Source organism: Maricaulis sp. CAU 1757 (assembly GCF_054482675.1).
In genome coordinates this window covers 230,035-283,861 of record NZ_JBTLRI010000002.1, presented here as the reverse complement: position 1 = coordinate 283,861, position 53,827 = coordinate 230,035, and the positions used below count along the sequence as shown (strand labels likewise).

Annotated in this window: 44 protein-coding genes and 1 pseudogene (1 of these 45 cut by a window edge); 23 read left to right on the top strand and 22 right to left on the bottom strand. The window is 64.8% G+C overall.

The window, feature by feature from the left end; translation table 11 throughout:
• Window positions 1-94: 94 nt before the first annotated feature.
• From sufC to ACXYMR_RS07620, 4 genes are read right to left on the bottom strand one after another with little or no spacing between them, the layout of a single operon-like run.
• Window positions 95-859: a Fe-S cluster assembly ATPase SufC gene (sufC, locus tag ACXYMR_RS07635; protein ID WP_458942238.1), complete on the bottom strand. Its 765-nt coding sequence runs from the start codon at window positions 857-859 to the stop codon at window positions 95-97.
• A 23-nt stretch (window positions 860-882) separates the two neighbouring features.
• Window positions 883-2,358, bottom strand: coding sequence for a Fe-S cluster assembly protein SufB (sufB, locus tag ACXYMR_RS07630; RefSeq protein WP_458942237.1), 1,476 nt, complete (start codon window positions 2,356-2,358; stop codon window positions 883-885).
• Between the two features lie 15 nt (window positions 2,359-2,373).
• On the bottom strand, window positions 2,374-3,525 hold the full coding sequence (locus ACXYMR_RS07625) for a cysteine desulfurase family protein (protein WP_458942235.1): 1,152 nt from the start codon (window positions 3,523-3,525) through the stop codon (window positions 2,374-2,376).
• A 2-nt stretch (window positions 3,526-3,527) separates the two neighbouring features.
• Window positions 3,528-3,998, bottom strand: coding sequence for an Rrf2 family transcriptional regulator (locus tag ACXYMR_RS07620; RefSeq protein WP_458942233.1), 471 nt, complete (start codon window positions 3,996-3,998; stop codon window positions 3,528-3,530).
• Window positions 3,999-4,208: 210 nt separating this feature from the next.
• Between ACXYMR_RS07620 and ACXYMR_RS07615 the strand changes: the two genes are divergently transcribed.
• Window positions 4,209-4,892 (top strand): alpha/beta hydrolase, encoded by a 684-nt coding sequence (locus ACXYMR_RS07615; RefSeq protein ID WP_458942231.1) that lies wholly within the window; start codon window positions 4,209-4,211, stop codon window positions 4,890-4,892.
• 67 nt (window positions 4,893-4,959) lie between these two features.
• Here the strand turns inward: ACXYMR_RS07615 and ACXYMR_RS07610 are convergent, their stop codons facing one another.
• From ACXYMR_RS07610 to ACXYMR_RS07600, 3 genes are all read right to left on the bottom strand, one after another.
• Window positions 4,960-6,273, bottom strand: a complete 1,314-nt coding sequence (locus tag ACXYMR_RS07610) for a type II toxin-antitoxin system HipA family toxin (protein WP_458942229.1) — start codon at window positions 6,271-6,273, stop codon at window positions 4,960-4,962.
• Window positions 6,270-6,623 carry a helix-turn-helix transcriptional regulator gene (locus ACXYMR_RS07605; protein ID WP_458942227.1) on the bottom strand — a complete coding sequence of 118 codons (354 nt, stop codon included), beginning with the start codon at window positions 6,621-6,623 and terminating at the stop codon, window positions 6,270-6,272. Before ACXYMR_RS07605 ends, ACXYMR_RS07610 begins: the two co-directional genes overlap by 4 nt.
• A 436-nt stretch (window positions 6,624-7,059) precedes the next feature.
• Window positions 7,060-8,181: an anhydro-N-acetylmuramic acid kinase gene (locus tag ACXYMR_RS07600; protein WP_458942225.1), complete on the bottom strand. Its 1,122-nt coding sequence runs from the start codon at window positions 8,179-8,181 to the stop codon at window positions 7,060-7,062.
• A gap of 62 nt (window positions 8,182-8,243) precedes the next feature.
• On the opposite strand from ACXYMR_RS07600, the gene tyrS reads away from it, so the two are divergent.
• Window positions 8,244-9,494 carry a tyrosine--tRNA ligase gene (gene tyrS / locus ACXYMR_RS07595; RefSeq protein ID WP_458942224.1) on the top strand — a complete coding sequence of 417 codons (1,251 nt, stop codon included), beginning with the start codon at window positions 8,244-8,246 and terminating at the stop codon, window positions 9,492-9,494.
• Between the two features lie 7 nt (window positions 9,495-9,501).
• Here tyrS and ACXYMR_RS07590 read toward each other — a convergent pair whose 3' ends face one another.
• Window positions 9,502-12,933, bottom strand: a complete 3,432-nt coding sequence (locus ACXYMR_RS07590; protein ID WP_458942222.1) for a YhdP family protein — start codon at window positions 12,931-12,933, stop codon at window positions 9,502-9,504.
• Between the two features lie 105 nt (window positions 12,934-13,038).
• Here ACXYMR_RS07590 and bcp point away from each other — a divergent pair, with 105 nt between their 5' ends.
• From bcp to ACXYMR_RS07570, 4 genes are all read left to right on the top strand, one after another.
• Window positions 13,039-13,512, top strand: a complete 474-nt coding sequence (bcp, locus tag ACXYMR_RS07585) for a thioredoxin-dependent thiol peroxidase (RefSeq protein ID WP_458942220.1) — start codon at window positions 13,039-13,041, stop codon at window positions 13,510-13,512.
• On the top strand, window positions 13,509-14,345 hold the full coding sequence (locus ACXYMR_RS07580; RefSeq protein WP_458942219.1) for a ferritin-like domain-containing protein: 837 nt from the start codon (window positions 13,509-13,511) through the stop codon (window positions 14,343-14,345). The genes bcp and ACXYMR_RS07580 overlap by 4 nt, the downstream gene beginning before the upstream one ends.
• A gap of 80 nt (window positions 14,346-14,425) precedes the next feature.
• Complete coding sequence (locus tag ACXYMR_RS07575) at window positions 14,426-15,661, top strand: peptidoglycan DD-metalloendopeptidase family protein (protein ID WP_458942217.1); 1,236 nt, start codon at window positions 14,426-14,428, stop codon at window positions 15,659-15,661.
• A 61-nt stretch (window positions 15,662-15,722) separates the two neighbouring features.
• Complete coding sequence (locus ACXYMR_RS07570; RefSeq protein WP_458942216.1) at window positions 15,723-16,193, top strand: bactofilin family protein; 471 nt, start codon at window positions 15,723-15,725, stop codon at window positions 16,191-16,193.
• Window positions 16,194-16,280: 87 nt separating this feature from the next.
• Here the strand turns inward: ACXYMR_RS07570 and prfB are convergent.
• From prfB to ACXYMR_RS07555, 3 genes are all read right to left on the bottom strand, one after another.
• A protein-coding gene (prfB, locus tag ACXYMR_RS07565) for a peptide chain release factor 2 (RefSeq protein ID WP_458942214.1) occupies window positions 16,281-17,412 on the bottom strand; the annotation gives its coding sequence in 2 pieces (ribosomal slippage) (window positions 16,281-17,342 and window positions 17,344-17,412; 1,131 coding nt in all).
• Window positions 17,413-17,482: 70 nt separating this feature from the next.
• Window positions 17,483-19,990 (bottom strand): penicillin-binding protein 1A, encoded by a 2,508-nt coding sequence (locus ACXYMR_RS07560; RefSeq protein ID WP_458942213.1) that lies wholly within the window; start codon window positions 19,988-19,990, stop codon window positions 17,483-17,485.
• Between the two features lie 107 nt (window positions 19,991-20,097).
• Window positions 20,098-21,312 (bottom strand): N-acetylmuramoyl-L-alanine amidase, encoded by a 1,215-nt coding sequence (locus ACXYMR_RS07555; RefSeq protein WP_458942212.1) that lies wholly within the window; start codon window positions 21,310-21,312, stop codon window positions 20,098-20,100.
• A gap of 502 nt (window positions 21,313-21,814) precedes the next feature.
• Here ACXYMR_RS07555 and ACXYMR_RS07550 point away from each other — a divergent pair.
• The 4 genes from ACXYMR_RS07550 (at window position 21,815) to ACXYMR_RS07535 (ending at window position 27,727) form a co-directional block, all read left to right on the top strand.
• The gene (locus ACXYMR_RS07550; RefSeq protein WP_458942210.1) at window positions 21,815-24,583 is read left to right on the top strand and encodes an Rne/Rng family ribonuclease; all 2,769 of its coding nucleotides are present in this window, start codon (window positions 21,815-21,817) and stop codon (window positions 24,581-24,583) included.
• A gap of 109 nt (window positions 24,584-24,692) precedes the next feature.
• Entirely contained in the window at window positions 24,693-26,030 is a 1,338-nt protein-coding gene (locus ACXYMR_RS07545; RefSeq protein WP_458942209.1) for a M48 family metalloprotease, read from the top strand.
• A gap of 8 nt (window positions 26,031-26,038) precedes the next feature.
• Window positions 26,039-27,214, top strand: a complete 1,176-nt coding sequence (locus ACXYMR_RS07540; RefSeq protein WP_458942208.1) for a GNAT family N-acetyltransferase — start codon at window positions 26,039-26,041, stop codon at window positions 27,212-27,214.
• A 75-nt stretch (window positions 27,215-27,289) separates the two neighbouring features.
• The gene (locus ACXYMR_RS07535; protein ID WP_458942206.1) at window positions 27,290-27,727 is read left to right on the top strand and encodes an HIT family protein; all 438 of its coding nucleotides are present in this window, start codon (window positions 27,290-27,292) and stop codon (window positions 27,725-27,727) included.
• A 16-nt stretch (window positions 27,728-27,743) separates the two neighbouring features.
• Here the strand turns inward: ACXYMR_RS07535 and ACXYMR_RS07530 are convergent, their stop codons facing one another.
• Together ACXYMR_RS07530 and ACXYMR_RS07525 are read right to left on the bottom strand one after the other, a co-directional pair.
• Window positions 27,744-27,956 (bottom strand): hypothetical protein, encoded by a 213-nt coding sequence (locus ACXYMR_RS07530; protein ID WP_458942205.1) that lies wholly within the window; start codon window positions 27,954-27,956, stop codon window positions 27,744-27,746.
• Between the two features lie 61 nt (window positions 27,957-28,017).
• Window positions 28,018-28,209 (bottom strand): annotated as a pseudogene (locus ACXYMR_RS07525) (HRDC domain-containing protein); the annotation flags it as partial.
• A gap of 94 nt (window positions 28,210-28,303) precedes the next feature.
• On the opposite strand from ACXYMR_RS07525, the gene ACXYMR_RS07520 reads away from it, so the two are divergent.
• A complete protein-coding gene (locus ACXYMR_RS07520) occupies window positions 28,304-28,867 on the top strand; it encodes a hypothetical protein (protein ID WP_458942204.1) in 564 nt (187 codons plus the stop codon).
• 302 nt (window positions 28,868-29,169) lie between these two features.
• Window positions 29,170-29,574: a hypothetical protein gene (locus ACXYMR_RS07515; RefSeq protein WP_458942202.1), complete on the top strand. Its 405-nt coding sequence runs from the start codon at window positions 29,170-29,172 to the stop codon at window positions 29,572-29,574.
• Window positions 29,575-29,609: 35 nt separating this feature from the next.
• On the opposite strand, the gene recQ is transcribed toward ACXYMR_RS07515, so the two are convergent.
• The 7 genes from recQ to ACXYMR_RS07480 all read right to left on the bottom strand — a co-directional run bounded on the left by recQ (window position 29,610) and on the right by ACXYMR_RS07480 (window position 39,257).
• Window positions 29,610-31,403, bottom strand: a complete 1,794-nt coding sequence (gene recQ, locus ACXYMR_RS07510; RefSeq protein WP_458942201.1) for a DNA helicase RecQ — start codon at window positions 31,401-31,403, stop codon at window positions 29,610-29,612.
• A gap of 86 nt (window positions 31,404-31,489) precedes the next feature.
• Window positions 31,490-32,566 carry a DUF2855 family protein gene (locus ACXYMR_RS07505; RefSeq protein WP_458942200.1) on the bottom strand — a complete coding sequence of 359 codons (1,077 nt, stop codon included), beginning with the start codon at window positions 32,564-32,566 and terminating at the stop codon, window positions 31,490-31,492.
• A gap of 122 nt (window positions 32,567-32,688) precedes the next feature.
• Window positions 32,689-33,963: a D-Ala-D-Ala carboxypeptidase family metallohydrolase gene (locus ACXYMR_RS07500; protein ID WP_458942198.1), complete on the bottom strand. Its 1,275-nt coding sequence runs from the start codon at window positions 33,961-33,963 to the stop codon at window positions 32,689-32,691.
• Window positions 33,964-35,496, bottom strand: coding sequence for a L,D-transpeptidase family protein (locus ACXYMR_RS07495; protein ID WP_458942197.1), 1,533 nt, complete (start codon window positions 35,494-35,496; stop codon window positions 33,964-33,966).
• Between the two features lie 126 nt (window positions 35,497-35,622).
• Window positions 35,623-37,959: an ATP-dependent Clp protease ATP-binding subunit ClpA gene (gene clpA, locus ACXYMR_RS07490; RefSeq protein WP_458942196.1), complete on the bottom strand. Its 2,337-nt coding sequence runs from the start codon at window positions 37,957-37,959 to the stop codon at window positions 35,623-35,625.
• Between the two features lie 4 nt (window positions 37,960-37,963).
• Window positions 37,964-38,293: an ATP-dependent Clp protease adapter ClpS gene (gene clpS, locus ACXYMR_RS07485; RefSeq protein WP_458942195.1), complete on the bottom strand. Its 330-nt coding sequence runs from the start codon at window positions 38,291-38,293 to the stop codon at window positions 37,964-37,966.
• Window positions 38,294-38,570: 277 nt separating this feature from the next.
• Complete coding sequence (locus ACXYMR_RS07480) at window positions 38,571-39,257, bottom strand: phasin family protein (protein WP_458942193.1); 687 nt, start codon at window positions 39,255-39,257, stop codon at window positions 38,571-38,573.
• Window positions 39,258-39,416: 159 nt separating this feature from the next.
• On the opposite strand from ACXYMR_RS07480, the gene ACXYMR_RS07475 reads away from it, so the two are divergent.
• The 6 genes from ACXYMR_RS07475 to rpmG all read left to right on the top strand — a co-directional run bounded on the left by ACXYMR_RS07475 (window position 39,417) and on the right by rpmG (window position 48,005).
• Window positions 39,417-40,778, top strand: a complete 1,362-nt coding sequence (locus tag ACXYMR_RS07475; RefSeq protein WP_458942192.1) for a D-alanyl-D-alanine carboxypeptidase family protein — start codon at window positions 39,417-39,419, stop codon at window positions 40,776-40,778.
• A gap of 138 nt (window positions 40,779-40,916) precedes the next feature.
• Window positions 40,917-43,559 carry a type I DNA topoisomerase gene (topA, locus tag ACXYMR_RS07470; RefSeq protein WP_458942191.1) on the top strand — a complete coding sequence of 881 codons (2,643 nt, stop codon included), beginning with the start codon at window positions 40,917-40,919 and terminating at the stop codon, window positions 43,557-43,559.
• A gap of 4 nt (window positions 43,560-43,563) precedes the next feature.
• Window positions 43,564-45,846, top strand: a complete 2,283-nt coding sequence (rnr, locus tag ACXYMR_RS07465; RefSeq protein WP_458942190.1) for a ribonuclease R — start codon at window positions 43,564-43,566, stop codon at window positions 45,844-45,846.
• Window positions 45,843-46,523 (top strand): NUDIX hydrolase, encoded by a 681-nt coding sequence (locus tag ACXYMR_RS07460; protein ID WP_458942189.1) that lies wholly within the window; start codon window positions 45,843-45,845, stop codon window positions 46,521-46,523. The genes rnr and ACXYMR_RS07460 overlap by 4 nt, the downstream gene beginning before the upstream one ends.
• 52 nt (window positions 46,524-46,575) lie before the next feature.
• A complete protein-coding gene (locus ACXYMR_RS07455) occupies window positions 46,576-47,754 on the top strand; it encodes an MFS transporter (RefSeq protein WP_458942188.1) in 1,179 nt (392 codons plus the stop codon).
• 83 nt (window positions 47,755-47,837) lie between these two features.
• Complete coding sequence (rpmG, locus tag ACXYMR_RS07450) at window positions 47,838-48,005, top strand: 50S ribosomal protein L33 (RefSeq protein ID WP_138510209.1); 168 nt, start codon at window positions 47,838-47,840, stop codon at window positions 48,003-48,005.
• Window positions 48,006-48,068: 63 nt separating this feature from the next.
• Here the strand turns inward: rpmG and ACXYMR_RS07445 are convergent, their stop codons facing one another.
• The gene (locus tag ACXYMR_RS07445) at window positions 48,069-49,433 is read right to left on the bottom strand and encodes a PleD family two-component system response regulator (RefSeq protein ID WP_458942187.1); all 1,365 of its coding nucleotides are present in this window, start codon (window positions 49,431-49,433) and stop codon (window positions 48,069-48,071) included.
• A 10-nt stretch (window positions 49,434-49,443) separates the two neighbouring features.
• The gene (locus tag ACXYMR_RS07440; RefSeq protein WP_458942519.1) at window positions 49,444-49,809 is read right to left on the bottom strand and encodes a response regulator; all 366 of its coding nucleotides are present in this window, start codon (window positions 49,807-49,809) and stop codon (window positions 49,444-49,446) included.
• Between the two features lie 177 nt (window positions 49,810-49,986).
• Between ACXYMR_RS07440 and ACXYMR_RS07435 the strand changes: the two genes are divergently transcribed.
• From ACXYMR_RS07435 to ACXYMR_RS07415, 5 genes are all read left to right on the top strand, one after another.
• Window positions 49,987-50,910, top strand: coding sequence for an ROK family protein (locus ACXYMR_RS07435; RefSeq protein ID WP_458942186.1), 924 nt, complete (start codon window positions 49,987-49,989; stop codon window positions 50,908-50,910).
• A complete protein-coding gene (locus ACXYMR_RS07430; RefSeq protein WP_458942185.1) occupies window positions 50,907-52,196 on the top strand; it encodes a DNA polymerase IV in 1,290 nt (429 codons plus the stop codon). Before ACXYMR_RS07435 ends, ACXYMR_RS07430 begins: the two co-directional genes overlap by 4 nt.
• A gap of 83 nt (window positions 52,197-52,279) precedes the next feature.
• On the top strand, window positions 52,280-52,741 hold the full coding sequence (locus ACXYMR_RS07425) for a RidA family protein (RefSeq protein ID WP_458942184.1): 462 nt from the start codon (window positions 52,280-52,282) through the stop codon (window positions 52,739-52,741).
• 84 nt (window positions 52,742-52,825) lie between these two features.
• The gene (locus tag ACXYMR_RS07420; RefSeq protein WP_458942183.1) at window positions 52,826-53,572 is read left to right on the top strand and encodes a DsbA family protein; all 747 of its coding nucleotides are present in this window, start codon (window positions 52,826-52,828) and stop codon (window positions 53,570-53,572) included.
• A 15-nt stretch (window positions 53,573-53,587) separates the two neighbouring features.
• A protein-coding gene (locus ACXYMR_RS07415; protein WP_458942181.1) for a hypothetical protein crosses the window boundary here: on the top strand, window positions 53,588-53,827 show its beginning. The gene runs 555 nt beyond the window's last position; the window shows 240 of its 795 coding nt (coding positions 1-240); its start codon is at window positions 53,588-53,590; its stop codon lies beyond the right edge, outside the window.

The window sequence follows — 53,827 nt, the reverse complement described above, 5'->3', positions numbered from 1 at the left end:
GCGACGACGGCCCGGCGCCCGCCCCCCCTCCAGTCCTCGCCGCCCTCCAGGGCGTCGATCAGCCGTTTCTCTGCCGCCGTGTGCACCAGGGCCGTCATGCCGCCTCCGTCAGGTATTTGTCATACCCTTCCGCCTCGAGCTCACGTGCCAGCTCCGGCCCGCCCGACTTGACGATGCGGCCATCGGCCATGACGTGCACGACGTCCGGTGTGATGTGGTCCAGCAGACGCTGATAGTGGGTGATCACCAGCATGCCGCGCTCCGGCGAGCGCAAGGCATTGACCCCTTCCGACACGGTTTTCAGGGCATCGATGTCGAGCCCGGAGTCGGTCTCGTCGAGGATCAGGAATTTCGGCTCCAGCACCAGCGCCTGGAGGATTTCCATGCGCTTCTTCTCGCCGCCGGAAAAACCGACATTCACCGGCCGCTTGAGCATGTCCATCGACACATTGAGCTGCTTTGCCTTTTCCCGGATCAGCTTCATGAATTCCGGTGCCGTAACCTCGTCCTCGCCACGCGACTTGCGCTGGGCGTTGAGGGCTTCCTTGAGGAAGGTAATGGTCGGCACGCCCGGGATTTCGATTGGATACTGGAAGGAGAGATAGAGCCCCTTGGCCGCCCGCTCTTCCGGAGCCAGTTCGGAAATGTCCTCGCCCATGAACTCGATCGAACCGCCCGTGCACTCATAGCCGTCGCGCCCCGTTACCACGTAGGAGAAGGTCGACTTGCCCGAGCCGTTCGGCCCCATGATGGCATGCACTTCGCCGGCCGGGACCTCGATCGAGAAGCCCTTGAGGATCGGCTTGTCGTCCGCATCCGCGATTTCGACTTTGCAATGTAGGTCATTGATTTTCAGCATAACTTCGATCCTTCGCGGTCGGCCTAGCCGACACTTCCTTCCAGCGACACCTTGAGCAGCGTCTGGGCCTCGACGGCAAACTCCATCGGCAATTCCTGCAACACCTCGCGCACGAAACCGTTGACCAGCAGCGCCGTCGCCGCCTCTTCAGACAGCCCGCGCTGGCGGGCATAGAAGAGCTGGTCTTCCGACAGCTTGGTCGTGGTCGCCTCGTGCTCGAGCACGGCGTGCGGGGTCTTGCATTCGACATAGGGCACGGTGTGGGCGCCGCACTGGTCGCCGATCAGCAGGCTGTCGCACTGGGTGAAATTGCGCGCGCCCGTGGCCTTGGGATGCACCGAGACCAGGCCGCGATAGGTCTGGTCGGAGCGCCCGGCGGAAATGCCCTTGGAGATGATCCGGCTGGTCGTGCCCTTGCCGAGATGGATCATCTTGGTGCCGGTATCGGCCTGCTGGCGACCATTGGTGACCGCGATCGAGTAGAACTCGCCGCGCGAATTGTCGCCGCGCAGGATGCAGGACGGGTATTTCCACGTGATCGCCGAGCCGGTCTCGACCTGGGTCCAGGAGATCTTGGAATTCTTGCCCCGGCAATCGCCACGCTTGGTCACGAAGTTGTACACCCCGCCCTTGCCGTCGGCGTCGCCCGGCCACCAGTTCTGCACGGTGGAGTACTTGATCTCCGCATCGTCCAGCGCCACCAGTTCGACCACCGCGGCGTGCAGCTGGTTCTCGTCGCGCATCGGCGCCGTGCAGCCTTCCAGGTAGGAGACGTAAGCGCCCTTGTCGGCGATGATCAGGGTGCGTTCGAACTGCCCGGTCCCTTCCGCGTTCATGCGGAAATAGGTCGACAACTCCATCGGACAGCGCACGCCCGGCGGCACGTAGACGAAGGAACCGTCGGAAAACACCGCCGTGTTGAGCGTGGCGAAGAAATTGTCCGACGCCGGTACGACCGAGCCGAGATACTTGCGTACCAGGTCCGGGTGATCCCGCAGCGCCTCGGAGATCGAGCAGAAAATGACGCCGGCCTTGGCCAGCTCCTTCTTGAATGTCGTGACCACCGAGACGCTGTCGAACACGGCATCGACGGCGACCCGGTTCTCCGAGCCCTTCACGCCGAGCAGGACCTCCTGCTCCTTGAGCGGAATGCCGAGGCGCGCGAAGTCGGCGAGGATTTCCTCCGGCACGTCGTCGATCGAGTCGTATTTCGCGCCGGCCTTGGGCTCGGCGTAATAGTGGATGTCCTGATAGTCGATCTTCGGATAGTCGACCTTGGCCCACTCCGGCTCGTGCATTTCCTGCCAGCGTTCAAGCGCTTCCAAGCGCCAGGCCAGCATCCAGTCCGGCTCGCCCTTCTTGGCCGAGATAAAGCGCACGGTGTCGGCGCTCAGCCCCTTGGGAGCGAGATCCTGCTCGATATCCGTCGTGAAGCCGTACTTGTACTTGTCGGATTCCAGCTTCTTGACGTCTTCGATGGTTTCTTTGACTGCCGCCATGATCGATTACCGCTTTCAGGCCGTTGCCTTGAGTGTGGATTGAATACGCGCATAGGCTGTCGTCCAGGCCTCGATAAACGCCTCGACATCGGCGTCGCTGGAGGACCAGCCAAGACTGATACGAACGACACCGCGGGCCAGTTCTTCCGGCAGCGCGAGGGCCGTTCCGACCTTGGACGCCCTGGCCTTGCCCGAGGAACAGGCCGAACCGGCACTGATCGATACACCGGCCAGATCCAGCGCCATGACCTGGGTCTCACCCTTCCAGCCCGGCACTGCCAGGCACAGCGTATTGGGCAGACGCGGGGCGGCTTCGCCGATGATGCGCACATCTGGCGCCGCCTCCCGCACCGCTGCGACCATGCGATCGCGCCCGTCCGCCAGCGCGGCGAACCGGTCGAGCCCAGCCGTGGCCTGCTCGATCGCCAGGCCCAGACCGGCAATGCCCGCGACATTGAGCGTACCGGCGCGGCGGCCACTTTCCTGGCCACCGCCGTGAACGTGTCGCGCCATCGGCGCATCACACGACGCCACCAGTGCACCGACACCTTGCGGACCGCCGAACTTGTGCGACGACAAAGCAAGGTAATCAGCGCCGCTGCCGGCGAAATCCACGGCGATCTTGCCGACCGCCTGGATAGCATCAACGACCAATAGTCCGCCTGCGGCATGGGTCAGACGGGCAATTTCTTCGACTGGCTGGATGGTGCCGGTCTCATTGCTGGCCCACATGACCGCCACCACCGGGCGACCCTCGGACACTTCGTTCCAGCGCTCCAGCCGCTGCTCCAGCCAGGACAGGTCGACCACGGCATCGGCGGTCACGGGAATGACCTCGACCGGGAGACCGCTGGCCTCCGCGGTTACAGCCACCGCCTCGTGTTCCAACGCCGAATGCATGACCCGCGCTGCATTCCCGGCCTTGATGGCCGAATTCAGCGCGAGGTTCAGCGCCTCCGTGCCACATCCTGTGAAGATCACGTCTTCCGGACGCGCGCAGACCGCCTTGCCGACCTGGCGACGCGCCTGGTCCACACGGCGCCGCGCGGCCTGCCCATCAGCGTGCACCGATGACGGGTTGCCGGTCTCGCGCAGCACCTCTGCCACCAGGTCGATGACCTCGGGGCGCACTGTCGTGGTTGCGTTATGATCGAGATAACTGCGCATGATCAGGCCATCGCCCCCGCCCTGCCGGCCTTCGCCCTGACAGTTGACGCGCCGTGCGCCGAGCCCAGCAGGCGTCGCTCCAGCACGTCTTCCAGACTGATCGAGGACAGGTAGAGATAAATGTGCTGGCCCAGCTCGTCCCACAAATCATGGGTCACACAGCGCCGACCATCGGCCAGGCAGCCTTTCACCTTCGCACACCGCGTCGCCCGAAGCGGCTCGTCGACAGCCAGCACGATGTCGGCGATGCAGATATCGCCCGATGCGCGCGCCAGACGATAACCGCCGCCGGGACCGCGAACCGAGGTCACCAGCCCGGCCCGACGCAGCTTGGCGAAGAGCTGTTCCAGGTAAGACAGGGAGATCGACTGGCGCGAGGCAATCTCGGCCAGCGTGACAGGGCCCTCGCCGGCTGCGCCCGCAAGGTCGGCCATGGCCATCACGGCATACCGTCCCTTGGTGCTCAGCTTCATGCGAAAACCTCCTTAAACGCTCGCATTTCGCGACCCGATCATGCTAAGACGCGCGCTCCCGGAAACGGGCGATGCGTGCTTGTGGGTGCGCTCGTCCAATATCCGAGTAGTTTAGTCAAGAATATGGTTGCAGCCCGCCTGCGTTTCAATGGTGGTGCGACAACCGGTTCGCAGCGACGCCACGTAACGACCGAGAAGGCCCGAACCCCTATGCCTGACGTGATCATTCCCGGCCCGGCCGGCCGCCTTGAGGGGCGCTACAGCCCAAGCGAAGACCCGACGGCGCCGATCGCCCTGATCCTGCACGCCCACCCTCTTGGCGGCGGCAATATGGAAAATCCCAGCGTCGACATGATGTATGACGTGTTCCGCAAGCGCGGCTTTGCCACGCTGCGCTTCAACTTCCGCGGCGTCGGCCGTTCCCAGGGCAGCTATGACCAGGGCCTCGGAGAGCTGTCCGACGCAGCCACCGTGCTCGACTGGGTGCAGGGCTACAATTCCGGCGCCCGCTTCTGCTGGGTTGCCGGTCATTCCTTCGGCGCCTGGGTCGGCATGCAGCTCCTGATGCGCCGCCCGGAGATTGCCGGTTTCGTCTCGGTCGCCCCGCCGACCAACATGTACGATTTTACCTTCCTCGCGCCCTGCCCGGCTTCCGGCATCATTGTGCACGGTGGCCAGGACAAGATCGTGCCGCCGGAAGACGTCGAGCGCGTGATGTCGAAAGTCCGCGTTCAGAAAGGCATCGAGATCACCACCGAGATCGTGCCCGAGGCCGGCCATTTGTTCTCCGAACACCTCGATGTGCTGCAGGGGCATATCGAGGACTATCTGGAAAGCCGCCTGCCGACGGTGGAGAAGGAACGCGCCGAACGCCAGATCACCGGCAAGCGCTGAGCACGTTCCGATCCGCTTAGAACAAGGGCCTGCCGAGCTCAGCTCGGCGGGCCTTTTTCTTGTTTTGCTAATCCGGGAAAACGGTCCTGAAACCGGATCGGGCGCGGTTTGAAAGCACCGGGTCGAGACAGGCTTCGTCGGCATAGTGCTGCCAGCGCTGCGCACAGTCCACGATCTGCCGGAGCATGGCCCGGGTCCGCGCCGGCTTGATGTCTGCCGCCCGCCCGAGGGCAAGTATGTCCTCCATGGTGAAGCCGGAGGTCTTGCCGGCAATCGACATCTGGTGGCGCGCCGTCCAGGCGCCGTCCGGATTGTAGGCGTAGACCACGTCGTACGCCGGAGCCAGGGACCAACGTCCCTGCTTGTCCATCAGGAAGGCGATATTCTTGACGTGGTCGTCCTGGTTCCGGATCACCACGTTCAGCAAGGCCCGACGGAATTGCTCCTCGAGCGCTTCACGGCCAAGGCCAAGCATCCGGATCGTCTCAATCGCCTGTTCGTAACTGTAGGCCCCCGGCAGGTTAAAATCGAAATGCCGCATCGCGGCGAGGGTCTGCATGTGCAGCTTCTGCCCGTCCCCGGTGCGGTCGAAGCGCCTGGTCATGAAGTGCGCCCGCCCGTTTTCCTCGAACAAACGGCATTCTGCCATGGTGATCCCGGCATCGAGAGCGAGCCGGTGGCAGGCATATTCCAGTCGCCCATAACCCTTGGGGTCGGCGATCTCCTTGTCGGCATTTCCCGACACGCCGTCGAACTTGAGCAGCCATTGCGAATAGCCCGGCCCGGCCTCCAGCTGTCCGGAATGGAAATCACCCGTGGTTTCGTTCCAGGCCAGCACCGCCTTGGCCCGAGCGCCACCGGCAGAGGTGCCAACACGGAGGATGTCGCGCAGCACACCGGCATCCTCCTCGCCGCGCAACGCGCCGCCCAAGCCCTTGCGCTCGTTGAGCACCCGACCCGCCAGCTCGACCAGGGGCGCAATATCCACAAGCCCCCCGTCCGCCCTGCGCTCGCCGGTGGCTGGTTCGAACTCCAGCGCCCCCATCCCTCGGCGCCCCGTGTAGCAAAGCCGCTCGACCGGATTGAAACTGTCCGGCGCCCGCCCCTGCCCGGCCAGCCAACGATTGATCAGCGCATTGCCGAACTTGTCCGGAAGACTGTCCGCGATCAGCCCCGGTAGTCGCTTAAAACTCTCGGCTCCCAGTTCGGGAAAATCGAACGGACCGGGCCTCAGCGGCATGGTCAGCGGCGCAACCTGGATGCCGCTGCGGACAAAGTCGGGGGCATACTCGAAGACGCCCAAGGCCCGCTGGGGGTCCCAGAGAACCGCGCCGATCATGCGGCCCCACAAGCGGACTTCGGCCCGCGTCCGCTCGCTCATTGATCCCAGCTCCAGCTCCCGCTGTCTTCGATTCCGGACTTCCGGGGACGGGAAACCCGCTTGCGAGGCGCGGCATCTGCTGAGCGTGGATCCAGCGGTGAGAGACTGGCATCGGGAATCAGATCGGCCATTCGGTTATCAAGTCCAAGCGCACGCAGCACACGCAGCAGGTTTTCCAGGGTGCCGCCCTTGCCGGATTCGATGCGATGCAGGGTCGAACGGGAAATCCCGGCCTCGCGCGCCAAGTCCGCTTGCCGGATCGAACGCGCGATGCGGTAGGATTCAAGGCGGGATCCGATCGTCGCGGCCAGCTCTGAAATCGGCTGGATATGCAGGTTTTCGTTTTGCATCAAAAATAGCACCTAAAACGCATTCTGCTGCATAATGCATCAAAAGTGATACGAAAGCAAGCTAACATAATGTCGTAAAAATGATATCTACTAGATAAATTTGGACTTAATTGGTCAGAATCGATACATAGCGGGATACAATAGCGGAGCCCGTCATTGCTCAGTGCTCTGACGGTCAGCACCCGAAATCCCGCTGTGCTGCTGCCAAAGCACATCGGAGAAGGTCGAACATGCGCGTTTATCGTTTCGCCTCGACCCGCTTCGGGAGTGCCTCTGGTTTTCGGTCCGATTTGCCCTGAAGACCACGACAGCATGCTGCAACCGGCATGAACGCGATGGCGCCGGTACGGTCGAGGTCGGGCTCTCGATGTAGCGCTGCCATCACTGCATCTACTCGCTCGGCACCGCCGAACTCGCCCGGGTCGTGCGGCCCTCGTCAGCGGGAGGCGCGCTCCGACGCCCGCGCCCGCTTTCCCCCGGATACCGGATGCCGCGCCCCGGTGGTCGACGGCAAGCTGGTCGGCAGACCCCGCTCCACCCGTACCGCAAGCCAGGCGAAGGCCTCGGCCTCAAGCAGGTCGCCGCGCCAGCCGACCGCCTCAACCGGCTCCGCGGCCAAGCCAAGCCGGTCGCTCATGAGCCGCATCAGGGTGGGATTGTGACGGCCTCCACCGGTCACCAGAAGCCGGTTCGGCTGGCCCAGACGCCTGATTGCGTCGGCAACCGTATAGGCCGTGAACGCTGCAAGAGTGGCCGCCCCGTCTTCCACACCAAGGTGCCGCACAGGGTCCAGCGTGAAATCCCACCGATCCAGTGATTTCGGCGGCTTCAGCTGAAAGAACGGATGGCGCATCAGCGCGTCCAGCGCCTCCGAATCGACACGCCCCTGGGCCGCCAGCACGCCATCGCAGTCATAGGCGGAGCCCGTGTGCTCCAGACACCAGGCATCGATCAATCCATTGGCCGGGCCCGTATCGAAGGCGACCGGCGGCTCGTCATCACACAGCCAGCTGACATTGGCCACACCGCCGAGATTGAGCACGGCCAGCGGTCCGCCCAGGCCGGCCTGCTCTGCCAGTGCAGCGTGAAATAGCGGTGCCAGAGGCGCCCCCTGACCACCGGCACGCACGTCGTCGCGCCGGAAATCATAGATCACATCGATACCCAATGCGTCGGCCAGCGCCTGGCCATTGCCGATCTGCAACGTCTTGCCGCCCCGACCAACAGCCGGAGCACGGTGCAGCACGGTTTGGCCGTGAAACCCGACCAGCTCGATGTCGGCCAGTGCCAGACCGGCCGCTGTCGCGGTCCGCCGCACGGCTTCTGCATGGCGCTCGGTGAGGGCTTTTTCAGCAGCGCCGAAATCGGGTTGAGCCCCTTCGAACTGCCAGACCAGCGCCGCATCCACTGCAGCCTGCAACACAGCCCGGTCTTCGCGCGAATAGGCCACCGTCTCGCCTGGTCCGAAATGCCCGATACGCACCCCGTCGGTCTCGATCAGGGCGGCGTCGATGCCATCGAGCGAGGTGCCGCTCATCAATCCGATCACGCGCTTCATGCACGCCCCCTCTTTTCCCGCGGCCCCGCACCACCTAGAAGCGCTCTATCAGGAGAGCGTTCATGAGCGAATACAAGTCCGAACTGGTGCGCACGCTGGTCGAGCGCGGATATCACCAGGATGCCACCAACCTCGAGGGCCTCGACGAGGCCGCTGCCAAGGGCGTGGTCACCGGCTATATCGGATTCGATGCCACCGCTTCGAGCCTGCATGTCGGTTCGCTGGTTCAGATCATGATGCTGCGCCGCATGCAGCAGGCCGGACACCGGCCAATCATCCTGATGGGCGGCGGCACCACCAAGATCGGCGACCCTTCGGGCAAGGACAAATCCCGGGCCATGCTCGACGACGCGGCCATCGCTGCCAACAAGGAGGGTATCCTCTCCGCCTTTGCGAGCCTCGTGAGCATCGGCGATGGTCCGACGGATGCCATCGTCGTCGACAATGACCAATGGTTGTCCGAGTTCGGCTATCTGGAATTCCTGCGCAAGTTCGGGACCCATTTCACCATCAACCGGATGATGACGTTTGAATCGGTGAAGCTCCGCCTCGAGCGTGAGCAGCCGCTCACCTTCCTCGAATTCAACTACATGCTGCTGCAAGCGGTCGATTTCCTCGAACTCTACCGGCGACATGGTTGCACTCTGCAGCTCGGCGGGGGCGACCAGTGGGGCAATATCCTCAACGGTGTAGAGCTGTGCCGCCGGGTCGACCAGGCCGAGGTCTACGGCTTCACCACGCCGCTCATCACCACCGCGTCGGGTGCCAAGATGGGCAAGACCGCCGAGGGCGCTGTCTGGCTCAATGCCGACCGGTTGAGCGCCTATGAATACTGGCAGTTCTGGCGCAATACCGAAGACGCCGATGTCGGCCGCTTCCTGCGGCTTTTCACCGATCTGCCGCTTGACGAGATTGCCCGGCTGGAAGCCCTCGAAGGCGCCGCCATCAACGATGCCAAAGTGCGTCTGGCCAATGAGGCAACGACCCTCCTGCACGGCGCCGAGGCGGCTCGCGCGGCTGAGCAGACGGCCCGCGAAACCTTTGCCAAGGGTGGTGCTGGCGCGGCTCTGCCAACGGTGGAGTTTTCCGGCCTGGACAGTGGCGAGGTCAATTTGGTCGGCCTTTTCGTCGAGGCCGGTCTGGCCGCGTCCAACGGCGAAATGCGCCGCCACATCAAGGCTGGCGCGGCCAAGGTCAACGACGCCCCCCTCACCGATCCGTTCGCCAAGGCGCATGCGGACCTCGTGCAGGACGGCGTCATAAAGCTGTCCATCGGCAAGAAGCGTCACGCCCTCGCCAAGCCGCTCGGCTAGACCCCGCTTACGGCTGGGGTTCGGCTGCCGGCTCGGCTTCGGCCTCTGGCGTTTCCAACGCCGCATCGTCCTGGCGCTGCTCGGCGGCGCGCGCTGCGGCTGTGCCCTCGAATATCCGGCGCAGCACGCCCGGAGCGAGCACTGACAGCGGGTTTGCGAACACGGTGAGGCCGTCGAACGGACCCTCGACCGAATAGGTGATGCCGATCACGCCTTCGCCCGGCCGCGACACCAGGAGCTCGCCGATGACCGGTAGCTCGCCGAGCATTGAATTGACGCCGTATGATGGTACCAGATTGCCGTCGACGGCCGCCAGCTCGCCATCGAAATCAATCGTTCCCGCAGCCGTCACGCCCAGCGCATCACCTCGCGCCCGTGCTTCACCGATGGTCAGCAAGCCGTCCTCAAACAGGATTTCCGCGTCCACCCGGTCAAAGTGGATTCCTTCCCCATTGAGCAGCGCAGCGAGGCCCTGGAACGAGCCGGCAGCCAGCAAGCGGGCCAGAATCGGCAGTTCGACCAGGGTCAGGTCGGTCACTTCCAGCTGAGCCGTCAGCGGTCCGTCCACGCCCAGCGGCGGAGCCGAGCCGATCATCGCCAGACCGCCACCGCTGGCATACCCTTCGATACCCAACAAGCCACCAAGCCGCTCGACGGACTGGGTCTGGAAGCGAAACTCCCGTCGACCGCCGTCGGGACCGGCCCCGAACGAGCCTTGGACCGGCCCGTCCAGTCCCTCACCGGTCAGCGACACTGCCCTGATGCCCGCGGCTTCGCTGCGCCATAGCAGGCTGAAATCTTCCAGCACGCTGGCGTTGGAAAGCACCAACCGACCGACATCCATGTCCAGGGACAGCGGCAGACCGGGCCCGTCCGAGTTCATGGTCAGGAGATTGGGGAGCAGATCGGAAACGTCAGCATAACGCCCTGACACGGACATCCGCAGCGGATCACCCGGTTCAGCGCCGGCGGCCAGCTCGCCTTCCAGGTCGGCGATGCCGTCAATGCGGACCTGCGGAAGCCGGGCCCGGACCAAGCGCCCGTTCGGCCCCATTTCGATATCTCCGGTGATCGCCATCCCGTCCGTACTCAGGGCAAAGGAATCCAGATTGAGCGCTCCGGCCTCATTGCGGCGGATCGCCAGCACGGCCTCGCCCGGTACATCGGGCGGTTTGACCCAGACACCCCACGGCGCCTCCAGCCGCGCCAGTGCCAGATCGGCGCGGACATCGACGGCATGGACCTCCAACCCGTCGGATTGCGCCGCGGCGTGCACCATGATCGGGCCGCTGAAGTAACGTCGGGCCGGCAGATTGAAAGCGTCGAGCGTGCGAGCACTGACCTCGGCGTCGACCTCGATCCGGGTGGACGCTTCGCCTTCGGGCAAGCCAAAGGTTTCCGACCATCGAATGTCCAGCGGTGTGTCGAGCATCACCGCGCTGCCCGCCGCCTCGATTCCATCCTGACTCGCCACCAGCCGTGCTTCGCCGTTCTCGAGGCGCGCCTCGGTACCTGGCAAGGCCAGTGACAGCGCGGTGAAATTGCCTTCGACCCTGAACGGGATGTCTTCCGGGGGAACGTCGGACAGCATGGGCCGGCGAATCTCAAAGGCCACATCTCCCACACCGTCGACCAAGGCCGGATCGAGCCCGTAATCGGAGGCCAGATTGAGTGGCGGTTCGTCGATCAGGCCCAGGATGTCGCGCGCCGAACCCCGGGCCACGCCGCCATAGCGCGCCATCGCGCCCTTGGGGTTGAGGCGCGGAATGTCGACATAGCCCTCGCTGATCTCGATATTGCCGATGCGCCCGCTTTCAAGCGTGGCCTCGAACGCATTGCCGCGCAGTGTCGCCGTGCCACGGGCCTCGGTCAGTGGCGTCATGGTGGAGATGTAGCGCACCGCCGCGTTCTCGACCGAGAAGGTCAGTGTCATGCGCTCATTGGCCAGGGCGCCGGCGTCGATGGACGCGGCGTCCAGATCGAGGTCGAAATGGGCGCCCTGGAAATCCGCCCCGAGAATCGCCCCGTCGATCCAGTCGCGCGCGCCGTCGGCCAACTCCACCGGCCAGTAGGCCAGCATCAGCTCTGGCGTGATGTCGCCTTCGATCGGACCGCTCAGCCGGATATTCGGCAACCAGCGATCCTCGCTCACCTCGGTTAGCGACACCGCTCCGGCAAGCGCCGCTCGGATGGAACCGATCTGCGCATCTAGCCGGTCAAGTTCCAAGCGATAATCGGCCAGTGCCACCGACCCGGCGACCTGCAGGCCCTGCCATTGCGGGGGGCGTTCGAAAGCCGGGCCTAGATCAATAAATCCCGGACCCAACTCCAGTTCGAAATCGGCCTGGCGCGGCAAGGCACCTTCATAATCGCGAATGCGGCTGATTGTACCGCGCGCAGTGCCCGACATCACCTCCGACAGGATCCAGGCTTCCTCAATCTCGAACAGGCCGGCATCGGGATCGAAGCGCGCCACCAGTTCCGCTCCTTCGAACGCGCGCGCCGCGCCCTCGGCAAGATAGCTCCCCTCGCCGGCAGTCACATCCAGCGCAGCGGCGCGAATGCCTGCCTCGCGCGTGGCATCGACCACCAGAGCGAGGTCCACCGGCGCATCCAGCCCCCGCAACGCTGCCAGCGGCCCGGAGGCGGGAAACACCCCGGCCGGTGACAACTCGCTGAACTGGGCCGTGAGCTGCAGGTTCTCCAGATCCCGACCCGCTTCCACACTGACCGCTACCGGCGCAAAACCCGAGGGTGTAGCCACCCGCCCGGCCACCGATGCCGCTGTGCGCTGCTCATTCCGCGAGAAACGGACGGAACCATCCTGCACCAGCCAGGACATGCCGAGCTGGTCGTCAACAATCCGTACCGATGCCTGCTCGATCTGTACCGAACGCAGGCGTCGCACACTTTGCGGTGCAGTCTCGGGGTTGCGCAGGATTTCGAACAACCAGGCACTGTCGGCACCGCCGACCTGCGGCTGACGGGCATTCGCCGCCACCCGCTCGACACCGCCCAGCCCGGCTCCTACCGCCCCGTCAGCACGCCGCACGATGGACACCGCCCCGCCAACGATATCAATGGTCACCGGCTCAAGGCGCTGGAACAGCAGGGCATCCAGGGCCAGTCCGGCTTCGATCAGTGGCGCCCGGGTGATCACCTCGCCCTCGCCCCCGGTTACCGTGACGTCGCGGGCAATCAGGCGCAGAGCATAGTGCTCGGTGTCATAGCGCGCTTCCAGACTGCCCAGGGCGACGATCTCGCCCTCGAAGGTTTCGGCCAGCATGGCCTGGGCGTCCTGGCGCAGGAAATCCAGCTCGATCGGCCCCGTGGACAAACGCCAGAACAACGCCGCCGCCCCGAAAATCAGCAGGGTGAGCAGGACCGCCACCCCCTCCAGGATGTAGATCAGGCTCCATTCCAGGGACCGGCGAAGCATCAGTGCGGACTCCCTGCAGCCAGCTGACTGGACGCCGGGCCGTTAAATCGCCCATTAAGCGGGGGCGGCTGACACAGCCGACGCAAACAGGAAGGAAGAGACGAGATGAGTGAACTCAAAACGGGTGACCTGGCTCCAACCTTTACCTTGCCGGCCGATGGCAGTGGGGACATCGACCTGACCGCCCTGCGCGGCCGCAACGTGGTGCTCTACTTTTATCCCAAGGACGATACGCCGGGCTGCACCACTCAGGCGATCAACTTTTCCAGCGCGTCAGACCAGTTTGCCGAACTCGACACCCAAGTCATCGGCGTCTCGAAGGACAGCGTCAAGAAGCATGACCGGTTCAAGGCCAAGCACGACCTCACAGTTCGCCTCGCCTCCGATGAAGAAGGGCTCGTTTGTGAAGCCTATGGCGTCTGGGTTCTCAAGAAGCTCTATGGCCGCGAGTACATGGGTATCGAACGCTCGACCTTCCTGATCGACCGTGAAGGCCGCATCGCCCAAATCTGGCGCAAGGTGAAAGTAAAGGGCCATGCGGAAGAAGTGCTCGCTGCTGTCAGGGAAATGGACGCTTGACCACAAGCACACTTCAGCAGACCTGCCGGGACATTCTTGAAACCGCCGACGCCCACGAGAAGGCGAGAAGGACCCGCGCCCTTGCCGCAGCCTGGCAAGGAGGTGATATCAGCCTCGCGCCCGGTTCCGACCCCGGCCTTCCAAATCGTCCGGCCCGGCCCGCCTGTCCCGAACTCGTATCGCCGGGCAATGTGCCGCGTCGGCGCCTGACCAGTGCCGCCGGACGCACCGCGTTGATGCATGCCGTCGGACACATCGAGTTCAATGCCATCAACCTGGCCATCGATCTGCTCGCGCGTTTTTCCGCCAGCCCCCTTATTCAGGACGAGCAGCGCCAAGCCTTCGTGGCAGACTGGCTCAAGGTCGCCGACGACGAGGCGCGTCATTTCGGTATGGTGACAGAACGGCTGGCCGAGCTGGGGTCGTGGTATGGTGCCCTGCCCGCTCATGACGGCATGTGGGATAGCGCCGAGGCGACCCGGTTCAGCCTTGCAGGTCGCCTTGCCGTCGCTCCATTGGTGCTCGAAGCGCGGGGCCTTGACGTCACGCCGCCGATGATCGAGCGCCTCAGCAAGGCCGGGGACCGGGCCTCGGCTGGAGTATTACGGGTCATTTACAATGAGGAGATCGCTCACGTGGCGACCGGAATGCGCTGGTTTACCCATGTTTGCCAGTCCGAAAAGCGCGTTGCTCCTGATTACTTTCAATCACTTGTACGCGAATACTTCAAAGGCCCATTGAAACCGCCCTTCAACCGGCCGGCTCGGCACCGCGCTGGCCTCGCTGAATATTTTTACCAATCGCTAACCGAAACCGGTTCGTCTCTTGCATGAGACTGTATTGATATCCGGTCGGCTTTTGTGTCACATGCTGGCGCAGGGATCGGGGCAAGAGAGATCTGAGCGGCAAATTGATGTTTGAACGAGTGCGAGACGCTGTCTGGGGAACGGCTCAACGCTGGTTTCCTGACCGGCAAATCTATCACCGCAGTGATGGCCAGGTTCGGTATTTCCAGATATCGACCGGTATCCAGCTGAGCGCGCTGGCTTCGGCCACGGTTCTGGCTGGCTGGCTGTGCTTCTCCACGGTGTCCGTTGCTTTCCATGGCCGCGCTCTGGATGCCCAGGTCGCGGCCTTCGAGCGCGAGCGCAATGACCTGCAGCGCCGCGTCGCGGAAGCTCAGGCAACCGAAGCCACTGTTACGTCCTTCATGGAATCCCGGATGGAGGAGTTCGATCGCACCGCGTACGAATTCCAGGCCCGTCACGAGACCTTGCGGCAGCTGGTCGCATTTGCCGAACAGCTGACCGGCCAGGATCTGGCGCCTTCGCCGGAGATCGACGGAGACCGCGTGCTCGTGGCCGCGACCCCGGCCGACCCGACGCCGCGCGAAGCGCGTGACCCGCTGGTCCGTGTCGCCGCGGTTTCGGACGCGCCGGAAGACCAGATTGCCTACCTCATGGGTGAACAGGACGCAGTCCTCGCCCGCGCAGAGGATGCCACCGAAGCCCGCCTGCAGAATCTGCGGGCGGTTTTGCGTTTGACCGGCCTCAATATCGAGGACGTGTTGGCGGATGGCCGCGAGCGTGAAGAGCGTGGCGGGCCGTTCATCCCGATCGGCGACTCCTCCGCTTTCACCGCGGGTCTGCCTGTCGACGAGGACTTTGCCGCCCGCATCGCCCGTATTTCCGCCCGTCTGCTTGAGGTTGAAGAGCTCGATCAGTTCATCGACGCGGGCCCGCTCGGCACCCCCGTAGCGGACACACACCGGCTGACCAGCCCGTTCGGGGTCCGCATTGACCCGTTCAATGGTCGTTCAGCCGCCCACCGAGGCATGGACTTCGCCGCCTACCGGCGCGCCCCGATCGTGGCAACCGGCCCCGGACGTGTTGTCTATGCCGGTTGGCGCAGCGGTTATGGGCGTTGCGTCGAAATTGACCATGGCTATGGCTTCGTCACCCGCTACGGCCATCTGCACGAAATCAGCGTCCGCCGGGGTGACACAGTCGAGCGTGGCGAGCGCATTGGCGGCATGGGTTCCACCGGCCGCAGTACCGCCACACACCTTCATTATGAAATCTGGTACAATGGCTCAGCCATTGATCCCAACCGTCTACTGAGAGCCGGCCAATATGTTCAACAAGGGTAACAAAGACCTATCGCTTCCCGAGACCGGTGCGCAGATGAGCGCGCCACCGAAAAGGACCGCCATGAAATCGAAAGCCCCCTCCATCCTGTCCAGCGACCTGGTTCTGACAGGTTCGATCGTTTCCGACGGCGAAATCCAGCTCGATGGCTCGGTTGACGGCGATGTCCGCGCCGGATCCCTGATCATCGGCGAAGACGCCTCGGTCAACGGTGAAGTCTACGCTGAAACCGTCGTCGTCCGCGGCAAGGTGACCGGCAGCGTCCGCGCCCGCCAGATCCAGCTCTCTGCCACGGCTCGCATCGAGGGCGATATCGTGCATTCGGCCCTGTCGGTTGAAAGCGGCGCTTTCTTCGACGGCAATTGCCGCCATTCGTCCGATCCGCTGAAGGACGCCCCGGGCGCTCCGAAGGCCAAGGCCGAAGCCAAGCCTGTACCTGCCAAGTCCGACGACTCCAAGCCGCCGGCACCGGGCAAGGCCCCGGCCAAGGACGATTCCATGGAATTGCCGATGGCGGCCAAGACCGGCTTCTAGGGCGGATCTAGACCCCAGACGAAACAAGGGCCGGCACCTCACGGTGACCGGCCCTTTTTCTTGTCCGCAAAGCAGCGTGTCAGGCGATCAGCTGGCGTCGTCCTCGTCGCCGCCGACCCTCGCCGCCAGCGCCGCCGACATGAACTCGTCGAGATCCCCGTCCAGCACGCCGGCCGTGTTGGAGGTCTCCACATTGGTCCGCAGATCCTTGACCATCTGGTAGGGCTGCAGGACGTAGGAGCGGATCTGGTGGCCCCAGCCGATCTCGGTCTTCGAATCGGCCTGGGCCTGGGCTGCCGCCTCTCGCCGCTGCAGCTCGATCTCATAGACACGGGCACGCAGCATGTCCCAGGCTTGGGAGCGGTTCTTGTGCTGCGAGCGGTCATTCTGACACTGCACCACCACCGGCTTCTCCTCGCCGGGCATGTCGTAGGTCAGACGTACCGCACTATCGGTCTTGTTGATGTGCTGGCCACCGGCACCGGATGCTCGGTAGGTATCGGTACGCACCTTGGACTCGTCGATCTCGACCTCGATCGCGTCGTCGATCTGGGGATAGACCCCGACCGAGGAAAAGCTGGTGTGCCGGCGGGCGCTGGAATCAAAGGGCGATATCCGCACCAGGCGGTGAACGCCGCTCTCGGTCTTCAGCCAGCCATAGGCATTCTCACCCTTGACCAGGAGGGTGGCGGATTTCAGCCCCGCTTCCTCGCCTGCCTGCTCTTCCATCACTTCGACCTTGAAGCCGCGTGAATTGGCCCAGCGCGAATACATCCGGGTCAGCATGGCCGCCCAGTCCTGGCTTTCCGTACCACCGGCGCCGGAATGGATCTCGATGAAGGCGTCATTGCCGTCAGCCTCGCCCGACAGCAGCGCCTCGAGTTGGGCCCGACGCATGGTGTCGGCCAGACGCTCCAACGCTGTGGTGGCTTCTGCCACCATGTCGTCATCACCTTCCGCCTCGGCCATTTCCACCAGTTCAAGGGTGTCGGCGAGCTCCGTTTCGGTGCGTTCGACTGTACGAATCTGGGATTCGAGTGCGTTGCGCTCGCGCATCAGGACCTGGGCCTTCTGGGGGTCATTCCAGAACTCCGGTGCTTCGGAGCGCGCGTTCAGCTCGTCAAGGCGTTTCTGAGCGGTATCCCAGTCAAAGACGCCTCCTCAGCAGGCCTACGGCCTGCTGGATTTCATCGGACAGGGTCTGGATTTCTGCACGCATATCGGCTCTTGCCTCGAATTGTCGAAGTGTCCCGTAGGGATAAGGTCGGCATTCGCCGGAGACAAGATGGTCAGTACAGACCACCCAGCTCGTCTTCCTCGTCCTCGGCCTCGTCGTCGGCACCATCCTCGTTCTCGCCAAGCATGAAAGCCATGGGGTCATCGCTGACGGAATCGCGGGCAAAGCTCAGACCGCTGTCGTCTTCGCTGCGCGCCCGGGACGGCTCTGTGCCAGGACGGAAGGCTTCCAGGATCACGCCCGGCTGGCCGAGCACTGCGGGTTCGCCGGTCAAATGGTTGATCGGCACCAGACGCACGCCTTCGGGGACCCGGAACGGGGCCACCGGGTAATTCTCCAGAGCCACCCGCAGGAAATCGCGGGCAATCGGTGCTGCAACGCGGCCGCCAGCCTCGCCGGACCCCAGTTCCTGCGGATTGTCGAACCCGACATAGACGCCGACGATCAGATCCGGGCTGAAGCCGACAAACCAGGCATCGCGGAAATCATTTGTCGTTCCTGTCTTGCCGCCCAGAGGCCGTCCGAGCGAGCGCAGGGCCGTGCCGGTGCCGCGCTGTACCGCACCTTCCAGCATGTGGATGACCTGGTACGCCGTGACCTCGTCGACCACCGCCTCGCGCGTCTCCGGGAAGACCGGTTCGGGCAGCTGAGGCGACCAGTCCTCGACATCGCAGATGTCACACGGCGCCACGTCGTGCGCGTAGATCGTTTCGCCGGTCCGGTCCTGGACCCGGTCAAGGATCGTCGGCTCTACCCGTCGACCGCCATTGACCATCGTCGCATAGGCCGAGACCAGCCGGTAAAGCGTCGTCTCGCCCGCGCCCAGCGACATGGCCAGGACCGGATCCAGATCGTCATAAATGCCAAAGCGCTCGCCATACTCGGTGATCGGACGCATGCCGACCTGCTGGGCCAGCCGCACGGTCATGACGTTGCGCGACAGTTCCAGGCCGAGGCGGAGCGTCGACATGCCGTAATAGCGCTCCGAATAGTTCGACGGCATGTAGAATTCCTGGTCGCCGCCACCTTCCGCGACGAACGGAGCGTCGAGGATGAGGCTGGCCGGGGTGTAGCCATTATCCAGTGCCGTGGCATAGACGAACGGCTTGAAGGAGGAGCCGGGCTGGCGATAGGCCTGCGTGGCCCGGTTGAACTGGCTGTGCTGGAAGGAATAACCGCCCACCATGGCCAGAACCCGGCCGGTGTGCGGGTCCATGGCAAGGATACCGCCATTGATCAGGGGCACCTGTCGCAGGCCATAATCCCCGTCTGAAGCCTCTTCATCCTCCAGCGCCTCGACCAGCACGACATCGCCGACGGACAGCACATCGGATGGGGAATTCACCGCACCGCCGACCAGGCCGTTGGGGCGCCATTGCCGCGCCCACTCGAGGGCGCGCATCGGGATCCGTCCCTCAGCCCCGTTGAGCAGACCAATCCGCGCCGCAGTGCTGTTGACTGACAACACCACAGCCTGGACCCAGCCGTCGTCCAGATCGGCCGGCACTTCGACTTCCGCCAGCCGGTCCACCCAGCCTTCACCGGTTTCGATGCTCGCCAGAGCACCCCGGTAACCGTGTCGGCGATCGTAGGATTCAAGCCCGTTGCGCAGCGCTGCGCGGGCGGCCAGCTGCATCGTCGTATCCAGCGTCGTGCGGATCGACAAACCGCCGTCATAAAGCTGATCCTCGCCGTACATGTTGAACACTTCGCGGCGAACGTCTTCCACGAAATATTCTGCCGCCGTATAGGTCGCACCGGACAGGCGATCGACGACTTCCAGCGGCTCGGCTTGCGCTGCGGCGGCCTCCTCGGCGGTGATGAAGCCATTGTCCAGCATTCGCCCGATCACCCAGTTGCGCCGATCGATGGCGGCCTGAGGGTGACGTTCTGGGTGGTAGTTGGCCGGGCCTTTCGGCAAGGCGGCAAGGTAGGCGATCTCGTGCAGGTCGAGCTCGTCGAGCGACTTGCCGAAATAGTTCAGCGATGCCGCCGCGATACCGTAGGACCGGTTCCCGAGGTAAATCTCGTTGAGATAGAGCTCGATGATCTGGTCCTTGGTGAAGGCGCGCTCAATGCGCCGCGACAACACCATTTCGCGGACCTTGCGCTCAATGCGCTGTTCACTCGACAGCAGGAAGTTCTTGGCCACCTGCTGGGTGATCGTCGACGCGCCCTCGAGGCGACGGTCATTGAGGACATTGCCGACATTGGAAATCGCAGCGCGCAGGATGCCGCGCAGGTCGATCCCGGAATGCTGGTAGAAGCTCTTGTCTTCCGCGGAGATGAAGGCGTGCACGACATTCTGCGGAATATTGTCGATCGGCACGAAGACCCGGTGCTCGCGTGCGTACTCCGCGATAAGCAGGCCGTCGCCGGCATGCACCCGGCTCATGATTGGCGGCTCGTACTCGGCCAGCTGCTCGTAGGGCGGCAGATCGTCTGTGACCCGGACCACATAAATGGCCACGGCAATGAAACCGATCACGCCGAGCACGACCGCCATCATGCCGCCCCACAGGACAACACGCCCAAAATTACGCCAAGTCAGAATTTTCATTACGCCCTCAGGCCGCCTGTCGCGCCGGTCCGGATTCTCTGCCGGAAGCCATGAAACACCTTACCGAGGCGGCATTATGGCCGCACGGTGCCGGAGTTTAAAGCGATTCAGCGGGCCGGGAGTTCCATGGCGGCATATTCTTGCAGTCCGCCCAGGTCGCCGCGCTCGTCGAAATAGGTGTCGATGCCGCGGGCCACGGCCGACATCTGGCGGCGGCGGGCCGCTGCCGACAACAGGTTCGCCTCGTCATCACGGTTTGTCATGAAGCCCATTTCCAGCAGCACGGCCGGCACGCGGGGATCAAGCAGGACGAACAGATTGGCCTGACGGTGCGGATTCTGCAGCAGCGGTCCGGCGGTCGCCAGATGCTCCAGCAGGACCTCGGCAAAGGCGGAAGACTGGTTGCGCTTCTCGCGCAGCTCCAGCTCGACCAGAATGTTGTTGACGTCAGCCTGTTGGGAATGCCCGGCGTCCTGGCGGGCGCGCTGACGGGCCCGGCTCTCGGCGCGATCATTGAGGGTGTAGACCGCGGCGCCATGGGTCGCGGGATTGGACGAAGAGTCGGCGTGGATCGACAGGAACAGGTCGGCACGCTGGTTCGCCATCACTCCAACGCGTTCTTCCCAAGACGGATAGGTATCCCGGTCACGGGTCAGAAAAACCTCGTAGCGGCCAGTGGCTTCCAGCTGGCGACGCAGTTCTCGTGCGGCCTCCAGGTTGACGTCGCTCTCGCGCGTCCCGCTCGGGCTCAACGAGCCCGGATCGTGGCCGCCGTGGCCGGCATCGATGACAATCACGCGGCGCTCGCGCTGCGGCGGCACGTAAACGGCCTCCACCCGCTCGGCGATCAGAGAATCGAGATTGGCGGCCGTGGTGTGGCCGTGCTCGATGTGCGTGCCGGAATTTGCGATCGCTCCGCTCGAGCGCTCGACATCGATGACGTAGCGATGATTGCCGCCAGGCTCGGCCGGAGCCAGGGCAAACTGTCGGGTAATCATTGCAGGATGCTCAAGTTCGAACACCAGACGCGACGAAGAGGCGGAATTGTCGAAGAAGCGGAACCCATCGACCAGGCCGATGCCTTCGCCTTCGCCGGTCGCGAGCCCGTCGACCGACCAGCGCGATTCGGGCAGGTCGACGACGAGGCGTCCGGTGGCGTCCGTCACCCCGTCCAGGGTAAAGGCGCGCAGATCGCCCGGCTGCGTCGTTTCGATGACTACACGCGTGCTGCTTCCGTCCACCCCGAAGCGGACTTCGCGAACCTCTTGTTCCGCGACAGCCGGAGCTCCGAGGAACGCCAGGCCGGCCAAGGCTGAAAGCAATTGCTGAACTCGCATAACCACACCATCGCACGCGCCGTGATTCTGTTCACGGCTTTTCGGCAACACTAGCCGTCGGAGTTTGACGTTTGGTTGATAAACCCGGAAAAATTGCAACGCTTACGCCTACCGCGCGAGAGCCTTTTCTTCCTGACTCGAATGTTGCATGTTGCCAATGCCTTGGCGACGCATCTTTGATGAGATTGGTTTTTCACCGCCGCCAAGCGTCTGATCGCTTGTCTATCAAGGCCTTAGTGTCAGGATGGACCGTCAGGAAGTATATCGATGCCCCGCAGGCCTAGGCCGTAACGGGGCCCCGACCGCCGCGTCCGGTGGCCAGATCCGGCCCCGTGACGTTCATGGTAGCTGCCAATGCGAGGAGCGCCGATGACTTGTCGATCGACAACACCGCGCCTCCGGAGCGTGGCACCCCCGCCGCCTTTGCCGCCCCTCCCTGCCCTCGTTGGCAGGTCGAGCGTTCAGGCGCGCGCAGGAGAGACTTTTTATGTCAAAGAAAATGCTGATCGATGCGGGTCATCCGGAAGAGACCCGCGTCGTCGTTGTCGACGGAACCAAAGTTGAGGATTTCGATTTCGAGGCGGCCGCACGTCGCCCCATCCGCGGAAACATCTACCTCGCCAAGGTCACGCGCGTAGAGCCGTCGCTCCAGGCCGCCTTCATCGAGTATGGCGGTAATCGCCACGGTTTCCTCGCCTTCAACGAGATCCATCCCGACTATTACCAGATCCCGTATGAGGATCGCGTCGCCCTGGCCGAGGAAGAGGCCAGCGCCGTCGAGGCCGATGCCGAGGACACCGAAGACGATTCGGATACCGAGGCGGCTCCCGAGCCGGAGGCCTCCGAGGACGGTGATGCCGAATCGCCAGAGACCATCGGCGATGACAGCGACGAGGAAGACGTCGATGACGCCCAGGCTGCCCGCAAGCGGCGCCAGCTCTTCCGCAAGTACAAGATCCAGGAAGTCATCAAGCGCCGTCAGGTCCTGCTGGTCCAGGTCGCCAAGGAAGAGCGCGGCAATAAGGGCGCGGCACTGACCACCTATCTGTCGCTGGCCGGCCGGTATTGCGTGCTGATGCCCAATACACCGCGCGGGGGTGGCATTTCGCGCAAGATCGCCAATGCCTCAGACCGCAAGCGCCTGAAGTCCGTGGTCTCCGAGCTCGACCTGCCCAAGGGCGTCGGCCTGATCATCCGCACCGCCGGTGCCAGCCGCACCAAGACCGAGATCAAGCGCGATGCCGACTATCTGCTGCGCCTGTGGTCCAATATCCGCGAGCTGACCCTGAAATCGGTCGCGCCGACCCTGATCTACGAGGAGGGCAATCTGGTCAAGCGGGCCATACGCGACCTCTATGACAAGGAGATCGACGGGGTCCTGGTGGAAGGCGAGGAAGCGTACAAGGAGGCCAAGGCCTTCATGCGCATGCTGATGCCGAGCCATTCCAAGAAGGTCCAGCATTACAAGGAGCCGACACCGCTCTACCTGCGCCACCAGGTCGAAAGCCAGCTCGAGGCGATCTACTCGCCCGTCGCCCCGCTCAAGTCGGGCGGATATCTGGTAATCAACCCGACCGAAGCCCTGGTCTCCATCGACGTCAACTCCGGTCGCTCGACCAAGGAACGCAATATCGAGGCGACCGCCCTCAAGACCAATCTCGAGGCCGCCGCCGAGGCAGCCCGCCAGATGCGCCTGCGCGATCTGGCCGGCCTCATCGTCATCGACTTCATCGACATGGACGAGTCCAAGAACAACCGGGCTGTCGAGAAGAAGATGAAGGACGTGCTCAAGCGCGACCGGGCCCGTCTGCAGGTTGGCCGCATCTCGCAATTCGGGCTGATGGAAATCTCCCGCCAGCGCCGCCGCACCTCGATTCTGGAAGGTTCGACCACGACCTGCCCGACCTGTCAGGGCACCGGTCATGTGCGGTCCGCCGAGTCGAGCGCCCTGGTCGCCCTGCGCGGTCTGGAAAAGGAAGGCACGCGCGGCAAGGCCAAGCGGGTCAAGATCTCCGTGCCCACCTCCGTGGCGTTGTATCTCCTCAACGAGAAGCGTGACCATTTGCTCGCCGTCGAACAACGCTTCCACATGTCGATCCAGGTCGGCGCCGATGACAGTATCCTGACGCCGGAATACAGCATTGATGCGCTGGAAAGCCGGGCCCCGGGCGAAGAACCGCCGGTGGCTCCGCTGTCGGTCGAATCGATCGAGGAAATCGAGATCGACGAGCCGGACGAGCTGGAGGACGAGCCGGAGGCGGAAGCCGACAGCGACAGCCAGGACAGTGGCGGTGGCCGCCGCAGCAGGCGCCGTTGGCGGCGGCGCGGTGGCGATGACGCCCCGACCCCGATGGAAATCGTCAATGTTGACGGCGAGTCCGATGATGATGAAGAGGGCGAACCGCGCCGACAGGCCCGCCGCGACAGCGAGGACGGCGAAGATCAGCCGCGCCGCCGCCGTCGCCGGGGACGCCGGGGCGGCCGCGGCCGTCGCCGCACCGAGGGCGGCAATGAAACCGGTGAGAGCCTGTCCGAGGACACTGCGCAGGGCAGCGAAGACAAGGCGACCGAGGCCGATGTGTCTGACGCCAAGCCGGCCGAGGCCAAGGCCGATGACAAGACCGACGCCAAGGCGGAAACCGAGGTTAGCCAGCCGGCAACGGACGAGAAGCCCAAGCGCAAGCGCGCGCCGCGTCGCCGCAAGAGCGCCGACAGCGAGGCTCAGACACCTGCGGCCGAGGACAACCGTGCCGACACGGCGAAAGCAGACGACGCCAAGCCCGAGGCGCCGGACGGCGATGCCGAGGGCGACGACAAGCCGAAGCGCCGTACCCGTCGTCCGCGCAAGAAGGCCAGCGATGCGGCCGCGGACACCGCAGCCATCGAAACGGCCGCCACGGCTGAAGAGGTGAAAGCGGAAGCTGAAGACAAGCCCAAGCCCAAGCCGCGAACCCGGCGCAAGAAGGCCGAGCCTGCTGCGGCCAAGCCTGACGACGCGGCAGCGTCGGGGGGGCCGGCCAAGGACGAGGCGGAAGCCGAGCCTGCGGCCAAGGCCAAGAAGCCGGCCGCGCGCAAGCCGCGCAAGAAGGCTGAGCCGGCGGCGGCCTCCGATACCACCGCCGACACCAAGCCGGCCGAGGACAAGCCTGCCGCTGAACAGCCGCAGTCTGCCCCTGCCTCCGACACAAAGGAGAGCGATGATGGCAAGTCCAAACGCCGTGGTTGGTGGAACCGCACCGGCCTGTTTGGCAATTGATCGTGCGGGCGGGTCATCTCCGGGTGGCCCGCCCCCGCGACATGCAGACTGGTTCAATCGGGACGGGCTGTTATCATCAGTGTGCGGGGGCGCAGTAGTGGGAGGCGGGATGTCCGTCCTGAAAGCGATTATGACGGCCGGCGTGATCGCGCTGACCGCGCCGTCCCTGGCCCTGGCCCAATCCCTGATTCGGGATACCGAGATCGAAGCGGTGCTACGCGGCTATACCGACCCGATCCTGGTCTCCGCCGGACTCACCCCGTCCGATGTCGACCTTTACCTGGTCGCCGATCCCGAGCTCAACGCCTTCGTCACCGGCGGGCAGAATATCTTCCTGCACACCGGTATCATCGTCGAGGCGCAAACCCCCAATCAGCTGATGGGTGTAATCGCCCACGAAACGGGGCACATCTCCGGTGCCCACCTGGCCCGCTCCAGCGACGCCATGGCGGAAGCCCGGGCCCCGGTCTTCGTCAGCCTCGGCCTCGGCGTGCTTGCCGCCCTCGCCGGTGAAGGCGGTGCCGCCGGGGCGCTGATGGCTTCAAGCCAGCAGTTCGGTGCCCTGTCCTACCTCACCTACAGCCGCCAGCAGGAAGCGCGCGCCGACCAGGCCGCCCTGCAGTTTCTCGAGCGATCGGGGCATTCGGCCAACGGCCTGGTCCAGTTCTTCGAACGCTTCCGCTACCAGGAAGTGATGTCCAATGCGCGACGCTTCCCGTATTTCCGCTCGCACCCGCTGTCGTCGGACCGTATCGCCTCGCTGCGCAACAGTGCCGCCGCCTCGCCCCATGCCGAGACCACGGACAGCGCCGAGGACCTCGCCTACCTGCAACGCATCCAGGCCAAGATCTACGGCTTCCTGGTCGAGCCGGAATTCGTCTTCTATCGCTACCCCGAGAGCGATACCTCGCTGCCGGCACGCTATGCCCGCGCCGTGGCCTATTATCACGACGCCCGCCTCGAGCGCGCGGTCAGCGAGATTGAAAGCCTGATCGCGGAAGAGCCGGACAATCCCTATTTCCACGAGCTGCACGGCCAGATGCTGTTCGAGAGCGGACACCCGGACGAAGCCATCGAGCCACACCGGCGTTCGGTCGAGATCATGCCGACCGCCCCCTTGCTCCGCGTCAACCTGGCCATCGCCCTGATCGCCGCGGACGAGCCGGAGATGACCGCGGAAGCGGCCGAACACCTGCAGGTGGCCCTCGATATCGAACCGGACAATTCCTTCGCCTGGTACCAGCTCTCCATCGTGCATCAGCGCAATGGCAACACGCCTCTGGCCCAGCTCGCCATCGCCGAAGCGGCCTATGCGGTCGGCGACGAACAGCGCGCCCGCGAGTTTGCCATGCGGGCCCGGCCCAATCTCGAGCCCGGCTCGCCCGGCTGGATCCGCGCCACCGAAATCGAGGCCGTGGTCGAGCCGGAACGCCGGCGCCGCCGCTAGGACGCCGCGTGGCATCGTCGGAACCGCCCGTCCGCGACCGCAAGCTCACCCTGCGCGTAACCGAAAGCCTGCGGGCCGTGTCCCGGGAGGCCTGGGACAGCATCGCCAATCCTCCCGGCGCCGCCTTCGACCCCTTCGTGAGCTGGGACTTTCTCGAGGCCCTCGAGGCCTCAGCATGCGTCAGCGAGGAAACCGGCTGGTATCCCCGCCACCTCCTCGCCGAGGATGAAACGGGCACCCTGCGCGGCGCTCTCCCCCTCTATGCCAAGACGCATTCCATGGGCGAATACGTGTTCGACCACGCCTGGGCCGAGGCCTACCAGCGCGCCGGCGGCCAATATTATCCAAAGCTCCTGACAGCCATCCCCTTCACCCCGGTCACCGGTCGCCGCATCCTGAGCACCGACGCTGCCGTCCGCTCGGCGCTGGTCGACGCCGCGATGCAGACGGCAAGGCAATGGGGCCTCTCCGGCTGGCACGTCAATTTTCCCGACAAGGCTGATCGACAAGACCTCGCCGCTTCAGGCTTGCTGGCCCGTGTCGACCGCCAGTTCGTCTGGCACAATCGCGGCTACGCGACCTACGACGATTTCCTTGCCGACCTGAGTTCGCGCAAGCGCAAGGCCCTGCGCAAGGAGCGGGCCGGGGCGCAGGCCGGCCTCCTGATCGAGCGGATCAGCGGCGCCGCCCTGACACCCATGCACTGGGATGTCTTTTTTGCCTGTTACCAGGACACCGGCGCCCGCAAATGGGGCCGGCCCTATCTCAGTCGCGACTTCTTCGACCTGCTGCACCAGCGCATGGCCGATCGCGTCCTCATGGTCATGGCCCGTCGCGACGGCCACTATGTCGCCGCGGCCCTCAACCTGATCGGTTCCGAAGCGCTCTACGGCCGCTACTGGGGCTGTCTTGAGCCCCATCCCGGACTGCATTTCGAGCTGTGCTACCATCAGGCCGTCGACTACGCGATCGAGCACGGCCTGGCGCGCGTCGAGGCCGGCGCCCAGGGCGAGCACAAGCTGGCCCGCGGCTACCGGCCCGAAGCGGTCCACTCGGCGCACTGGCTTGTCGATCCGGGCTTTCGCGACGCGGTCGGCGATTATCTCGCTCATGAACGCGATGCGGTGGAAGCGGAAATCGTCTTGCTCGACGCGGAAAGCCCGTTTCGAAAGGGAGCCGGCTGACCCGGCCCCACTGGACGCTCCGGCGAGGCCGCGCTAGGCAAGCACGTCCCTGCATTCGTCCTTCTGGAGCCCGCCATGAGCCTCAACGGCAGCTATGACCCCGACAACATCCTGGCCAAGATCCTGCGCGGCGAAATCCCGTGCGTGAAGGTCTATGAGGACGAACAGGTGCTGGCCATCATGGACCTTTACCCGCAGGCGCCCGGCCATGTCCTGGTGATCCCGCGCGAGCCGGCGCGCAATCTTCTCGAGATGACCGACGGCGCCCTGCAGGCCGCCATGGTCCGGGTCAAGCGGCTGGCCCGCGCCGTGCGCAAGGCGCTGCAGCCGGATGGCCTGGTGGTCACCCAGTTCAATGGCTCCCCCGCCGGACAGACCATCTTCCACGTCCATTTCCACATCATCCCGCGCCGCGATGGCGAGGAGCTGGGACGTCATGCAGGCGGGCAAGCGGATCCCGAAGCGCTCGCCGAACTGGCAAAGCGCATTTCGGCGCAGATCGAGACACCGTGAACGCGTTGAGGTCGCCCTAGGACGTTTGTGAGTGGTGGCGGGCGGCGGCGATCTTCTCGATCCGGATGCGTGTCTGCGCCTCGCGCGACTCCTCACGGTCGAGCCACATTTCCAGAGCCTGCTCCATGACATTGCCGAGCCCGCCTTCGCGCTGGACAAAGCGGGCGGTCCTCCGCACCAGATCGGCCGGCAGATCGGCGGTCAGTGTGCGCATTTCACGACGTGTCATGGATATCCCCCTCTGTAGATACAACCATGCCGAGCTCTCGCAGAGCTGCGTGTGAGCCCGATCACGCCGGCTGGGTAAAAATTTCCAGAAAGGCCGGACCATAGGTCTCCAGCATCTTCGGAACGAGGCCGGTCACCACGCCCATCTCCTCGAGTGTCGCGGGCCGTATTAGCACCATCTCGATCAGCGTCGCGTCGGAGAACACGATGTGGGCCGGCACCCGGCGCCCGGCGGCGAGGTCCCGGCGCAGCCCCTTGAGCCGCGCGCCGAGATCCGGTCTGGAAAAACTAGCTAAATTGGTAGGGCCACTTTACTCTCCTTGCTTGAACGAAAACGGGGGGCACGACATGTTACGGGCACTTACTATTGCGCTGGCGATTTCGATCCTGGGACTGGTCGGAGGCAGCGAGGCGCAGGGCACCACCGCCTCCCCCCAGCAGGTGTCACTTGATCGCGGTTTCCGGGAGACACGATTCCACATCCCGACCAGATTCTCGTTGCAGTTCCGCGATCAAGCCATTGCTTCGGAACAGGCTTGCAGAGGCTTTGCTACTCCTGCTCCGGTGCATCTGACCTACAACGGATCGGACGCGATCCTCGGCTTCAGGTTGCTGCGCCTCGGCGCCAGCTGGGACCCCCGCGAATGGGATTCCTTGGTGCTCATGGTTCGTTTCCCTGACGGTCGTTTTGCGTGTGGGGCAGACGTTGTCAGCCTCAGCGAAGCGATGCCCGGAGACCACCAGATCTGGATTGTCGCAGAGCCTCAATTCCAGTCCCTATTGGCCGGCGGCGCAGAGGTGTTGGTCACTGAGCTGATCGTGCCGGAAACCATCGACCCGCGGGCCATGGAGCAGGAAGCCCGGGAGACTGAAGCGCTGCTGCGGGCCCTTCAGGCCCAAACGCCACACTGAACATGTTTCCGCCGAAATGTGTAAAGCAATCGGATATGGCGCTACTAGTTCTTTCTCCTTGGGCTCGGTGTGCACAAATGGAGGGCAAGTCTATGCACAGAATTCTCGCGGTCGTGGTGTCCTCTATGCTGGCATGTCAGGGGTGGGCCGGCGCGCAACAGGCGCCGGGTCCAGATGCCGCTCGGCCCCCATTGCATCACCCACAGGAGCCTGTCCCCCTAGAGCACGGGTTCGGGACCTACAGGACCACCGTCACGGCCGGGTCAGGGGATGGGCGACCGCTACCATGGTGCGGGGGAATTATGTTCCCGACACCCGACTTGCGCCTGAACTATTCCGCAGGCGGCGCTCCCCTTCACTTTCAGCTGGACGACTACCGTCTGATCCTTCGGGTCCAGACGCCTGATGGCGACGCGTCTTGTGGAACGGCCCACCTGACTATCCCGGCCGCCATGTCCGGCAGCTACGATATCTGGGTCGGTGTAACCGAGGTGAACTTGAATGTTCAGACGCGACTGACCATTACCGAAAACCACGAGGTTGCCGCCCCGCCGCCGGCCAGGCTCGGTCCGACGACGCCCTATGTTGAGGAGCGGCTTCGCCAGATCCGGGAAGAAGCCCGACGAGACGGTGTTTCGCTCACCGACGAGCAGTTACGGGACATCGAGGCCGCGCTACAGGCCGAGCAGGCTTCGTCCCCGCATTGACGGTGTCACGCCGTGGCAGGCGTCCCGTACGGCATTCAATCTTGTTGCAGAAGGGCAAGAAAGGCATCCCCGAAATCGGCTAGTTTTTTCGGGCCCACACCGTTGACCAAGGCCATCTGCTCGAGACTTTCCGGGCGCATCTGTGCCATGTCGGCCAGGGTCGCGTCCGAGAAGATCACATAGGCGGGCACATTGCGATGTGACGCCAGCTCACGGCGGAGTGCCTTGAGACGGCCCATCAGTTCCGGATCCAGATCCGCGGACGCCATGGACTCGGCACGCTTCACCTTCCTGGCCCCCGAGCGCTTGGCCTGGATCTCCCGCATGCGCAGCTCGGCCTTGCCCTTCAGCAGGTCCATGCCACGCTCGCTCAGCTTGAGCCCGCCATAGCCCTCGATGTCGATCACCAGGTGGCCTCCGGCGACCAGCTGGCGGACGAGGCCCTGCCAAAACGGCTTGGGACGATCCGCGCCGACGCCGAAGGTCGGCAGGCTGTCATGCCCGCGCGCGCGTATCTTCTCGGTGTCGGCCCCGCGCACCACATCGATGATGTGCGCCGTGCCGAAAGCCTGCCCGGTGCGCGCCACGGCCGACAGCACCATCTGCGCCTCGCGCGTGCCGTCGATCAGCTTGGGCGGATCGAGGCATATGTCGCAATTGCCGCACGGCTCACCGCCGCTCTCGCCGAAATACTCCAGCAGCACGAGGCGCCGGCACGTCGTCGCCTCGCAATAGGCCAGCAGCGTGTCGAGCCGCTTGTGCTCGCGCCGCTTGTGGTCGTCCTCCGCCCCGTCTTGGTCGATGAACTGGCGCCGCATGCGGGCGTCCTGGAGGCCGTACAGCATCATCGCCTCGGCCGCCGCCCCGTCGCGGCCGGCGCGGCCGATCTCCTGGTAATAGGCTTCCATCGAGCCGGGCATGTTGAGGTGCACGACGTAGCGTATGTCAGGCTTGTCGATGCCCATGCCGAAGGCGATCGTGGCCACCATCACCACTTCTGGCTCGGCCATGAAGATTTCCTGGTTCTCGCGCCGGACTTCAGCGTCGAGGCCGGCATGATAGGGCAGCGCCCGATAGCCTTCCGCCGACAGGGCCGCCGCGATCTCCTCGGTCGACTTGCGGGACAGGCAATAGACGATTCCCGAGACGCCGCGGCGGCTATCCAGATAGTCTAGCAATTGCGCCTTGCCGCTGGTCTTCGGCGTCACGGCCAAGGACAGGTTGGGCCGGTCAAAGCCGTGCACCACGATCTCGCCGCCGCCGCCGAACAGCTTGTCGGCGATGTCGCGCCGGGTCGCCGCGTCGGCGGTCGCGGTGAAGGCGGCCAGGCGCGCTTCGGGGAAGCGCGGCCGCAATTGCGCCAGCTGTTCGTATTCCGGCCGGAAACTGGCGCCCCACTTGGATATGCAATGCGCCTCGTCGACCACGAACAGGGCCGGCTCCAGGGCCTCCAGCGCTGACAGCATGCGGGCCGTCATCAGGCGTTCCGGCGACAGGTAGACCAGACCCACCTCGCCGGCCTGCACGCGTCGCCAGTCGGCCACATTGGCCTCCCGGCCGCGTCCGGAATGGATGGCCACGGCGGCCACCCCGTTGGCGTTGAGCGCCGCCACCTGGTCGTCCATCAGCGCGGTCAGCGGCGAGATGATGACGGCGAGGCCGTCCAGCAGGATGGCCGGCACCTGGTAGCAGATCGACTTGCCCGCCCCCGTGGGCATCACGCACAGCGTGTCGCGGCCCTCCAGGATGTGGTCGACGATGTCTTCCTGGCCGGGCCGGAAATCAGGGAAGCCGAACGTGTCGGCGAGGAGAGCGCGGGCGCGGGACATGACGAGGAAACTATCGCCCCGCTCCGCCGAACGCACCCGTGATACTGCACACGCGGCGCAGCTCCTCCCGGAAAGATACGGGCCAGCTAGACGCGGATCGTCTCAGCACGCCGGGCTGGCACGTCACCGCGCAACAGCGCCCCGTAGACATCAAGTGTACCGGCTCCGCCTTCGTGTTCGGCATAGTCCAAGAAGCCGTCTGCAGCCTCTACGAATCCATCCCAGGCAGACCGGTAACGCGCCTCGAACTCCGCCTGCCCCCATTCCTTGATGCGGGTGCGCACGTGATCCGGGGCGAAGAAGAACTGCGGTTTCGGTCCCGGAAGTCCGGACACCGGGGCACTGTTTTCCCAGTGCGCACCGCCGACCCGCACATTGGCCTGCAGGCGGTCGGCGAGCCGCGTGTGCAGCGCCGTGTTGACCGCCCCGTCGCCGGCAAAGTCGACCAGCGTATAGCTTGGCTCCACCGGCAGCTGTTCGACGCTCCCGTAGAGCACGACCTCGTCATAAAGCCCAAGCCCTTCGACGAAATCCCGGCTGCCCGGCGAGGTCAGCGCCTGCACCCTCGTCCCGTCGACCGGGTCCGCCTTCAGCAGCCAGGCGAGCGCAAGGGCAGTCTTGGACGACGCCGAAGTGAGGCTGATGATCTCGGCTCCAAACGCTTTCTCCTCGCGTAGGAAATGGGCGATCAGGAAGGATGTGATGAACAGGGGCTGCAACACCATCTGCGCCGCCTCGCGGGCCGTCGACCAGCTCGCATCGCCGGCGCAGCGCACATAGCGGTTATAGGCCGGCGGCAGCTCTGCCCGGTGCGCGGTGGCGTCGACGAAACTGGCTTTATCAATGCGCTCGGGCCGCACCACCAGCTCTTCGGCGGCCGGGAAGTAACCGTAGATCCGCTCGCCGGGATCCAGACCGTCGCAGCGGCTTTCCGCTACCTCTGCGAAACCCCAGACCGGCAAGCGCCCTCGCCCGTCATAACCGGGAAAGAAATCCCAGTACCGCATCGCCTCGCCAAAGGCCGCATACGTGATGTTGTTGGCCGTGAGAGCGAAGCGCCGGATCGCCAGGCGCGCCTCACCCGGCCGAAGCGGCCGCGATGTTTCCTCGACCAGGCGCGCATCGCCGATCTGTTTGCGGTCAATGGAGAGGGCCCATGTCATGATCGGTATTCCTCGCTAGCTCTCTTGCTGAACAGGCTCCAATGTTCCGCCTGCTCAAGCAATACCCTCGGCAAACACGGGGAAGGCATGTTTCAGTTGCCGCGGGGACAGCGCTGTCCGTCTCAGCCCTGCCGTGGCCGCCCCCACCGGGCCCGGTAGCCGCGTTCATCCACATGCACGAAGGGACCGTGATAGGCGTTGGCGTCATACTCGCCCAAACCGCCTTCCAGCGCAGCCAGTTGTGGACCGGCGGTAAGCGTCTCCACCAGGTCATAGAGCGCAGCAGCGTCGGCACGGTCGACCACACCGTCGCCATTGAGATCGTCCATCTGTCCGTCGCCGTCATGATCGATGAAGATGTCGGCCGCACCGCCATAGATATGGCGCGAGTTCGCTCCATTGCCGAGCGAGGCATTGTAGGCCGGGGTGCGATAGCCGCTCATCACCGTCAGGGTATCGGCTCGCCAGCCCCGCGCATTGGCCGCTTCCAGTATGGTTTCCAGCTTGGCCAGAAGGCGCGGGCTCAGGACAATGATCGGCTGGCCTGGCCCGTCCTGCTTGCACAGGAACTGGCCCAGCGTGAAGTTGGGCGAGACCGGCAAGGAGGCCAGTTCTTCAGACACGCCAACGGCGTGGGTGGGGGCGCGATAATTGCTCCGCCCCTGGAAAGGCTCGGCCGGGTAGCGCCCCAGCACATAGCCGTCCTCCCGGACCGTCGACTGGGCGGACAATGGCTCCATGATGACGATATTGACGTCGATCCGGTCCGCACCGTCGGCCACCAGCGATACCCGCTGGATCCCGGGCTGGGCGTCAGCCTGCAGGGTATGACGCGTTCCGCGCGCCAGAATCCGACCCGCCTCGTCTTGCCAGGAGACGGCTCGGGAAGCCGCCAGGACCATCGCTTCGCCCGGCCGGGCGAACAGGGTGAACAGGGCGAGATCGGTCTCCAGCCCGTCTGGCAGCACCAGCCGGAACCCGGCTCGGGTCCGGTTGGGCCTGGGAGCTTGAAAAGCCGAAACACTCGCGGTTTCCCCGTTTCCGGACCGCAGCGGTGCCCGGGGTGCCGGTCGCTCGGGCGCCGGACGGGGAACCACATCAGCCTCTGCCAGGTCCGCCAAACTCGGGGTCGGCTCCGGCACCAGCTCCGGCGGCGCGGCCGTGCCGGCGTCGGGCATGACATCGACCGGATCAGCTTCGGTCTGCTCTCGATTATCGGCAGCGGTCTCGAGCACGGACGCCAGCGCCGTCGGCTCTGGCTCCGCGGCCACCAGCGCACTTGCCTCCGCAGCCGTCCCCCCGCCAGCCGGGAAGAACACTGTGCCGACAAGCACAAACATGCCGAGCCCTGCCGTGAGCAGCAGGCCGAATACGGCACGCGTCCAGATTAACAGCACTCAGTTGATCTCCGTGGGGGGCGACGCCTCCAGCGCCGCAATCAGGGCCCCGTCCCTTGAATATAGGTCATCGACGAACCGCACACCACTCAGTTCGTCCGGAACCACCGTCCAGTAGAGGATGTGCACCGGGATCGTCTGCGCCAGCGTCACGCGCGTTTCCGTCGATCCCTCCGCCACGGCCCTGACGCGCTCCGCGTCCCAGCCCGGCGTCCCCGCGATCACCCAGTCCGCCAGGGCCAGCGGATCTTCGACACGTACGCAGCCGGAGGAAAAGTCCCGCCGGTTCCGCGCGAACAGGCCCCGCGTCGGGGTGTCGTGCAGATAGACGTTGTGCCGGTTGGGAAACATGAACTTGATCTCGCCGAGGGCGTTCAGCGGGCCCGGCGCCTGGCGCAGTCGATAGGGAAAATTGCTCGACGGCACGGTGGACCAGTCAATGGTCGCGGGGTCCACCACGTTGCCGGACCGGTCCAGAACCTGAAAGCCGAGCCGGTCAACCGCACCCGGATCGCTGCGGAACAGGGGCAGCTTGTCGCGCACGGCAAGGCTCGGCGGGGTCTCCCACCACGGATTGATCACCAGATAGCTCATCCGTCCGGAAAATACCGGAGTGCGCCGGTATTGGCGCCCGACGATCACCTTGTGGGTCTGCTCGACCACTCCGTCCTGACGGGCCTCCAGACGGAAGTCCGCTATGTTGACGCGGATATGGCGCTCTCCCAAGTGGTCCGGCAACCAGCGCCAGCGCTCCAGATTGGCCCGGATCTGATCGACGCGCTGGGCAGCGCTGATATTGAGCTGATGGAGCGTCAAACGCCCGACCGCCGCATCGGCCTCCAGATTGGCCCGATACTGGAAGGCCTGGACCGCATCGGCGAGTGCGGAATCATAGAATTCCGGGTCGGCGCTTTCAGCCTCGACATCCCATGTCGCGGCCAGCCGCGCGCGCAGCTCGGAAACCCGGGGGTCGCGGTCGCCGGGGCGCAGGGTATCGCCGGGACTGATCTGCGGCCAGCCGCCCTGCGCGTCGATGGCTGTGTAGAATGCCAGAGCCTCCTGCAGCGCGAGATAGCCCGGTTGCTGGGGCGCCAGAGCGCGCAGGCTGCCGGCGATATCGCCAATGACCAGCGCATTGCTCATGTAGGCCACCAGGTCACGGTCGGTCGGAGCAGCGCTCCAGTCAGGCTCGATGCTGGTGGCGTCAAGACGCCCGGTCAGAAGGTGGTCGGCGAGGGTCAGATAGGCATCTGTTGCCAGCCGGTCGAGGGCCAGGCCACCCGCCTCGGGACGGGCCGACTGCAGGGCCGCAAGATGATAGTCTGCCGGATCCAGACCGTGCCTCGCGGCCTCTTCCAGCGCCCCCAGAAGGTCGGCATAACGTTGCGTATTCTCCGGCCCGGTCCAGGCCCGCTCGGCTTGCGCGGCGCTGTAGTATCGCCCCGTCGCATCGCAGGCACGGCACGTGTCGTCCACCTCCGCGGCGCCTGCCCCGGCCAGAAGGGAAACAGAAAAAATTATATTGAACAGCATGTTGGGCGATGCCTAGGTGACTGACTTGGCCAACAGGCTAATGCGCGCCGCCAAGGCTGGCCAGCCCGGCCACAAAAAACGGCGCCCCGAGGGGCGCCGTTTTCCTTGTAAGCCAGGATCGAGGTCTTAGACCTCTTCCTTCTTGCCCTTCTTCTTTCCATCCTTGCCGCCCTTGCCATCCTTGGCATTGCGGGGCAGGAGCCGGTCGCCCGGGGTGACGTGGAAGTCGAGGCGCTCGCCATCGGCTTCGTCGACATCGACCTTGACCAGGCCACCCTTCTTGAGCTCGCCAAACAGGATCTGGTCGGCCAGGGGCTTCTTGATGTGCTCCTGGATGACGCGGGCCAGCGGACGGGCGCCGAAGCGGCTGTCATAGCCCCGCTCCGCCAGCCAGGCGGTGGCATCCGGAGTCAGCTCGAAGGTCACGCCGCGATCAATGAGCTGGGCTTCCAGCTGCAGCACGAATTTCTCGACCACGCGGCTGATCGACTCGGTCGACAGCGGGGCGAACGGGATGACGGCGTCGAGGCGGTTGCGGAATTCCGGCGTGAACATGCGTTCCACGGCCTTTTCCGCCTCGTCGACCTTCTTGCCGCGGCCGAAACCGATGGCTTCCTTGGCTGCGTCGGCGGCGCCCGCATTGGTCGTCATCACCAAGATGACATTGCGGAAGTCCACCTTCTTGCCGTTCGAGTCGGTCAGCGTGCCATTGTCCATCACCTGCAGGAGGATGTTGAACAGGTCCGGATGCGCCTTCTCGATCTCGTCGAGCAGCAGAACGGAGTGCGGATGCTGGTCGACACTGTCGGTCAGCAGACCGCCCTGGTCGTAGCCGACATAGCCCGGAGGGGCACCGATCAGGCGCGAGACCGCGTGGCGTTCCATGTATTCCGACATGTCAAAGCGCAGCAATTCCACGCCCATGATGTCGGCCAACTGCTTGGTCACCTCTGTCTTGCCGACGCCGGTGGGGCCGGAGAACAGGTAGCAGCCGATCGGCTTGTTGGGCTCGCGCAGGCCGGCCCGTGACAGCTTGATCGCCGTCGACAGCTTCTCGATCGCATCGTCCTGGCCGAACACCACGCGCTGCAGGTCGTTCGACAGGTTCTTGAGCGACTGCTCGTCATCCTTCGAGACCGTCTTCGGCGGGATGCGGGCCATGGTGGAGACCACCGCCTCGACTTCCTTGACGCCGATCGTCTTCTTGCGCTTGGACACCGGCATCAGGCGCATCTGGGCACCGGCCTCGTCGATCACGTCGATCGCCTTGTCCGGCAGCTTGCGGTCACCCATGTAGCGGGATGACAGCTCGACCGCCGATTTCAGTGCCTCATTGGTGAAGCGGACATCGTGAAAGTCCTCGAAATAGGACTTGAGGCCCTGCAGGATCTTGATCGCGTCCGGCACGGACGGCTCGGCCACGTCGATCTTCTGGAAGCGCCGCGCCAGGGCCCGGTCCTTCTCGAAGTGCTGGCGATATTCCTTGTAGGTCGTCGAACCCATGCAGCGCAGGCCGCCCGACTGCAGCGCCGGCTTCAGCAGGTTGGAGGCGTCCATGGCCCCGCCCGACGTGGCGCCGGCACCAATCACGGTGTGGATTTCGTCGATGAACAGGACGGCATCGTCCTTCTCGTCGAGTTCCTTGACGACCTGCTTGATGCGTTCCTCGAAATCACCGCGATAGCGCGTCCCGGCCAGCAGCGAGCCCATGTCCAGCGAGTAGATCGTGGCATTGGCCAACACGTCCGGCACCTGGTTCTCGACGATCCGGCGCGCGATGCCCTCGGCAATCGCCGTCTTGCCGACGCCCGGGTCACCGACCAGAAGCGGATTGTTCTTGCGGCGACGGGCCAGCACCTGGATGCAGCGGTCGACTTCGCTGTCGCGCCCGATCAGCGGATCGACCCCGCCCTGCTTGGCCTTCTCGTTGAGATTGACCGTGTAGGCCGTGAGCGCGTCACCATCCTTGGGCGCCTCTTCCTTGGTTTCCGTGCCACTCACGGCGCGTTCTTCGGACGCACCCGGCTTGCGGCCGATACCGTGCGAGATGAAATTGACGGCGTCGTAGCGCGTCATGTCGCGCTCGGCGAGGAAGTAGGCGGCGTGGCTCTCGCGCTCGGCGAACAGCGCCACCAGAACATTGGCCCCCGTCACCTCTTCGCGCCCGGCATTCTGGACATGGATGACGGCACGCTGGATGACCCGCTGGAAACCCGCTGTCGGCTTGGCGTCCTCGTCATCGTCAACGGCCAGCTCGGTGAGCTCGTTATCCACATACTCGGTCAGGGTGGCCCGCAATTCGTCCAGATCGACGTCGCAGGCCTTCATGACCGCGGAACTGTCCTGGTCATCGACGAGTGCGAGGAGAAGGTGTTCCAGGGTGGCGAATTCGTGCCCACGCTCATTGGCGTAACCCAAGGCGCGGTGCAGGCTGTCTTCCAGATCTGAGGAGAATGAGGGCACCACTTTATTCCTTTTCCATTGTGCACTGGAGCGGGTGTTGGGCCCGCCGTGCAGCGTCCATGACCTGGGCTACCTTTGTTTCGGCAACCTCGTATGTGTACACGCCGCACATTCCGACCCCGTTCTGGTGAACATGCAACATGATGGTCGCTGCATCTTCGGGGGACTTGCGGAAAATCCTGACCAGGACCTCGACCACAAACTCCATCGGCGTGTAGTCGTCATTTAGTAGCAGAACACGGTAAAGCGAAGGTTTCTTCGTCGCCGGCCGCGTCTTCGTGGCCACGCCGGATTCTTCTTCTACGCCAGCATCTTCCTGATTTCGTTCGGTCATATTATAATCTTGCTTTAACCATGCTGGGCACGTTGGTGGACATAGGAATCGAGAGCGCCCGGGAAAAGGCCTGGACCTGTCATCCCCGGACAGTTGCAACGATACCATGCCTTCGCCGTCCTTTCCTCCCCGATTCGCGGTGGCGCGTCGCCTCACCAGGCGAAACGGGCAGGCTTGCGAATGGATCCAACCGGCCCCCCGACGCCCTGGTGAACAGACAAAAAAATAGGGCCCGGTGAGGTCACCGGGCCCAGTGGGGAGGTATTCTGAAGTCGGATCAGCGCTGGCTTTGGGCCATGTCCACGGTCGCCGTGACACGGTCATTGATCGGCTTCAGCGCCGTCTTGAAGGTGTCGGCAACCAGCTCGGACGTCTTGTTCAGCTCGGCCAGGTACTGGTCCATCGCCGTCTTGGCGAAACCGGCCTGGATCTCGTAAATGTCCTGGACCGACTTGGCCGAGGCAATGGCCTTCCCGGCGTTCACGCCGTCTTCCATCAGCGTCTTGGCGTAGGCGACGGAATTGGCGTTCACCGTTTCCATGCCCTTGGCGGCCAGGGTCGCGCTCTCGATGACGGCGTCGACATTCTGCTTCTGGAAGTTGGACACTTCGGTGACCGACTTCAGGGTTTTCTCGAAACCGTCCTTCAGCGCGTCATTGCTGGCGGCGGTCATGTTCTCGATGGTGTCATTCATGGTCTTGTTTCCGGTTTTGGCTGCGGCCGGGGCTGGCTTGGCAGCGGATTTCTTCTTGCCGGCCGTTTTCGAACGGCTGGCCTTGGCTTTCTTCGCGGTCGCGGTGCGGGTCTTCGCACTCGCCTGACCATCCGCCTTGGTCTTGGCCACGCTCGCAGACTTGGCCGGTGTCACGGTCTTTGCCGCAGCGGTCGGCTTGGCGCTCTTGGCGGACGTTTCGGCGTCGCCGGTCGGGATCGCATCAACTGACTGTTTCGTTTCGGTGCTCATGGCATCCACATTTGTTGCGCCTGCTTTTCGCAGGTGCAGCATAAGTAGGGATTGCCTGCCCCGCCGTCAAGAGAAAATTTGTGCGCCGCACAATTTTTAGGATAAATGATCAATCGTCCTTAACGAGCTGGAAACGCCTGCCCCTGCAGGGTATCGCGCATGTCACAGCTTGTCCGTTCCTGCCTCGCCCTGATCGCGTTGACGCTCTCGAGCGCGCTGGTCTCCTCACCCGCCGCCGCGAATGAGCGCTACGCCGCCTTTGTCGTCGACCAGAATACCGGCCTCGTGCTGCACTCGCGACGCTCCGAGGATGAACGCTATCCCGCCTCACTGACCAAGATGATGACGCTATACATGCTGTTCGAGGCCATCGAGGCGGGTGAAACCAGCCTCAGCGATGACATCACCATCTCCCGAACTGCAGCCAATGCGGTCCCCTCGCGCCTCGGCATTGCGCCCGGGGGGACAATCAGCGTGGAGAACGCCATTCGGGCCCTCGTGGTCAAGAGCGCCAATGATGTCGCGGTCGCCGTCGGCGAACACCTCGCCGGCACCGAGAGCGCCTTCGCAGAGGCCATGACTGCCCGCGCCGCCGAACTCGGCATGGTCAATACGGTGTTCCGCAATGCCTCCGGCCTGCCCGACAGCGAACAGCACACCACGGCGCGCGACATGGCCCGTCTCGGCATTTCGCTGCATCGGGACTTTCCCCAGTACTTTTCCTACTTCCAGGAAGAGCGCTTTCGCTGGAATGGTCGCACCTACCGCAATCACAATTCGCTGGTCGGCCGGGTCGAGGGCGTTGACGGCCTGAAGACCGGCTATATCCGCGCGTCCGGCTTCAATGTCGTGGTCTCCGCCACCCGCGGCGATCACCGCCTGGTCACTGTGGTCATGGGCGGCCCCTCCTCCTCTGCCCGCGACGCCCATGCCGAGGAATTGCTGGAAGCCGCCTTTGCCACGCTCGAACAGCGTGAGGACACCCGCCTGTTTGCCGCCCTGTCCTCGCCGCGCATCAACCCGGTGCGCCAGCAAGCCCTGATCGCCCAGGACATCGCCGCCTTGGATCTGGCAGATCCGACCGAAATGGGTTCGTCGCAGGAAGCCCCGCCTGTGCGCATCGTGCTGACCGATACCGACAACATGCCGCGCCGCAGCCTGCCGACCGCCGCCGTGGAAACCGCGACCCTCGACCGCCTGCCGCCCGCCGAACCCCGTGCGCGTGTGGCCACGGAATCCGCACCGGAACCGGCTGCTGCCCCGCGCCTCCTGCGCGGCGCCTGGGCCATCCAGGTCGGCGCTTATAACAGTGCCGAGGCCGCTCATGACCGTCTCGCCCTGATCGCCGCCAATGCCCTCGCCCCCCGCGAGGCCCAGCCGGCAGCCCGCGCTGTCGAGCTCGGCGGCTCGCGCCTGTGGCGAGCCCGGTTCGAGGCCCTCACCGAGGCCGAGGCGGTCGCCGCCTGCCGGACCCTGCTCGGTCGCAACGAGGCCTGCTTCACCGTCGCTCCGGACGCCTGACACACCCCTCCCACAGCTTCTGCCTGCGCCGGGTACTGGAAACCGCCGCTCGGTTGACACAGTCTTGTCGCTCGAACACTTTCGCGCGCCATGGCCGAAGCATGGCCGTCCTGTCCGCCTGTCTGGAAACCCGCCCCGATGAATGTTGTTGTCGTAGAATCCCCGGCCAAGGCCAAAACCATCAACAAGTATCTCGGATCGGACTTCACCGTCCTGGCGAGTTTCGGTCATGTCCGCGACCTGCCGGCCAAGGACGGCTCGGTCAAGCCGGACGAGGATTTCGCCATGGCCTGGGAGGTCGACACGGCCTCGGCCAAGCGCGTCAAGGCGATCGCCGACGCGGTGCGCGATGCCGACCGCCTGATCCTGGCCACTGACCCGGATCGCGAGGGCGAGGCAATTTCCTGGCACTTGCTCGAGGCGCTCCAGAAGCGCCGCGTGCTCAAGGACGTCACCATCGAGCGCGTGGCCTTCAACGCCATCACCAAGCAGGCCGTCCAGGAAGCGATGAAGCACCCGCGCGCCGTCGACATGGAGCTGGTCAACGCCTATCTGGCACGCCGCGCGCTCGACTATCTGGTCGGTTTCACCCTGTCGCCGGTGCTGTGGCGCAAACTGCCCGGCTCGCGCTCGGCCGGTCGCGTCCAGTCCGTCGCCCTGCGCCTGATCTGCGATCGCGAACTGGACATCGAGAAGTTTCGTTCCGAGGAGTACTGGACGGTCGATGCCGATCTCAAGGTCGGCTCTGACGCGTTCCGTGCCAAGCTGGTCTCGCTGGACGGCAAGAAACTGCAGAAGCTGTCGATCAAGGACCGCGCCTCGGCCAACGCCGCGGTGGCCGCCATCGAGAGCGCGTCACTGACGATTTCCGGCGTCGAGGCCAAGCCGGCCCGCCGCAACCCGCCGCCGCCCTTCACCACCTCGACCCTGCAGCAGGAAGCCGCACGCAAGCTCGGCTTCTCCGCCACCCGCACGATGCAGACGGCGCAGAAGCTCTATGAGGGCGTCACCATCGGCGGCGAGACCACCGGTCTCATCACCTACATGCGTACCGACGGTGTCTCCATGGTGCCGGAGGCGATCAACCAGGCCCGTGATGTCATCGGCAAGGAACATGGCCAGCTCTACGTGCCGTCCGCACCGCGCGTGTATTCCAGCAAAGCCAAGAACGCCCAGGAGGCCCACGAGGCGATCCGCCCGACCAGTTTCTCGCGGCTGCCGCAGAACATGTCGCTGGATGACGACATGGCGCGCCTCTACCAGCTGATCTGGCGCCGCGCCATGGCCAGCCAGATGGAAAGCGCCCGCTTCGAACGCACCACCATCGACATCACCAGCGGCGACAACAAGACCGGTCTGCGGGCCGTCGGCTCGGTGCTGCTGTTCGACGGTTTCCTGGCCCTCTACCAGGAAGGCCGCGACGACGAGGAAGATGAAGGCGAAAGCCGCCTGCCCAAGGTCACCCAGGGTGCCTCGGCCGAAGCGGTCAAGACCTATCCTGATCAGCACTTCACCCAGCCGCCGCCGCGTTTCACCGAAGCCTCGCTGGTCAAGCGCATGGAAGAGCTCGGCATCGGTCGCCCGTCGACCTATGCCTCGACGCTGCAGGTATTGCGCGACCGTGATTACGTGCAGATGGAGAAGAACCGCTTCCATCCGCTCGACAAGGGCCGCGTCGTCATCGCCTTCCTTGAGAATTTCTTCGCCCGCTACGTCGAGTACGACTTCACCGCCAGCCTGGAGACCCAGCTGGACAAGGTGTCAGCCGGCGAGCTCGACTGGAAGCAGCTTCTGCGCGATTTCTGGACCGATTTCCGCGCCGCCGTCGACGACATCGGCGAGCTGCGTATCACCCACGTGCTTGACGCCCTGAACGAGGCCCTCGCGCCGCACATCTTCCCGGAGAAGGAGGATGGCAGCGACCCGCGCCAGTGTCCGTCATGCAAGGAAGGCACGCTGTCGCTGCGACTCGGCAAGTTCGGTGCCTTCCTGGGCTGCTCCAATCACCCCGACTGCAAGTTCACCCGCCAGATGAGCCCGACGGAAGCCGGCGATGTGCCGGAAGACCGGGTCATCGTCACCCATCCCGATACGGGCAAGGATGTGGAACTTAAAAACGGTCGTTTCGGCTGGTACCTGCAGATGCAGATCGACGGCGAGGACAAGCCCAAGCGCGCCTCCATCCCGAAAGGCTGGGACGCCGCCACGCTGACGCCGGAACAGGCGATCAAGCTGATCGACCTGCCGCGCACCATTGGCGACCACCCGGAAGACGGCCAGCCGATCACAGCCGCCATCGGCCGCTACGGTCCCTATGTCCACCACGACAAGACCTACGCCAATCTCCAGTCGGTCGACGAGGTGTTCGAGATCGGCCTCAACCGCGCCATCTCGGTGATCGCCGACAAGAAGGCCAATGGCGGGCGCCGGGGCAGTTCCGCGTCGGCCCTCAAGGATCTCGGCGAGCATGACGGCAAGCCGGTGCGCATCATGTCCGGCCGCTATGGTCCCTACGTGAAGTACGAGAAGATCAACGCGACCCTGCCCAAGGATACCGACCCGGAGAGCGTGACCCTGGAACAGGCCATGGAATGGGTCGAGGCCAAGGCCGCCAAGGGTGGCAAGAAGAAGCCCGCAGCCAAGAAGAAGGCCGCCCCGAAGAAAAAGGCTGCGGCCAAGAAGCCAGCCGCCAAGAAGCCGGCAGCCAAGAAGGCGCCGGCCAAGAAGAAGGCTCCGGCCAAGAAGACATCTGCGGCGGCCGAAGACAGCGGAGAGAGCTGACGCCATGGCCGCACCCGCCGACGCCCCGACGGAACTGACTCGCGAGACCGTTCTCGAGGCCATCCGCCTCGGCGAAGGCGAGTTTTCCAAGCGCGAACTGGCGCGGGCCCTGAAACTGAAGGGCACCGACGCCAAGCGCGACCTGAACCGCATTCTTCGCGATCTCGAGGATGCCGGCGCGATCGAACGCGACAACCGCAAGTGCTACCGCCTCGGAGGCGCCCTGCCCTCCGTCCTCGTGGTTCAGATCAGCGACCGCGACACCGACGGCGAATTGCTCGCCGAACCGGTCAAGCCGAGCAAGTGCAAGCCGCTCATCCGCCTTGCCCCAGGTGAAGGCGCCGGAGGGCGCGGCACCCCCGCCCTGGGGGTCGGAGACCGGGCCTTGGTGCGCTTGTCACCGGACGAGGAAGGTGGCTTCGAGGCGCGTCTGATCAAGAAGCTCGGCCAGAGTGCCCACAAGATCCTGTGCGTCCTGCGCAAGCCCAAGTCCGGCCCCTTCCGCCTGCTGCCGGTGGATCGCCGCTCGCGCCACGAAATGGTCCCGGCCAAGGGGGAGGCAGACAAGGCCAATGATGGCGACCTTGTTTTGTGCCAGCTCAGCCGCGAGCGCCGGCACGGCCTCAAGGTGGCCGAGATCATCGAGGTTATTGGCGATGGGGACAGTCCCGGCGCCGGCAGCCTGATCGCCCTGTACGCACATGGAGTTCCGACCGGTTTTTCTGTCGCCGAACAGGACCAGGCCGATCACGCGACGCCGGCCAGCAAGGACGGGCGCGAAGACCTCACCGGCCTGCCCCTGATCACCATCGACCCGGACGACGCCAGGGACCATGACGATGCCGTCTGGGCCGAACCGGACAACGATCCCAAGAACAAGGGCGGCTGGACCGTCATCGTCGCCATCGCCGACGTCGCCGCCTATGTCACACCCGACAGCCCGCTCGACCGCGGCGCCTTCAAGCGCGGCAATTCGGTCTACCTGCCTGACCGTGTCGTGCCGATGCTGCCGGAACGCCTGTCCAATGATCTGTGCTCCCTGCGCGAGGGTGAGGAACGCCCCTGCATGGCCGCACGCATGGTGTTCGATGCCGAGGGCAACAAGCGCAGCCACCGCTTCATCCGCGGCTGGATGAAATCCGCCGCCAAACTGTCCTATACCGAAGCCCAGGCCGCCATTGACGGCACCGGCAATGACAAGGCCAACGCACTTCTCGACCCGGTCCTGCGCCCGCTCTGGGGCGCCTACGCCGCAGTCCGCAAGGCCCGCGCCCGCCGCGAACCGCTGGAAATCGACAGCCCGGAGCGCAAGGTCACAGTCAATCAACTGGGCGAGGTCACAGGCGTGGAGACCCGCGAACGCTTCGATGCCCATAAGCTGATCGAAGAATTCATGATCCAGGCCAATGTGTGCGCCGCCGAGACGCTGGAGCAGAAGAACACGCCGCTGATCTACCGCGTCCACGAACCGCCATCTCTGGAGAAGATCGACTCGCTGGCCGATTTTCTGCCCTCGGTGGGCTTGAAATGGTCCAAGGGGGAGCCGGCCCGGACCGGCCGCTTCAATCGTTTGCTTAAGCAGGCGAAGGGCTCCGAGCACTACGAGACGGTCAATGAAGTGGTCCTGCGCAGCCAGTCCCAGGCCGTCTACGATACGGACAATGAGGGCCATTTCGGGCTCAATCTCGACCGCTATGGTCATTTCACCTCGCCGATCCGTCGCTATGCCGACCTGACCGTGCACCGCGCGCTGATCCGGGCCCTCGGCCTGGGTGATGACGGCCAGACCGACGAGGAACGCAGCAAGCTCCAGGTTATCGCCGAGGAAATCACTGCCGCCGAGCGCCGCGCCATGGCCGCCGAGCGCGACGCGGTCGACCGTTTCATCGCCCGCTTCCTCGCCGACAAGGTGGGCCAGGAATTCGACGGCCGCATCACCGGCGTTACCCGCTTCGGCGCCTTCGTGCGCCTGGAAGCCACCGGCGCCGACGGCCTGGTGCCGATCAGCCGTCTGGGCAATGAGCGCTTCGAGCACGACGAGAAGGCCCATGCCATCATCGGCCAGGACACCGGCAACCGCTATCGCCTCGGTATGGCCGTCAAGGTCCGTATCGAGGAAGCCCAGCCGGTCACCGGAGGCCTGCTGCTCGACATCCTGTCTCAGCCGGAGAAGGGCCCGAAGCCGAAAGGCCATCGCGGCAAGCGCGGCGGACCGCCTCCCGGCGTCCGGCGCGGCGCTCCGAAGGGCAAGGGCAAGCTGGGCAAGAAGAAAGGCAAGCGGCGGTGAGCGACGAACGCCATCGACCCAGACACCCCTATCTGCGACCACGCCTGGCCGCCTCCCTGATCCTGACGCGGCAGAGCCAAAGTGAAGTCGAGGTGCTGATGGGCCGCCGCTCGGCCCGCCACGTCTTCATGCCCAACAAGTATGTGTTCCCCGGCGGCCGGGTTGACCGGGCCGACAATACCGGTCCCTGCGCCGCCGAACTGCCCGGCGAGGTGCGCTCCATCATGGGCCGCGTCCTGCCCGAACGCCGGGCCCGCGCCGCGGCCCTGGCCGCCATCCGCGAAACCGCCGAGGAAACCGGCCTGCTGATCGCCCGGCCCGGCCAATGCCAGGCCCGCCATCCCAACTGGGCGCCTTTCCGCGCCGCCGGCGCCCTGCCCGATCCCGAGGCGCTGCGCCTGATCACCCGGGCCGTCACACCGCCCGGCCGCAGCCGCCGTTTCGACACCTGGTTCTTCACCGCCGGGGCCGAGGCCCTGCTCGACGACCGCGACCCGCAACCCAGCGACGAGCTGGAAGACGTGCAATGGGTGCCCTTGGCCGCGACACGCGAACTCGACCTGCCCATGGTCACGCATTTCGTGCTCGACGAATTGGCGCGCGTCCTGCCACCCGCCCCCAAAGCGCCGCGCTGGATGCGGGCCCGGCACGGCAAGATGATCGTGGAACCGCTGTAAGCGCTGCAAGATCGCCCGCGACGCGCCCCCTGACGCGCGCTATAGCAGCGCCATGACTGAGATCACCTCTCCGCGCCTGCCCGGCTCCGTCCAGGCCCTGATTGCCGCCATCAGCTGCGCGGCCGTGTGCGGCATCGTGTTCGGCCTGTCCATGCCGCTGATCTCGCTGCGCCTGGAAATGATGACCGGCTCTGGCCTCACGGTCGGTCTCAATGGCGCCGCAGCCGCCTTCTCCACCCTGGTCATGGCGCCGCTGGTTCCACGCCTGCTCAACCGCGTGCCGGCACGGCTGCTTCTGACCAGCTGCCTGGCCATCACGGCGGCCCTGTTCTGCCTGTTCCCCCTGTTCCCGGATGTCACCGCCTGGTTCATTCTGCGCTTTGCCTCGGGCTGCGCCATCACCGTGGTCTTCGTGGTCTCGGAAACCTGGATCAACCAGGTCGTGACGCCGCAACGCCGGGCCCTGATGCTCGGCGTTTACGGCACGGCCCTGTCCGGCGGCTTCGGCCTCGGCGGCTTGTTGTTCGCGGCCATGGGTGCGGAAAATGACGCCGCCTTTTACCTGGCCGGCCTGATCTTCCTCACTGGAACCTTGCCCATCCTGTTCCTGCGGGCCCGGCAGGCCGTCGCTCCCGACCGCGCAAGCTCCGGATTCGGTGCCATGCTGCGCGCCGCCCGCTCGGCCCCGGCGGCAATCCTCGCCGGCCTCGCCTTCGGAGCGCTGGAGACGCTGATCTTCTCGCTGATGCCGGTGTATGGCGACCGTATCGGCCTCGGACAGGGCATGATCGGCGGCCTCATAGTCGCCGTCGCGGCCGGCGCGCTGGTCTTCCAGATTCCGCTCGGCTGGGTCGCCGACCGCACCGATCGCCGGGCCACGCTGCTGTGGATCGCCGTGGTGGCCACCATCACCCCGGCCCTGACCGCGCTGGCCGGCTCCAATGCCCTGCTTCTCCTGCCTATCCTTTTCGTCCAGGCCGGCGTCGCCAGCGGCCTCTACACGGTCGGCCTGTCCCTCCTCGGCGAACGCTTCACCGGTGGCGGCATCGCAGCGGCCAATGCCGCCTTCATCTTCGTCTACGGCCTGGGCTCCTTCCTCGCCCCGCCGGTCGCCGGCGACGCCATGGACCGGCTCGGACCCTGGGGGCTGCTGCTGGTGCTGTCGGAAATCGCCGGGGCCTATGTGATGATTGTTGCGGCGAGGCAGTTCACCGCAGCCCGCCCCAGTTGACATGCCGCCCTTTGCCAGTATGTTCGCGCGCTCTCGCGTCGGCATGGGGCCCTCGCGCGCACACTGACCAGGACAATTGAGCCATGGCGAAGCCGACAACCATCAAGATCCGCCTGAACTCCACGGCCGATACCGGTTACTTCTACGTGACCAAGAAAAATGCGCGCACGATGACCGAAAAGCTCGTGCTCAAGAAGTACGACCCGATCGCGCGCAAGCACGTCGATTTCAAGGAAGCCAAGATCAAGTAAAGCCCGAAAGGGTCCGGGACGGTTGCGACCGCCCCGCTTGGACTTGAGCGCTAGACCATCAGATCAGGCCGCGGCGGATGTCGCGGCCTGAACTTGATTCCGGCCTGCGTCCTTGGCCTCGTAGAGCGCCATGTCGGCCCGCTTGACCAGCGCCTCCATGCTCTCGCCCTGGGCGGCCTGGGCGAGACCGATCGACACGGTGACGTCAATCTGGGTGCCATCGGCCAGCTCGAACGGCGTATTGCAGATCGCCGCCCGAATTCGGTCGGCGGCCAGGAAGGCGTGATTGACTCCGGCTCCCGGCATAACCACCAGGAATTCCTCGCCACCATAGCGGGCCGCCAGGTCGAGCGCCCGTACGGTCTTGTGCAGGCGCACCGAGAAATCGCGCAGGATCGCGTCACCGGCCTCGTGGCCATAGGTGTCATTGATGCGCTTGAAGTGATCGATATCGGCGATCAGCAAGGATACCGGCTTGCCACCGGTGCGATAACCCTCGAGCGCCTGGCGCAGGCGCGATGAGATGAACCGACGATTGTGCAGGCCGGTCAGCGGATCGGTGACGGCCATTTCCAGGCTGCGGTCGAGATGCGCGCGCAGCCGGTCGGCATATCGCTTCCGGCGCATCTGGGTGCGCGTGCGCGCCGCCAGTTCGCCGGCATCGACCGGGCGGTGGATGATGTCATTGGCTCCGAGATCGAGCGCCCTGACAGCATTTGGCACGTCGTCGGGGCTGGCGATCGCGAGGATCGGCAATTGACGCGTCTCCACGTCCGAGCGCACCCGGGCGCACAGGCGCAGCCCATCCAGATCCGGGTGGGTCAGATCGATGATCAGCAGATCAGCATCGTCGCGCGCCGCTTCCAGGGCGCGAGCCGGATCACACTCGGCAATCACCTGGTGCTGCCCGGGGAGGAAGTCTTGGTAACGCTTGAGGGCCCGCTCGTCCGGACTGATCAGCACGATGCGACCGGCATATTCGTCTTCCTGTGCCGCTTCCGGTGTCCCACCGGCCAGAGCAGCGTTCTCCTCGCGATAGCGCAGCTCGTCGAGCAGCGACTTGAGGCGCAACAGGCTGCGCAGCCGCGCGAACATGGTCACGTCGTGGATCGGCTTGGTGAGAAAATCATCGGCCCCGGCCTCGAGGCCGCGGATGCGGTCTTCGCGCTGATCGAGCGCGGTCACCATGATCACCGGTATGTGCCGGGTCGCCGGATCGGCTTTCAGGCGCGAGCAGACTTCGTAACCGTCAATGCCCGGCATCATCACGTCGAGCAGTATCAGGTCGGGTTGTTCGGATTTTGCGGTATCGATGGCAGCGTAGCCGTCGGCGGCCGTGACCACATCAAAATACTCGGCCTGGAGCCGCGCTTCCAGCAGGCGAACATTGGCCGGCTGATCGTCTACAACTAGAATTCGTGCACTCATCCGCGCCGCCTCAGTCCAGGAATTGTCGTACGGTCTCGATGAAGGTTGTCACGGTGATCGGCTTTGACAGATACGCCTCACACCCTCCCTCACGGATCCGCTCTTCATCCCCCTTCATGGCAAACGCCGTGACCGCGACCACCGGAATGGCCGCCAGTAGCTCATCGTCCTTGAGCCATTTCGTCACTTCCAGGCCGGACACTTCCGGCAACTGAATGTCCATGAGAATCAGGTCGGGCGTGTGCTCGCGCGCCATTTCCAGCGCCTTGAATCCGTCCTTGGTCTGCAAGGTCTCATAGCCATGAGCCTCAAGCAGATCGTTGAAGAGCTTCATATTGAGCTCGTTGTCTTCGACGATCAGGACCTTCTTGGGCATGACCTGCAGCATGTCAGCGACGCGCTTCCCGTTGATGTCACGCTTGAATTGCGTGTGTTGAACCCCATGCGCACTTAAGCCGATCTTCCTTAACCAACCATGAGTCAGCGGCCACTTTGCGGCCCTGAAAGAACAAGATAAGAACAAACCCCGAGCAAGACCAGAGCAACCTGACCCATGAACGCCCCGAAACTCCGTATCGGCATTGATCTTGGCGGCACCAAGACCGAGTACGCCGTCATGGATCCGGCCGGCGCCCTGCTGGTCCGCCAACGCCAAGCCACGCGACCGGACTATAATGAACAGCTCCGCGCCATGGTTGCAGGCCTGGCTGAACTGGAATCCCGCTTTGGTCCTGCCCGTGTCGGCATCGCCCATCCTGGCTCCATGAGCCCACATACTGGCTTGATCCGTAACGCCAATTCAACCTGGCTCAACGACCGCCCCCTGCAAGCCGACCTGCAGGCCGTGCTCAACCGCCCGATTCGCCTGGCCAATGATGCCGACTGCTTTGCCCTGTCAGAGGCTGCCGATGGCGCCGCCTCCGGGCACAGGTGCGTGTTCGGGGTGATTCTCGGCACCGGGGTCGGCGGCGGTATCGTCATCGACAGGGCCGTGCACACCGGACGTCAGGGCCTGGCCGGCGAATGGGGCCACACCCCCCTGCCCTGGATGCAGTCTGACGAATACCCCGGCCCGGCCTGCTGGTGTGGCCGCCGGGGCTGTATCGAGGCCTTTCTGTCGGGCCCCGCCCTGGCTGCCGACCACGCCGAGGCGACCGGCCCCTCGCGGGTCTGCAGCGTCGAATCGATGGTCGCGGCCGCGCGCGCAGGTAATGCCGGCGCCGCTGCCAGCCTCGAGCGCCATGCCGGGCGCCTGTCCCGCGCCCTCGCCGGCATCGTCGACATCCTCGACCCGGATATCATCGTCCTCGGCGGCGGCCTGTCCAACCTGCCCGGCCTGGCGCAACGCGTGGCGACAGGCTTGCGACCGCACGTGTTCAGCGACCAGGTCGACACACCGGTGGTCACCGCCCGCCACGGCGACAGTTCCGGGGTCCGGGGCGCCGCCTGGCTGTGGCCGGCAGAGGGGACGGAATGAACAGCGCCGCGCCCGGATATTGCCGCGCCTGCCTGGCTCCGGTCGCGCCCGGCCCGCGGACCTGCCCGGCCTGCGGCAGCCGCCGCCTGCTGCGCCATGACGAGCTCGAGACCCTGTCCATCGCCCATATCGATTGCGACGCCTTTTTCGCCGCCATCGAGAAGCGTGACAATCCGGAGCTGGAGGACAAGCCGGTGATCGTCGGCGGGCGCCAGCGCGGGGTGGTCTCGACCTGCTGCTACATCGCCCGCCTTTACGGTGTGCATTCCGCCATGCCCATGTACCAGGCCCTCAAGGCCTGTCCCGACGCGGTGGTGATCAAGCCGGAAGGCAGCAAGTATGCCCGCGAAGGACACCGCATTCGTGACATGATGCGCGACATCACGCCGCTCGTGGAACCGCTGTCCATCGACGAGGCCTTCCTCGACCTGACCGGCACCACGCGCCTGCACAACGCGCCGCCGGCGCTCACCCTGCTGCGCCTGCAGCGTCGCATCGCCGAGGAGGTTGGCATCACCGTCTCGGTCGGCCTGTCCTTCAACAAGTTCCTCGCCAAGACCGCCTCCGATCTCGACAAGCCGGACGGGTTCGCCGTCATCGGCAAGGCCGAGGCGCTCGACTTCCTCGGCCCCCGCCCGGTGCGCACGATCTATGGTGTCGGCCCGGCCCTGGCTGGCAAGCTGGAGCGCGACGGCCTGCGCACCCTGGCCGACATCCGCACCCGCGGCGACAAGGCCATGGCCGACCGCTATGGCGAAACCGGCTACCATCTCTCGCGCCTGTCGCGCGGCGAGGACCGGCGCCCCGTGAAACCGGAACGCGACCGCAAGAGCGTCTCGGCCGAAACCACGTTCGGGGCCGACCTCAACGAAGCCGCAGCGCTGGAGACGCGGCTCTGGCAGTTGTGCGTGAAAGTCGCTGACCAGATGAAGGCCAAGGAGATTGCCGGCCAGGTGGTGACGCTCAAGCTTAAGACCGCCGACTTCAAGTCGCGCACGCGCCGACGCACCCTCTCCGAACCCAGCCAGCTTGCCGACACCCTGTTCAAGACCGGCCGCGAACTCCTTGCGCGGGAACTCGACGGCACTCGGTTCCGGCTGATCGGTATCGGCTTTTCAGATCTCGGCCCGGCCCTTGGCGATGCCGGCGACCTGCTCGACCCGAATGCCATCCGCCACGCCGTGGCCGAGCGGGCCATGGACAAGGCGCGCGCCCGTTTCGGGGGCGAGGCGGTGATCAAGGGGCGCGCCCTGCGCCCGGAGAAGCGGCGCGACCGCAGCGACTGAAGGTGCCCACCGCGTGCGGTGCATTGCCAGCCTCAACAGCCCGGCCTAGCTTGCGCCGAACATCGACATCCGCGGAGCCCGACATGTCCAAGATCGACGACCGTCTCGCCAAGGCCGGCATCACCCTGCCCGAGGCCATGGCCCCCGTCGCCAATTACGTTCCCTTCGTGAGGACCGGTAACACGGTCTACATTTCCGGCCAGGTCTCCAACGGCCCCGACGGTCTGGTGACCGGCACGCTGGGCGATGACATGGACGTTGAAAGCGGCCAGGCCGCCGCCCGCCTTTGCGCGCTCAATTTGATTGCCCAGCTCAAACTGGCCTGCGACGGCGATCTCGACCGCGTCACCCGCGTCGTCAAGCTGGGCGGTTTCGTCGCCGCCAAGCCGAGTTTCAGCGAGATACCCCAGGTCATCAACGGCGCCTCCAACGTGTTCGCCGAAGTGTTTGGAGAGGCAGGCCGTCACGCCCGGTCCGCGGTCTCCTGTCCGGTCCTGCCGCTGGGTGCTGCCGTCGAGATCGACGGCGTATTCGAGATCCGCTGACGCCAAGTTTACAGCCGTCAATGTCGCCAGACCGGCCGGCCTCGGCTAAAACCTGCCACATCACTTGTCCAGGAAGTTCCCCGCATGACCCGTATCTTCGCTTCGATTGCCGCTGCCCTGTGCCTGATCGGCTGCCAGCAGGCGCCCGCCGATGCTCAGTCCCTTGACGAACAGGAGCGCAATGAAGTGCGCGAGATCGTGCGCGCCTACATCCTGGAGAACCCGGAAATCATCGAGGAAGCCCTGATCGAGCTGCAGCGCCGGGCGCGCCAGCGCGAGATGCAGGCCACCTATGATGCCGTCAACGCCAATCGTGGCGCCATCTTCAACGACCCGCGCGACCCGCGCCTCGGCCCGGACAATGCCGACGTCGTGATCGTCGAATTCATGGACTACAAGTGCTCCTACTGCCGGGTCGCCAATTCCTGGGTCCAGGAGGTGCGCGAGCAGTATGGCGACCGCGTCCAGTTCATCTTCAAGGAATACCCGATCCTGGGCGAGGACTCGCTCGAGGCGGCGCGCGCCGCCCTCGCTGCGCTGCGCCAGGGTGAAGCGGTGTACGAGGCTTTCCACACGGCCATGATCAACTCGTCCGGTCCGCTTCCCGCCAGCCGTATCGACCAGCTCGCCGCCCTGGCGGGCGTCGATGTCGAGCGCATGCGCACCGACATGCAGGACGAAGCCATCCTGGCTCATATCAACCAGGTCCGCTCGCTGGGCAGCGCCATGAACGTCACCGGCACACCCTTCTTCATCGTCGGCGACAGCGTCATTCCAGGCGCCAACGAACTGGCGCTGGACCAGGCCCTGGCTGCGGCGCTGGCCGAGTAGGCGGGGCTTCGGGCGATGCGGGTCCGGCGACTGATCGAACATCTACGCGAGCAGAACTGGCTCGCCGTCGGCCTCGATTTCATCATCGTCGTCGTCGGTGTGTTCATGGGCTTCCAGCTGACCGCCTGGGCCCAGGATCAGGCCGACGCCGAGCGCGCCGCAGTCTATCGGGCCAGGCTGGTTGCCGAGATCGAGCAAGCGCATGAATCGCTCGGTCACTCACTCCACTACAATGAGGGATCCATCCGATCACTG

Bases quoted from the DNA above. Each gene is read 5' to 3' on its own strand.
- sufC (WP_458942238.1), bottom strand. From the start codon at position 859: ATGCTGAAAATCAATGACCTACATTGCAAAGTCGAAATCGCGGATGCG.
- sufB (WP_458942237.1), bottom strand. From the start codon at position 2,358: ATGGCGGCAGTCAAAGAAACCATCGAAGACGTCAAGAAGCTGGAATCC.
- ACXYMR_RS07625 (WP_458942235.1), bottom strand. From the start codon at position 3,525: ATGCGCAGTTATCTCGATCATAACGCAACCACGACAGTGCGCCCCGAG.
- ACXYMR_RS07620 (WP_458942233.1), bottom strand. From the start codon at position 3,998: ATGAAGCTGAGCACCAAGGGACGGTATGCCGTGATGGCCATGGCCGAC.
- ACXYMR_RS07615 (WP_458942231.1), top strand. From the start codon at position 4,209: ATGCCTGACGTGATCATTCCCGGCCCGGCCGGCCGCCTTGAGGGGCGC.
- ACXYMR_RS07610 (WP_458942229.1), bottom strand. From the start codon at position 6,273: ATGAGCGAGCGGACGCGGGCCGAAGTCCGCTTGTGGGGCCGCATGATC.
- ACXYMR_RS07605 (WP_458942227.1), bottom strand. From the start codon at position 6,623: ATGCAAAACGAAAACCTGCATATCCAGCCGATTTCAGAGCTGGCCGCG.
- ACXYMR_RS07600 (WP_458942225.1), bottom strand. From the start codon at position 8,181: ATGAAGCGCGTGATCGGATTGATGAGCGGCACCTCGCTCGATGGCATC.
- tyrS (WP_458942224.1), top strand. From the start codon at position 8,244: ATGAGCGAATACAAGTCCGAACTGGTGCGCACGCTGGTCGAGCGCGGA.
- ACXYMR_RS07590 (WP_458942222.1), bottom strand. From the start codon at position 12,933: ATGCTTCGCCGGTCCCTGGAATGGAGCCTGATCTACATCCTGGAGGGG.
- bcp (WP_458942220.1), top strand. From the start codon at position 13,039: ATGAGTGAACTCAAAACGGGTGACCTGGCTCCAACCTTTACCTTGCCG.
- ACXYMR_RS07575 (WP_458942217.1), top strand. From the start codon at position 14,426: ATGTTTGAACGAGTGCGAGACGCTGTCTGGGGAACGGCTCAACGCTGG.
- ACXYMR_RS07570 (WP_458942216.1), top strand. From the start codon at position 15,723: ATGAAATCGAAAGCCCCCTCCATCCTGTCCAGCGACCTGGTTCTGACA.
- ACXYMR_RS07560 (WP_458942213.1), bottom strand. From the start codon at position 19,990: ATGAAAATTCTGACTTGGCGTAATTTTGGGCGTGTTGTCCTGTGGGGC.
- ACXYMR_RS07550 (WP_458942210.1), top strand. From the start codon at position 21,815: ATGTCAAAGAAAATGCTGATCGATGCGGGTCATCCGGAAGAGACCCGC.
- ACXYMR_RS07545 (WP_458942209.1), top strand. From the start codon at position 24,693: ATGTCCGTCCTGAAAGCGATTATGACGGCCGGCGTGATCGCGCTGACC.
- ACXYMR_RS07535 (WP_458942206.1), top strand. From the start codon at position 27,290: ATGAGCCTCAACGGCAGCTATGACCCCGACAACATCCTGGCCAAGATC.
- ACXYMR_RS07530 (WP_458942205.1), bottom strand. From the start codon at position 27,956: ATGACACGTCGTGAAATGCGCACACTGACCGCCGATCTGCCGGCCGAT.
- ACXYMR_RS07520 (WP_458942204.1), top strand. From the start codon at position 28,304: ATGTTACGGGCACTTACTATTGCGCTGGCGATTTCGATCCTGGGACTG.
- ACXYMR_RS07515 (WP_458942202.1), top strand. From the start codon at position 29,170: ATGTTCCCGACACCCGACTTGCGCCTGAACTATTCCGCAGGCGGCGCT.
- recQ (WP_458942201.1), bottom strand. From the start codon at position 31,403: ATGTCCCGCGCCCGCGCTCTCCTCGCCGACACGTTCGGCTTCCCTGAT.
- ACXYMR_RS07505 (WP_458942200.1), bottom strand. From the start codon at position 32,566: ATGACATGGGCCCTCTCCATTGACCGCAAACAGATCGGCGATGCGCGC.
- ACXYMR_RS07495 (WP_458942197.1), bottom strand. From the start codon at position 35,496: ATGCTGTTCAATATAATTTTTTCTGTTTCCCTTCTGGCCGGGGCAGGC.
- clpS (WP_458942195.1), bottom strand. From the start codon at position 38,293: ATGACCGAACGAAATCAGGAAGATGCTGGCGTAGAAGAAGAATCCGGC.
- ACXYMR_RS07480 (WP_458942193.1), bottom strand. From the start codon at position 39,257: ATGAGCACCGAAACGAAACAGTCAGTTGATGCGATCCCGACCGGCGAC.
- ACXYMR_RS07475 (WP_458942192.1), top strand. From the start codon at position 39,417: ATGTCACAGCTTGTCCGTTCCTGCCTCGCCCTGATCGCGTTGACGCTC.
- topA (WP_458942191.1), top strand. From the start codon at position 40,917: ATGAATGTTGTTGTCGTAGAATCCCCGGCCAAGGCCAAAACCATCAAC.
- rnr (WP_458942190.1), top strand. From the start codon at position 43,564: ATGGCCGCACCCGCCGACGCCCCGACGGAACTGACTCGCGAGACCGTT.
- ACXYMR_RS07455 (WP_458942188.1), top strand. From the start codon at position 46,576: ATGACTGAGATCACCTCTCCGCGCCTGCCCGGCTCCGTCCAGGCCCTG.
- rpmG (WP_138510209.1), top strand. From the start codon at position 47,838: ATGGCGAAGCCGACAACCATCAAGATCCGCCTGAACTCCACGGCCGAT.
- ACXYMR_RS07445 (WP_458942187.1), bottom strand. From the start codon at position 49,433: ATGAGTGCACGAATTCTAGTTGTAGACGATCAGCCGGCCAATGTTCGC.
- ACXYMR_RS07440 (WP_458942519.1), bottom strand. From the start codon at position 49,809: ATGCCCAAGAAGGTCCTGATCGTCGAAGACAACGAGCTCAATATGAAG.
- ACXYMR_RS07435 (WP_458942186.1), top strand. From the start codon at position 49,987: ATGAACGCCCCGAAACTCCGTATCGGCATTGATCTTGGCGGCACCAAG.
- ACXYMR_RS07430 (WP_458942185.1), top strand. From the start codon at position 50,907: ATGAACAGCGCCGCGCCCGGATATTGCCGCGCCTGCCTGGCTCCGGTC.
- ACXYMR_RS07425 (WP_458942184.1), top strand. From the start codon at position 52,280: ATGTCCAAGATCGACGACCGTCTCGCCAAGGCCGGCATCACCCTGCCC.
- ACXYMR_RS07420 (WP_458942183.1), top strand. From the start codon at position 52,826: ATGACCCGTATCTTCGCTTCGATTGCCGCTGCCCTGTGCCTGATCGGC.